The organism is Stenotrophomonas sp. 63632_Sma (genome assembly GCF_056482875.1).
Genome location: NZ_CM151220.1, coordinates 4,522,440 through 4,578,864, shown reverse-complemented (window position 1 = coordinate 4,578,864; position 56,425 = coordinate 4,522,440). Strand labels below are relative to the sequence as shown.

General features: G+C 67.9%; 51 protein-coding genes, 1 tRNA gene and 1 pseudogene (2 of these 53 only partly in view). 37 read left to right on the top strand and 16 right to left on the bottom strand.

Annotation, left to right across the window (positions count from 1 at the left end):
• Positions 1–822 carry the 3' end of a DNA polymerase I gene (gene polA / locus ACZK45_RS21240; RefSeq protein WP_478445226.1) on the top strand. Its footprint begins 1,953 nt before the window's first position, so only the last 822 of its 2,775 coding nucleotides appear in the window; the start codon falls outside the window, past its left edge; it ends in the stop codon at positions 820–822.
• A gap of 330 nt (positions 823–1,152) precedes the next feature.
• Positions 1,153–1,632: a DUF421 domain-containing protein gene (locus ACZK45_RS21235; protein WP_478445225.1), complete on the top strand. Its 480-nt coding sequence runs from the start codon at positions 1,153–1,155 to the stop codon at positions 1,630–1,632.
• A gap of 49 nt (positions 1,633–1,681) precedes the next feature.
• Here the strand turns inward: ACZK45_RS21235 and ACZK45_RS21230 are convergent, their stop codons facing one another.
• The 7 genes from ACZK45_RS21230 to ACZK45_RS21200 form a co-directional block, all read right to left on the bottom strand.
• On the bottom strand, positions 1,682–3,202 hold the full coding sequence (locus ACZK45_RS21230) for a hypothetical protein (RefSeq protein WP_478445224.1): 1,521 nt from the start codon (positions 3,200–3,202) through the stop codon (positions 1,682–1,684).
• 96 nt (positions 3,203–3,298) lie between these two features.
• Complete coding sequence (hemF, locus tag ACZK45_RS21225; RefSeq protein WP_346485801.1) at positions 3,299–4,195, bottom strand: oxygen-dependent coproporphyrinogen oxidase; 897 nt, start codon at positions 4,193–4,195, stop codon at positions 3,299–3,301.
• 54 nt (positions 4,196–4,249) lie between these two features.
• Positions 4,250–5,866 carry a hypothetical protein gene (locus ACZK45_RS21220; RefSeq protein WP_478445223.1) on the bottom strand — a complete coding sequence of 539 codons (1,617 nt, stop codon included), beginning with the start codon at positions 5,864–5,866 and terminating at the stop codon, positions 4,250–4,252.
• 37 nt (positions 5,867–5,903) lie between these two features.
• The gene (locus ACZK45_RS21215) at positions 5,904–7,025 is read right to left on the bottom strand and encodes a hypothetical protein (RefSeq protein ID WP_346485799.1); all 1,122 of its coding nucleotides are present in this window, start codon (positions 7,023–7,025) and stop codon (positions 5,904–5,906) included.
• A gap of 35 nt (positions 7,026–7,060) precedes the next feature.
• On the bottom strand, positions 7,061–7,621 hold the full coding sequence (locus ACZK45_RS21210; RefSeq protein WP_049398641.1) for a hypothetical protein: 561 nt from the start codon (positions 7,619–7,621) through the stop codon (positions 7,061–7,063).
• 30 nt (positions 7,622–7,651) lie between these two features.
• On the bottom strand, positions 7,652–8,071 hold the full coding sequence (locus ACZK45_RS21205; protein ID WP_125893345.1) for an NUDIX hydrolase: 420 nt from the start codon (positions 8,069–8,071) through the stop codon (positions 7,652–7,654).
• Positions 8,068–10,437 (bottom strand): S9 family peptidase, encoded by a 2,370-nt coding sequence (locus ACZK45_RS21200; RefSeq protein ID WP_125893347.1) that lies wholly within the window; start codon positions 10,435–10,437, stop codon positions 8,068–8,070. Before ACZK45_RS21200 ends, ACZK45_RS21205 begins: the two co-directional genes overlap by 4 nt.
• A 167-nt stretch (positions 10,438–10,604) precedes the next feature.
• Between ACZK45_RS21200 and ACZK45_RS21195 the strand changes: the two genes are divergently transcribed.
• From ACZK45_RS21195 to ACZK45_RS21070, 26 genes and pseudogenes are all read left to right on the top strand, one after another.
• The gene (locus ACZK45_RS21195) at positions 10,605–10,934 is read left to right on the top strand and encodes a hypothetical protein (RefSeq protein WP_005414880.1); all 330 of its coding nucleotides are present in this window, start codon (positions 10,605–10,607) and stop codon (positions 10,932–10,934) included.
• Positions 10,935–10,971: 37 nt separating this feature from the next.
• Entirely contained in the window at positions 10,972–11,625 is a 654-nt protein-coding gene (locus ACZK45_RS21190; protein ID WP_180837868.1) for an RNA polymerase sigma factor, read from the top strand.
• Positions 11,622–11,837, top strand: coding sequence for a hypothetical protein (locus ACZK45_RS21185; RefSeq protein ID WP_125893349.1), 216 nt, complete (start codon positions 11,622–11,624; stop codon positions 11,835–11,837). Before ACZK45_RS21190 ends, ACZK45_RS21185 begins: the two co-directional genes overlap by 4 nt.
• 213 nt (positions 11,838–12,050) lie before the next feature.
• Entirely contained in the window at positions 12,051–13,448 is a 1,398-nt protein-coding gene (locus tag ACZK45_RS21180) for a cytochrome ubiquinol oxidase subunit I (protein WP_121504130.1), read from the top strand.
• Position 13,449: 1 nt separating this feature from the next.
• The gene (cydB, locus tag ACZK45_RS21175; protein ID WP_005414876.1) at positions 13,450–14,463 is read left to right on the top strand and encodes a cytochrome d ubiquinol oxidase subunit II; all 1,014 of its coding nucleotides are present in this window, start codon (positions 13,450–13,452) and stop codon (positions 14,461–14,463) included.
• A 217-nt stretch (positions 14,464–14,680) separates the two neighbouring features.
• Complete coding sequence (locus tag ACZK45_RS21170) at positions 14,681–15,424, top strand: beta-ketoacyl synthase chain length factor (RefSeq protein WP_478445222.1); 744 nt, start codon at positions 14,681–14,683, stop codon at positions 15,422–15,424.
• On the top strand, positions 15,417–16,214 hold the full coding sequence (locus tag ACZK45_RS21165) for a lysophospholipid acyltransferase family protein (protein ID WP_006402207.1): 798 nt from the start codon (positions 15,417–15,419) through the stop codon (positions 16,212–16,214). Before ACZK45_RS21170 ends, ACZK45_RS21165 begins: the two co-directional genes overlap by 8 nt.
• On the top strand, positions 16,201–16,458 hold the full coding sequence (locus ACZK45_RS21160) for a phosphopantetheine-binding protein (protein ID WP_005411610.1): 258 nt from the start codon (positions 16,201–16,203) through the stop codon (positions 16,456–16,458). The genes ACZK45_RS21165 and ACZK45_RS21160 overlap by 14 nt, the downstream gene beginning before the upstream one ends.
• Before the next feature lie 17 nt (positions 16,459–16,475).
• Positions 16,476–16,733, top strand: a complete 258-nt coding sequence (locus ACZK45_RS21155; protein ID WP_006402206.1) for an acyl carrier protein — start codon at positions 16,476–16,478, stop codon at positions 16,731–16,733.
• A gap of 22 nt (positions 16,734–16,755) precedes the next feature.
• The gene (locus ACZK45_RS21150) at positions 16,756–17,307 is read left to right on the top strand and encodes a COG4648 family protein (protein ID WP_012512473.1); all 552 of its coding nucleotides are present in this window, start codon (positions 16,756–16,758) and stop codon (positions 17,305–17,307) included.
• Positions 17,300–18,985, top strand: a complete 1,686-nt coding sequence (locus tag ACZK45_RS21145; RefSeq protein WP_125893355.1) for an ApeI family dehydratase — start codon at positions 17,300–17,302, stop codon at positions 18,983–18,985. The genes ACZK45_RS21150 and ACZK45_RS21145 overlap by 8 nt, the downstream gene beginning before the upstream one ends.
• Positions 18,975–19,745, top strand: a complete 771-nt coding sequence (locus ACZK45_RS21140; RefSeq protein WP_478445221.1) for a glycosyltransferase family 2 protein — start codon at positions 18,975–18,977, stop codon at positions 19,743–19,745. The genes ACZK45_RS21145 and ACZK45_RS21140 overlap by 11 nt, the downstream gene beginning before the upstream one ends.
• Position 19,746: 1 nt before the next feature.
• Positions 19,747–20,688 carry an LpxL/LpxP family acyltransferase gene (locus ACZK45_RS21135; protein WP_293793775.1) on the top strand — a complete coding sequence of 314 codons (942 nt, stop codon included), beginning with the start codon at positions 19,747–19,749 and terminating at the stop codon, positions 20,686–20,688.
• A complete protein-coding gene (locus ACZK45_RS21130) occupies positions 20,678–22,228 on the top strand; it encodes an HAL/PAL/TAL family ammonia-lyase (RefSeq protein ID WP_478445220.1) in 1,551 nt (516 codons plus the stop codon). Before ACZK45_RS21135 ends, ACZK45_RS21130 begins: the two co-directional genes overlap by 11 nt.
• The gene (locus tag ACZK45_RS21125) at positions 22,215–22,646 is read left to right on the top strand and encodes an acyl-CoA thioesterase (RefSeq protein ID WP_126929826.1); all 432 of its coding nucleotides are present in this window, start codon (positions 22,215–22,217) and stop codon (positions 22,644–22,646) included. Before ACZK45_RS21130 ends, ACZK45_RS21125 begins: the two co-directional genes overlap by 14 nt.
• Complete coding sequence (locus ACZK45_RS21120; RefSeq protein ID WP_285301500.1) at positions 22,643–23,272, top strand: outer membrane lipoprotein carrier protein LolA; 630 nt, start codon at positions 22,643–22,645, stop codon at positions 23,270–23,272. Before ACZK45_RS21125 ends, ACZK45_RS21120 begins: the two co-directional genes overlap by 4 nt.
• Positions 23,244–25,619 carry an MMPL family transporter gene (locus ACZK45_RS21115; RefSeq protein ID WP_478445219.1) on the top strand — a complete coding sequence of 792 codons (2,376 nt, stop codon included), beginning with the start codon at positions 23,244–23,246 and terminating at the stop codon, positions 25,617–25,619. The genes ACZK45_RS21120 and ACZK45_RS21115 overlap by 29 nt, the downstream gene beginning before the upstream one ends.
• Positions 25,620–25,672: 53 nt before the next feature.
• Positions 25,673–26,922: pseudogene (locus ACZK45_RS21110) on the top strand (NAD(P)/FAD-dependent oxidoreductase).
• The gene (locus tag ACZK45_RS21105; protein WP_478445218.1) at positions 26,910–27,467 is read left to right on the top strand and encodes a DUF3261 domain-containing protein; all 558 of its coding nucleotides are present in this window, start codon (positions 26,910–26,912) and stop codon (positions 27,465–27,467) included. The pseudogene ACZK45_RS21110 and the gene ACZK45_RS21105 overlap by 13 nt, the downstream one beginning before the upstream one ends.
• On the top strand, positions 27,464–28,648 hold the full coding sequence (locus ACZK45_RS21100; RefSeq protein ID WP_049424190.1) for a beta-ketoacyl-[acyl-carrier-protein] synthase family protein: 1,185 nt from the start codon (positions 27,464–27,466) through the stop codon (positions 28,646–28,648). Before ACZK45_RS21105 ends, ACZK45_RS21100 begins: the two co-directional genes overlap by 4 nt.
• Entirely contained in the window at positions 28,645–29,100 is a 456-nt protein-coding gene (locus ACZK45_RS21095; protein WP_032129169.1) for a hotdog family protein, read from the top strand. Before ACZK45_RS21100 ends, ACZK45_RS21095 begins: the two co-directional genes overlap by 4 nt.
• Positions 29,097–29,828, top strand: coding sequence for a 3-ketoacyl-ACP reductase FabG2 (locus ACZK45_RS21090; protein WP_049398676.1), 732 nt, complete (start codon positions 29,097–29,099; stop codon positions 29,826–29,828). Before ACZK45_RS21095 ends, ACZK45_RS21090 begins: the two co-directional genes overlap by 4 nt.
• The gene (locus tag ACZK45_RS21085; protein WP_032129167.1) at positions 29,828–31,066 is read left to right on the top strand and encodes a beta-ketoacyl-ACP synthase; all 1,239 of its coding nucleotides are present in this window, start codon (positions 29,828–29,830) and stop codon (positions 31,064–31,066) included. Before ACZK45_RS21090 ends, ACZK45_RS21085 begins: the two co-directional genes overlap by 1 nt.
• Positions 31,067–31,128: 62 nt before the next feature.
• Positions 31,129–31,569, top strand: a complete 441-nt coding sequence (locus ACZK45_RS21080; RefSeq protein ID WP_010482305.1) for a hypothetical protein — start codon at positions 31,129–31,131, stop codon at positions 31,567–31,569.
• Between the two features lie 160 nt (positions 31,570–31,729).
• Positions 31,730–31,990 carry a YcgL domain-containing protein gene (locus ACZK45_RS21075; protein WP_180837874.1) on the top strand — a complete coding sequence of 87 codons (261 nt, stop codon included), beginning with the start codon at positions 31,730–31,732 and terminating at the stop codon, positions 31,988–31,990.
• The gene (locus ACZK45_RS21070) at positions 31,983–35,321 is read left to right on the top strand and encodes an ankyrin repeat domain-containing protein (protein WP_125893369.1); all 3,339 of its coding nucleotides are present in this window, start codon (positions 31,983–31,985) and stop codon (positions 35,319–35,321) included. Before ACZK45_RS21075 ends, ACZK45_RS21070 begins: the two co-directional genes overlap by 8 nt.
• 209 nt (positions 35,322–35,530) lie before the next feature.
• On the opposite strand, the gene ACZK45_RS21065 is transcribed toward ACZK45_RS21070, so the two are convergent.
• Entirely contained in the window at positions 35,531–37,309 is a 1,779-nt protein-coding gene (locus ACZK45_RS21065) for a monovalent cation:proton antiporter-2 (CPA2) family protein (protein WP_478445217.1), read from the bottom strand.
• A gap of 346 nt (positions 37,310–37,655) precedes the next feature.
• Here ACZK45_RS21065 and mgtE point away from each other — a divergent pair, with 346 nt between their 5' ends.
• Complete coding sequence (mgtE, locus tag ACZK45_RS21060) at positions 37,656–39,026, top strand: magnesium transporter (RefSeq protein WP_125893373.1); 1,371 nt, start codon at positions 37,656–37,658, stop codon at positions 39,024–39,026.
• 143 nt (positions 39,027–39,169) lie between these two features.
• Complete coding sequence (locus ACZK45_RS21055; protein ID WP_478445216.1) at positions 39,170–41,890, top strand: bifunctional acetate--CoA ligase family protein/GNAT family N-acetyltransferase; 2,721 nt, start codon at positions 39,170–39,172, stop codon at positions 41,888–41,890.
• A gap of 63 nt (positions 41,891–41,953) precedes the next feature.
• Here ACZK45_RS21055 and ACZK45_RS21050 read toward each other — a convergent pair whose 3' ends face one another.
• Entirely contained in the window at positions 41,954–42,334 is a 381-nt protein-coding gene (locus tag ACZK45_RS21050) for a YbjQ family protein (protein WP_478445215.1), read from the bottom strand.
• 139 nt (positions 42,335–42,473) lie between these two features.
• On the opposite strand from ACZK45_RS21050, the gene ACZK45_RS21045 reads away from it, so the two are divergent.
• Positions 42,474–43,181 (top strand): alpha/beta fold hydrolase, encoded by a 708-nt coding sequence (locus ACZK45_RS21045; protein WP_478445214.1) that lies wholly within the window; start codon positions 42,474–42,476, stop codon positions 43,179–43,181.
• A 113-nt stretch (positions 43,182–43,294) separates the two neighbouring features.
• Here ACZK45_RS21045 and dkgB read toward each other — a convergent pair whose 3' ends face one another.
• Both dkgB and ACZK45_RS21035 read right to left on the bottom strand, forming a co-directional pair.
• Positions 43,295–44,104 carry a 2,5-didehydrogluconate reductase DkgB gene (dkgB, locus tag ACZK45_RS21040; RefSeq protein WP_125895752.1) on the bottom strand — a complete coding sequence of 270 codons (810 nt, stop codon included), beginning with the start codon at positions 44,102–44,104 and terminating at the stop codon, positions 43,295–43,297.
• 87 nt (positions 44,105–44,191) lie between these two features.
• A complete protein-coding gene (locus ACZK45_RS21035) occupies positions 44,192–45,406 on the bottom strand; it encodes an MFS transporter (RefSeq protein WP_478445213.1) in 1,215 nt (404 codons plus the stop codon).
• A 107-nt stretch (positions 45,407–45,513) separates the two neighbouring features.
• Between ACZK45_RS21035 and ACZK45_RS21030 the strand changes: the two genes are divergently transcribed.
• On the top strand, positions 45,514–46,416 hold the full coding sequence (locus ACZK45_RS21030; protein ID WP_125895750.1) for a LysR family transcriptional regulator: 903 nt from the start codon (positions 45,514–45,516) through the stop codon (positions 46,414–46,416).
• A gap of 72 nt (positions 46,417–46,488) precedes the next feature.
• Here the strand turns inward: ACZK45_RS21030 and ACZK45_RS21025 are convergent, their stop codons facing one another.
• Positions 46,489–48,609: a methyl-accepting chemotaxis protein gene (locus tag ACZK45_RS21025; RefSeq protein ID WP_478445212.1), complete on the bottom strand. Its 2,121-nt coding sequence runs from the start codon at positions 48,607–48,609 to the stop codon at positions 46,489–46,491.
• 183 nt (positions 48,610–48,792) lie between these two features.
• Here ACZK45_RS21025 and ACZK45_RS21020 point away from each other — a divergent pair, with 183 nt between their 5' ends.
• Together ACZK45_RS21020 and ACZK45_RS21015 are read left to right on the top strand one after the other, a co-directional pair.
• Positions 48,793–49,248 carry an Rrf2 family transcriptional regulator gene (locus tag ACZK45_RS21020; RefSeq protein ID WP_121504148.1) on the top strand — a complete coding sequence of 152 codons (456 nt, stop codon included), beginning with the start codon at positions 48,793–48,795 and terminating at the stop codon, positions 49,246–49,248.
• Positions 49,238–50,143 (top strand): NAD(P)/FAD-dependent oxidoreductase, encoded by a 906-nt coding sequence (locus ACZK45_RS21015; protein WP_125895748.1) that lies wholly within the window; start codon positions 49,238–49,240, stop codon positions 50,141–50,143. The genes ACZK45_RS21020 and ACZK45_RS21015 overlap by 11 nt, the downstream gene beginning before the upstream one ends.
• Before the next feature lie 138 nt (positions 50,144–50,281).
• Here ACZK45_RS21015 and ACZK45_RS21010 read toward each other — a convergent pair whose 3' ends face one another.
• The 4 genes from ACZK45_RS21010 to ACZK45_RS20995 form a co-directional block, all read right to left on the bottom strand.
• On the bottom strand, positions 50,282–51,502 hold the full coding sequence (locus tag ACZK45_RS21010; RefSeq protein WP_182266905.1) for an RtcB family protein: 1,221 nt from the start codon (positions 51,500–51,502) through the stop codon (positions 50,282–50,284).
• Positions 51,503–51,558: 56 nt separating this feature from the next.
• Entirely contained in the window at positions 51,559–52,683 is a 1,125-nt protein-coding gene (locus ACZK45_RS21005) for a slipin family protein (RefSeq protein WP_049398660.1), read from the bottom strand.
• Between the two features lie 357 nt (positions 52,684–53,040).
• A tRNA-Thr gene (locus tag ACZK45_RS21000) sits at positions 53,041–53,114 on the bottom strand.
• A gap of 646 nt (positions 53,115–53,760) precedes the next feature.
• The gene (locus tag ACZK45_RS20995; protein ID WP_049424161.1) at positions 53,761–54,717 is read right to left on the bottom strand and encodes an aldo/keto reductase; all 957 of its coding nucleotides are present in this window, start codon (positions 54,715–54,717) and stop codon (positions 53,761–53,763) included.
• Between the two features lie 169 nt (positions 54,718–54,886).
• Here ACZK45_RS20995 and ACZK45_RS20990 point away from each other — a divergent pair, with 169 nt between their 5' ends.
• The 3 genes from ACZK45_RS20990 to ACZK45_RS20980 form a co-directional block, all read left to right on the top strand.
• Complete coding sequence (locus ACZK45_RS20990; RefSeq protein ID WP_423174963.1) at positions 54,887–55,744, top strand: class I SAM-dependent methyltransferase; 858 nt, start codon at positions 54,887–54,889, stop codon at positions 55,742–55,744.
• 147 nt (positions 55,745–55,891) lie between these two features.
• Positions 55,892–56,212, top strand: a complete 321-nt coding sequence (locus ACZK45_RS20985; protein WP_258015832.1) for a hypothetical protein — start codon at positions 55,892–55,894, stop codon at positions 56,210–56,212.
• Between the two features lie 135 nt (positions 56,213–56,347).
• Positions 56,348–56,425, top strand: the beginning of a protein-coding gene (locus tag ACZK45_RS20980) for a hypothetical protein (protein WP_223224685.1). The gene runs 174 nt beyond the window's last position; 78 of the gene's 252 nt are visible here — the first part of the coding sequence; it begins with the start codon at positions 56,348–56,350; its stop codon lies beyond the right edge, outside the window.

The following is a 56,425-nucleotide window of genomic DNA, read 5'->3' as shown; positions in this document are numbered from 1 at the left end:
CATACCAGCTACCACCAGTCCGGCGCCGCCACCGGCCGCCTGTCCTCGTCAGACCCGAACCTGCAGAACATCCCGATCCGCACCGAGGATGGCCGCCGTATCCGCCGCGCGTTCATCGCGCCGGAGGGCTTCCAGCTGCTGGCGGCCGACTATTCGCAGATCGAGCTGCGGATCATGGCCCATCTGTCCGAGGACCCGGGCCTGGTGCGTGCCTTCGAGCAGGGCGCCGACGTGCACCGCGCCACCGCCGCCGAGGTGTTCGGGCGCACGCTGGAGGAAGTGACCCCGAACGAGCGCCGCGCGGCCAAGGCGATCAACTTCGGGCTGATGTACGGCATGAGCGCCTTCGGCCTGGCGCGCAACCTGGGCATCGACCGTGGCCAGGCGCAGGACTACGTGGCGCTGTACTTCAGCCGCTACCCGGGCGTGCGTGATTTCATGGAGCGGATGCGCCAGCAGGCCCGCGACCAGGGCTATGTGGAAACCCTGTTCGGCCGCCGCCTGTACCTGAACGACATTCATGCACGTAACCAGGGCCTGCGCGCCGGTGCCGAGCGCGCCGCGATCAACGCGCCGATGCAGGGCACCGCCGCAGACATCATCAAGCGCGCGATGGTGGACGTGGACCAGTGGCTGCGTGACAGCGGCGCACCGGCACGGATGATCCTGCAGGTGCACGATGAACTGGTGTTCGAAACCGAAAGCAGTTTCGTCGAGGAGTTGCGTTTGCAGGTGGTCGAGCGCATGTCGCAAGCGGCCAAACTGCGGGTGCCGCTGGTGGTCGATATCGGCATCGGCAACAACTGGGACGAAGCACACTGAGGGTGTTTCAGGCCGAAAACGACGTGAATTCGTTCATTCGTCAGAGGTTTCTGACTCGATCATGAATGTTGCCCTGATGGAGGTTCATTAAATTGGGCCCCTTCACGAACCGTTAGTGTTCGGAGTGCTTCTATAACTCTCGACAGGCGCAACGCCTGTTGTGGATCTCTCCCATCCCCTGGAGCAGATCTCGGAACGGGGACTCCTCCCCAAGTGCCCGTTCCCCGGCCCCGTTGACCTCCCCCTGGTCAGCGGGGCTTTTTATTTGTGCCGTTGCCAGATGACGTGGCCTGCGCCACGCTGGGCCACCGCTCCGCAGGGGAACCCGCAATGCCCGATCTGTTCTCACTGGCGATGCCGTGGTGGGAGTTCATCCTGCGCGCGGTGGTGGTCTACGTCGTGGTGCTGGGCATGGTCCGGCTCAGTGGCAAACGTCCGCTGGGGCAGATCACCCCCTTCGACGTGCTGCTGGTGGTGCTGCTGGGCAATGCCGTGCAGAACGCACTGCTCGGCACCGATACCTCGCTGGGCGGTGGCTTGTTGCTGGCCGCGAGCCTGATCCTGCTCAACTACGGGGTGGGCTGGGTGAGCACCCGCAGCCGTCGCATCGAGCGCCTGGTGGAAGGAGAACCGGTAGTGATCGCGCGTGATGGGCGCCTGTTCGACGCCGTTCTGCGCCGTGAGCAGGTCACCCGCGCCGATTTCGAGGCCGCGATGCGCCAGCAGGGCTGCCTGGGCGTGGAGGATGTCGAGCTGGCCCTGCTGGAGATCAACGGGCACATCACCATCATCCCCAGGAAGAGCACCTGACGTGTAGCGTCGAGCAAGCTCGACGCTACGGGTACCCCTTCCCGCGCCCTCAGAGCGCGGCTTCGGCCTTCAGTGCCGGCCAGTTGCGGGTGGCGTCCACATCGCAGGCTACATGCGTGCCCTCGCCATCCTTCGCGCAGATCGCTGCCATGGCCTGCGGGATCTTCGGGTCGGCGGTATGCGAATACACCGCTGCCAATGCCAGGCACCCTTCGCGGACACCGGCGCCGCACAGCGTCTCGAAGTAGGGCAGCGACGCGGCCCATTTCTCGGCCTCGAACAGGGCTTCGCCGGCAACCTTGCAGCCCAGCAGCTTGCCCTCGGTGCAGCAGGCCTTGGCGCCGTCCTTGCGCGCCAGGGTGGGGCAATCCAGTGGCAGCGGGATCTCCACGAACGCCACCGGCGGCGTGCAGCTGGCATTGCCTGCGGCGGGCTTGCGCTCGTAGTAGGCGAAGCAGTTGCCGCCGTCGACGCTGGCGAGGTTTCCGTTCTTCAGCGGTTGCAGCACGAAGTCGCTGCCGACATCGGGACGGATGAGGATGCGGCCGTCCTGCAGGCGCGCGCGCAGGCGCTGGTCGCGGCCCTCGGCCTCAACCAGGCCGCCATCGAGGAAGCGCAGCTGCGAGAGCACACCGTACTCGGCTTCATAGCTCCCACACGGCAGCGCAGTGGCCGGCACCGGAGCCAGTGAAGCGACCGGCGCAGCGGCCAGGCTGGCAAGCGCCTTGGCGCGGCCGCAGGCCACGCCGTCCGCGCGCTGCGCGCACGACAGCTGCAGCGCTTCGTGGGCCTGCAACAGGCGCCCGCCACTCCACAGCACCTCGGCAACGTCGGCGCAGAAGGTCTCGCCGTGCTGCTGCCGGCACAATGTGGCCAGCTCATCGAGCTGCGCGGACGGCAACACGGGATCAACCGAATGCTGCAGCCCGAGCAGGGACTTGCCGATCATCTCCAGCCCGACCACCTCGGCGATCGCCCTGCAACCCTCGGCGTTGAAGGATGCGGAATCCTCCTTGCAGATCTCCGGCTTCGGCGGCTCGGCTCGTGCAGGCGCCGGGGCAGCGTCCTTGGCCTGCTGCTGGTAGGTCTCCAACAGCTGGGAGCAGGCCGCGCCCACGCCCTCGGCACACCAGGCGTGCAGCTTCACCGGTGCGGCCGCGGGCAGCGCCTCCAGGCACTCGGAGGTGTTCATCACGCAACCATCTTCGATGGGCTCTGGCATCGTCTTGCAGGCGGCGGCGTGCTCACGGGTGAACTCGCGATAGGGCGTGTTGATCGTGCGGTCGTTGTCCGAGAAGAACCAGTTTTCCAGGCGTCCCGTGGACAGGTTGCCGGTGCCGAGCACGTCTTCCTGGCGGGCGATGCGCAGTTCCTCGGTGGCCTGGTAGGGACCGGACAGGAAGGCGTGGCCTTCGCTCTCGATGGTCAGCGTGATAGTGCCGTCGCTGTCCTTGTAGTTGCCGCAGGCCATCGATTGCGCGGCAGCCGGCAGGCTGGCCGCGGCCAGTGCGAGCAACAGCAGAGAGCGCCAGCCCGCAGCGCGGGGGCGGAGGGAAACAGCAGCATGCATGGGGTCATCCTTGAAGGAGGCAAAGCAGGACCTGTCCGGTGCAGGGCGCACCACAGGCAGGAGAAGACGCCACGCCTCAGGCGTGGCGCCGGAAGGTCAGAGCCAGTCGCGCGGCACCAGGTAATCGGCCAGGCGTGCCTCGGCGCTACCCGTTTCCGGGGTGAAGCCGTACTCCCAGCGCACCCGCGGCGGCAGGCTCATCAGGATGCTTTCGCTGCGGCCACCACTCTGCAGGCCAAACAGCGTGCCGCGGTCGTAGACCAGGTTGAATTCCACATAGCGGCCGCGTCGGTACAGCTGGAACTCTCGCTCGCGCTCGCCGTAGGCGGTGTCCTTGCGCTGCTGCACGATCGGCAGGTAGGCATCCAGGAAGCCATCGCCGACCGCACGCAGATAGTCGAAATCGCGCTCGAAGTCACCGTGCAGGTCGTCGAAGAACAGGCCGCCGACGCCGCGCGTTTCATTGCGGTGGCGCAGGAAGAAGTACTCGTCGCACCAGCGCTTGTGCGCGGCATAGCGTTCTTCGCCGAACGGGGCGCACAGGTCGCGCGCGACCCGGTGCCAGTGCTGCACGTCCTCGTCGAACGGATAGAACGGGGTCAGGTCGAAGCCACCGCCGAACCAGCTGGCCACCACTTCGCCGTCGCGCTGCGCCTGGAAGAAGCGCACGTTGGCATGGGTGGTCGGCACGTAGGGGTTGAGCGGGTGGAACACCAGCGACACGCCAGTGGCACGCCAGGAGGCGCCAGCCAGTTCCGGACGGTTGGCCGAGGCCGATGGCGGCAGGCGGCTGCCGGCCACGTCGGAGAAGCCGATGCCGGCCTGCTCGAACACCGCACCGTCGCGCAGCACGCGGGTACGCCCGCCACCGCCCTCCGCACGCTGCCACAGGTCTTCCTGGAAGCGGGCCTGGCCATCGACGGCCTCGATCGCCGCACAGATGCGGTCCTGCAGGTCGGTGAGGTAGGCGCGCACGCGCTCGAATTCGTTCATGGCGCGTACTTTACCGCAGGGCCCGCCCGAAGCTGCGGGCAGGCCCTGGCCGGCTCAGCGCTTGCGGTTGGAGTTGCGCGGCGCCGGAGCGTCGTCCACGGCTGCCTCATCAACCGCCTTCTGCAGGGCACCACCCAGCGTGATCAGCTCCCAGTTCTGGGTGCCGAGCACGTCGCAGGCCACGTGCAGGCCGCTGCGGTCGGCCTTGCAGAGCTGCTCCAGGGTTGCCCGTGCGTCCAGTTCTGCGCCGTTGCCCTGCGCGGTCACCAGGTTCTCGCACCCTTCGCGCACGCCGGCGCGGCAGACTGTGGTGTAGTGCTCGGCGGCCTGCAGCCAGTTCCCGGACAGCGCAAGGCGGTTGCCGAGAATGTTGCAGCCTTGCAGCTTGCCCTGCGCGCAGCAGGCTTCGGCACCGCCCTCGTTGGCCAGCGCCAGCGGGCAATCCTGCGGCAGTGGCAGCACCTTGAACTGCTTCGGTGCACTGCACCGGGTCGGGCCCTCGCCGGTGGGGACGAACACCTGGAAGCGGGTCCAGTTATCCAGGCCCAGCAACTGGCCGCCGGGCAGCGGGCGCAGCACGAAGTCGCCGTCCCGGTCGTGGTGGATGCGGATGTCGCCCGCTTCGACGCGTGCGCGAAGATGGCTGCTCCAGCCCACACCGACCAGGCCGGCGTCACCGAAATCCAGCGTGTCCATCAGGCCGCCGTCGGACCGGTAATTGCCGCAGGGCAATGCAGTCGCGGGCTGCGGTCGCAGCGATGCGCCCACTGCCTGCAACGCCGGCAGGCGCTCGCAGGTGGCGGTGTCATTGCCGGGGGTGCAGGCTGCAGTCAGGGCCTGCACCGCCTGCTGGGGATCTCCCGCGTCCCAGGACAGCTCAGCCACGCGGGTGCAGAATCCGCCGTGCGGTACCTCGCGGCACAACCGCAACAACTGTTGCCGCCGCTCAGCTGGAATGATCACCGGCACGGTCGGCGCCGTCATCGTCACCATGGCTTCGGTCATGGCGGCCGTCATCGCGGCCTTGACCAGCTGCTCCTGCACTGCCGGGTTGGCCTCGAGTGCCGCGGCACACGCCGGGGTTCCCTGTTCGAAGCCACCGTTGTCACAGGCAGCGGGGAGTTTGATGCCAGACAAGGCGGCGTCGAGCGCTGCCTTTGCCAGGGCGGGATCGGCCTCGACCGAGGGTTTGGCCTCCTCGTGCCAACGATCAGCCAGTTGCAGGCACATGCCGGGCACGCCTTCCCGACACCCTGCTTCCAGGGCGGCCAGGGTCGCTTCGCGACGGTTGTCCAGGCACGCCGCCGCATCAGCCAGGCAGCTGCCTGCAGCCGGCGTGGCGGCTGCGGCGCACTGTGCGGGCGCCTGCAGGAGGTAGACCGTGCCATCCACCTCGACCGTGCGGCCACGATCGCGCACTTGCAGCGCGCTGGGCAGGCCGTACTCCAGGTTCACCAGTTGCAGCTTTCCGTCGATCTGCTGGAACGCGACCGGAGACGGCGCACTGCCGAAGTGCTTCTGCTCGCCGCGGTTCGGTGAGCTGATGCGCAGCGTGCCGCTGCCTTCGTCGGCCTTGAACAGGCCGCATTGTGGCGACTGTGCGGCGGCCATCGGCGCGGCCAGCAGCAGGGCCCAGGCCAGCCAGCGGCGGCGCGGTGCGGGTGAATGCATGTCGTCTCCTTGACGATCGAACGGGAAGCTCCTGGCGCTACGGCGAACCCTGGCCCTCGCGCGGGGGCGTGCATTGTGCCGTGCCGGGCACGAGCTGGTAACGCTGGTAGGCCGTCTGGTTGTCCATGCCGAGCAGGTCGCCGTTGCCGAGCTGGCGCAGCACAAGAGTTTCGCCGTTCTGCTGCAGCTGGACGGCGCCTTCGTGCAGGCGGGCACGCGCGCCATCACCGAAGTCGAGCATGTCGATCACGCCACCGTCGGCCTGGTAACGGCCGCACGGCACCTGCTGCAGCGGAACCAGGCGCAGGTCGGTGCCGAGGCCACGCAGTGGCGCGATACGCTCACAGGCACTGACGCGGCCTGCATCGCAGACCACCTGCAGGGCCTGCACTGCCAACGCAGGTTCCAGCGCGTTCAATTGCTGCGCGGCCACTTCCACGCAGAAGCGGCCACTGCGGTGCTGCAGGCACCGCTGCTGCAGCTGATCGCGTGCAGCGGCCGGAAGCGGCGAATCCAGTGTGTCTTCGTCTTCCTGCTGCAGGCGTTGATTCACCCGCTGCATGGCGGCAGCCAATGCATCATTCGTCAGCGCCTCGCAGGCCTGCGGGTCATGCCCGGGCGTGTATTCGCGGCAGGCAGGCGGGCGTTCAAAGCCCGTGGCACCAACGTCGTCGGTGGCCTTTGCTGGGCTGCCATCCCGCAGTTGTCGCAGCAGCGCCGAGCAGCCTGCGCCAACGCCTTCGTCGCACGCGCGCTGGGTCTGGCCGGGCGAAGCCGCAGGCAGCTGCGCAATGCAGTGGCTGCCGGCGGCGCGGCAGCTGCCGGCAATCGCGGCGGGTTCGCTGGCGCAGTCCCGGGACTGGCGCAACGTGTAGACCACCAAAACCTCGTCTTCGATGCGCTGCCCATCGGCGCTGATCCGGACCGGCAGTGCCACGCCATCGTCGAGCATGACCAGTCGGGCCTGCGCCGCACTGCGATCGACCCACAGCGGCTCCGGCTCGCTGCCGTCGTCGCGGCGGTAGCCGGTGCTGGGTGATGTGAATATCAGCGCCATGCCACCGTCGGTGCTGCGGTATTCGCCACAGCGCAGCGCATCGGCGGCGGCAGGCAGCGCGGCGAACAGCAGCAGCGCGGGGAGAAGGGTCAGCAAGCGCATGCGACGGTCCTTGTCGTACGGGAAAGGGGTGTGGCTCAGTGGAAGCGCGAGCGGATGTCTGGTCGCAGCAGGCGCCAGGCCAGCCAGCCCTGCAGGCCGAGGAGTACGAACGACATGGCCACCATGGTCAGCGTGATCAACCAGCGTTTCAGATGGAGTTCCTGTTGCAGGACGGCGTCGTCGGAGAGAAACGGGATGACGTCGCGCATGAACACGTCCAGCCACCCGGCGATCGCAAAGTTGGTCAATGCACTCATCAGCAGGATCGCCACAAAGCTCCACAGGCCCCAGCTGCGCTCGCGCAGCAGTCCCCAGCTGGCCAGTGTCGAGGCAAGGCACAGCAGTGCGACGATCATCGACGCGGCCACCGGATGCGCCAGAAGCCAGATCAGGCTGTGCAGGTGCTGGAGTTGTACTTCCCTCTCAACCAGGTGCCAGATCGGAAGGTTGTGCAGCGGCCACAGCAGCAGTCCCTGCATCACGAAGTAGACCGTGAGCAGCAGTGACAGCCAGAACGAGGCGTGTGCGATCGGGCGCACCCAAGCGTGATAGGTCGGTTGGACCAGCGAAGGAATCGGCGGGATCGACATTGACATCCGGTGTCCTTGCAATCGGTGCCCGCGCGCTCAGCGGGCCGTCACCCGGGTGGCGACGGCCGGCAGGATATGGTGTTCGCTCAGCGGTGCCAAGGGCAGGCCGTGCGGTGGCTGCAGCGGCACCCAGGCCAGTTCGGCGATCTCCGCGCGTGCCTGTGGCATGCCGTCCACCTGCACCCACCAGGCCTGGGCCTGCACGCGGTGGCCAGGCTCGTTCACCGCCCAGTCCTGGAACGTGCCCAGCGCGATGGAGGCATCGGTGCACAGCTGCACGCCGAGTTCCTCGTCCAGCTCACGGGCCAGCGCCTGCAGTGGCGCTTCGCCGGGTTCGGGCTTGCCGCCGGGCTGGATGAAGCGGCTGGCGCCGTGTTTGCGCACCACCAGCGCCCGGCCGCGGTCATCCAGGATGACCGCGGCCACGATATGGATCGTGGCCGCGGCGTTGCTCACTTCAGGTTCTGCTCGAACAGCTTGAGGATGCGCTTGTACTGGTCCAGCCAGGAATCGGCGCGGACGTAGCCGTGGCGCTCCAGCGGGTACGGAGCGATCGACCAGTTGTCCTTGTGCAGTTCGATCAGGCGCTGGGTCAGGTTCACCGAGTCCTGGAAGAACACGTTGTCATCCATCATGCCGTGGGCGATCAGCAGGTTGTCCTGCAGGTTCTGCGCGTACTCGATCGGCGAGGACACGCGGTACGCCTCCGGATCGATGTCCGGGGTATTGAGGATGTTGCTGGTGTAGCCATGGTTGTACTGGTGCCAGTCGACCACCGGGCGCAGCGCGGCGCCGGCCTTGAACGTGCCCGGCGAGCGGAACAGCGCCATGAAGGTCATGAAGCCGCCGTAGGAACCGCCGTAGATGCCGGCGTGGTCGCGGTCACCCTGCTGGGTGTCGACCAGCCAGTCCAGGCCGTCCTTGTAGTCTTCCAGTTCCGGGTGGCCCATGTTGCGGTAGATCGCCGTACGCCAGTCGCGGCCGTAGCCCTCGCTGCCGCGGTAATCCATGTCCAGCACGATGTAGCCCTTCTGCACCAGCAGGTTGTGGAACATCTGCTCGCGGAAGTAGGCCGGGTAGCGCTGGTGCACGTTCTGCAGGTAGCCGGCGCCGTGCACGAACATCACGATCGGGTACTTCTTCCCCGGTTCCTTGTTTTCCGGTTCGTAGTACTTGGCCCAGACCACGCCGGCGCCATGCTTGGACGGCACTGCCACCAGCTTCGGCTGGATCCACTGGCGCGCCTTGTAGTCGGCGGTGCGGGTGTCGGTCAGCACGCGGGCCTGGCCACCGGTGCTCGGCAGCACGGCCAACTGCGGCGGCAGGTAGGCACCGGAATAGCGCACCAGCAACTGCTGGCCGTCCGGCGACAACGAGAAGTCTTCCACGCCGTTGAGGCTGGTCAGCTCGCGCACCTGGCGGCTGCCGGTATCGACCGCGCAGACTTCGTAGTCATGCGGTGCCTGCTGGTTGCACAGGAAGTAGAAGCCCTTGCCATCGGCCGACGGCACCGGTGCCGAGGTTTCCCATTTGCCGCTGGTCAGCGCCTGCGGCTTGGCGGTGCCGGCCTGGGTGTACAGGTGCGAGAAGCCCGATTCCTCCGACAGCAGCCACAGCGTGCGGCCATCGGCCATCCAGCCGAAATCGTTGAAGCCCCAGTTGATCCAGCCGTTGTCGGTCAGGCGGTGGCGGTTCTGCACGCGGCCATCGGCAGCGTTGACACTGATGATCCAGCGGTCCTTGTTGTCGTTGGCACGCAGCATCACTGCGGCCTGCTGGCCATCGGGGCTCCAGCGGATGCCACCGCCCATGAAGTCGCTCATCACCTGCAGGCTGCGCTCGCCCTTCAGCGCGTCCTTGCCGGCCTTGCGGCGCAGCTCGGCCAGCGGATCGGTGCTGATGCCAGGCAGGCCGGCCAGCGAGACCTTCTCGGCCTTGCCGGTGCGCACGTCCACGTACCACAGGGTGTGCGGCTCGAAGCCGTTACGGCCGACGCGGGTGCGGGTGTCTTCGGTTTCCTCGTAGCCCGACTCGGTCACGTACAGCGGCATCTTGCCGCCGCGGCCGTCATCGAAGTCCTTCGGCTTGGTCACCACGATCAGGTGGGTCAGGTCCGGCGACAGCACGCTGTCGGCGATCTCCACGTCGGTGCCCAGGTACACCGGGCCCGGCGCGCGGGTCGGGTCGGCCTGGCGCCAACGCTGGTCCTGGTCCTTCAGTGCTTCGCGCTGGTCGCGGTCGCGGCGCAGGGTTTCCAGCGTGCGCAGCTGCTGGTCACGCAGCACGTCGGCCTTCGGCGGCGTGCGCGGATCCTTCTCGGCCTTCAGGCTGGCCACCTGCTGCACGCCGCTGGCGGCGGTCCAGTGGAACCAGTTCTGGCCAACGCGCCAGATCACGCCATTGTCGGCAGCAAAGTTCACGTTGCCCGCGCGCTCGTTGCTGCGGGTCAGCTGGGTCAGCGCGCCGCTGCGCAGGTCGCGCACGAACACGTCGCCATTGCGGACGAAGGCGCTGCGGCTGCGGCTGCGGTCGTAGACCGGCTCGGCCACGTCCAGGGTGCCGCGCTGGTCATCGGCCACCTGTGCGGCCACGCCACCCGCCACCGGCTGGCGGAACGTATCGCGCACCGGGCTGCCGTTGCGCTTGAGCTGGTATTCCACCTGCTGGCTGTTCCACGACCACCAGGCCTTCTCGACCGGCGGACCGATCCAGTCCGGGTCGGCCATGGCCTGTTCGATGGTGATCGGCGTCGGCGCGGCATGCGCAGCCGGTGCGGCCAGCACGGCCGACAGCAGGAGGGACAGGGGCAGCACTCGGGACATGGGCGGACGGCACCAGAAGAGGAAACCGGCCAAGCGTAGCAGCCGCAAGGGCCCGGGGCAGGGGCCACAGGTCATGGCGGCGGGATTGGCAAAGTGGTGCAACCGGTGGCCGGGGTTGCGCATCCATTCTTCTGAACCCGCATCATCCACCGAACAGGAGCCCGACCATGCAGGAACTGATCCCGATCACCCTCTTCATCTGCATCGCCTATGCGATCCACGCCATTGCCGATGCCCGCGCCCGCAGCAAGCTGGTGGCCCCGCACGTGCCGGAGGAAGTGATCCGCTCGCTGGCCGTGCTGGAAGAAGAACGCCGCCGCCAGGGGGCGCTGCGCTGGGGCATCAGCCTGGTCTGCCTGGCGTTGGCCATGGCCCTGCTGGAAGCCATCGGTGCCCGTGACCTGACCTTCGGTGCCGCCGCCGCGCTGGTCGGCAGTGCTGGCCTGGGCCAGCTGCTGGCCTGGCACTTCACCCGCCCCGCCGCACGCAAGGGCTGAGCCGGCCCATGTCACGGGCACAGGGGGCGCCCCGCAGATGAGCCTGCTCGGCGAAGCATTGTCGGCACTGCGGGGCCGTCGCCGCCACGATGCAGCGGCGACGGCGGCACCCGCCGCACCGCTGGATGCGGACCAGGCCCTGGTGCGGGCCATCATCGATGGCTCGCAGGCGGCGTTTTCGCAGCTGGTCGAGACCCACCAGCGCACCTGCGCACATGTGATCGGGCGCATGGTGGGCGACCGCGATCAGGTGGCCGACCTGCTGCAGGAGACCTTCCTGGCCGTGTTCCGCCAGCTGCACCGCTTTCGTTTTGAATCCTCGCTGCGCACCTGGGTTTCCCGGGTGGCCTACACCACCGCGCTGCAGCACCTGCGCCGGCGGCGGCTGGAGGCGCAATGGATGGTGGCGGTGGAGGTGCCGGAGGAACTGGGAATCGGCGATGAAGGACCGGGGCCGGCTGAACTGAGCGAGGCGCTGCAGGCGGGGCGCCATCTGGGCGTGGCGCTGGAGCGGTTGAGTGCACCGCAGCGCCTGATCGTCGGCCTGCACTACCTGGAGGACTTCGACCTGGTCGAGATCGAGCAGGTGACCGGGCTGGCACGCGGTACCATCAAGAGCCACCTGCACCGCGCGCGCCAGGTCCTGAAGCAGGAACTGACGCGGCATGCCGCCGCCGGAGAACTGCTGTGAGCCCATCGACCGACCCTCGCGATGCGGAAGAACGCGCGCTGGCGCAGGCGTTGCGTGAGCAGACACAGCAGGAAGAAACGCCGGATGTGAGCGAGGCGCTGCAGAAGCGCATTGCCGCTGAATCGCGCGATAGTGGCGTGGGCTATGTGGTGGTGCAGGTGGTGTTGTTGGGGGCGTTGGTGGCGGCAGCTGTCTGGTATTTCTGGCACTGAGGCACCCTCCGGGCGGTGGGCCGCTCCAGTCGCTGTTGGTAGATGCCGACCTTGGTCGGCGTCTGGGCGTGTGTGCCAACCAAGGTTGGCAGCTACCAGAACGGTTGACCCCTGCGACAAAGTGAAGCAGCGCGTCACCCGGTCGCATCCCACCTTAACGAAATCCTCCTAAAGTGGTCCGGTATCCCACCGGTCACAGGCAGGAGGCGTCCCTTGGACGCGTTGTTGTTGTCCCGGATCCAGTTCGGATTCGTCATCAGTTTCCACGTGCTGTTCCCCGCCTTCACCATCGGTACGGCCAGCTGGCTGGCCTTCATCGAATGGCGGTGGCTGCGCACGAAGTTGCCCGTGTGGCGCGAGCTGTATTTCTTCTGGCAGAAGATCTTCGCCGTGTCGTTCGGCATGGGCGTGGTCAGCGGCATCGTCATGGCCTTCCAGTTCGGCACCAACTGGCCACGGCTGAGCGAGGTGGCCGGCACGGTCATCGGACCGCTGCTGACCTACGAGGTGCTGACCGCGTTCTTCCTGGAAGCCAGCTTCCTCGGCGTGATGATGTTCGGCTGGGGCCGGGTCTCGCCGCGCCTGCATTTCCTGTCCACCTGCATGGTGGCGCTGGGCACGCTGTTCTCCACGTTCTGGATCCTGTCGTCCAACAGCTGGCTGCATACACCGGCCGGCTACGAGATGGTCAACGGCATCGTGCATCCGGTGGACTGGTGGCAGGTGGTGTTCAACCCCTCGTTCCCCTATCGCCTGGCGCACATGGCGCTGGGCTCGTTCATCACCACCTGTTTCGTGATCGGTGGCGTGGGCGCGTGGTACCTGCGCAAGGGCACACATGTCGAGGCCGGACGGCGCATGCTGATCGCGGCGGTGGCGTTCGCGGCGCTGACGGTGCCGGTACAGATCTTCGTCGGCGACATGCATGGCCTGAACACGCTCAAGCATCAGCCGATGAAGATCGCGGCGATGGAAGCGCACTGGCATGAAACCCAGGAAGGCGAGGGCGTGCCGCTGGTGGTGTTCGCGCTGCCGAACGAAAAGGAAGAGCGCAACGACTTCGAAGTGGCGATTCCGAAGCTGGGCAGCGTGATCCTCACCCACAGCCTGGACGGCACCTTCGATCCGCTCACCTCGGTGCCGGCCAGCGAGCGGCCGCCGGTGACGCCGGTGTTCTTCGCCTTCCGCATCATGGTTGGGCTGGGCACGCTGATGCTGCTGCTGGCCTGGGTGTCGGCTTTCCAGCTGTGGCGCAGGAAGCTGCTGGATTCGCCGTGGCTGCTGCGCGGCTGGAACTGGATGCTGCCCAGCGGTTTCATCGCACTGCTGTCGGGTTGGTTCGTCACCGAGATGGGGCGCCAGCCGTGGGTGGTCTATGGCGTTCTGCGCACCGCTGATGCGGTCGGCCCACAGAGCGCGTGGATGACCGCGCTGTCGCTGGGTGTCTACGTGGTCGGCTACGCATTCGTATTTGGTTGGGGCATCTGGTACCTGGTGAAGATCCTGCGCCATGGGCCGCAGCCGTATGCCGAGGGGCCATCGCTGGACCACGGCAGCCATACCCCGGCACGTCCGTTGTCGGCCGCCGACGAACCGCTGGAGGAGCGCTGACATGGACCTGATGACCTGGCTGCCGGTGGCGTGGTTCGCGGTGATCGGCTTCGGCGTGCTGATGTACGTGGTGCTGGACGGCTTCGTGCTCGGCATCGGCATCCTTGCCCCGTTCGCCGAGGACGAGGAACAACTGGACCTAATGATGAACACTGCCGCGCCGATCTGGGACGGCAACGAGACTTGGCTGGTGCTGGGCGGCGCCGGCCTGCTGGCGGCCTTCCCCAAGGCGTATGCGGTGCTGTTGTCGGCGCTGTACCTGCCGGTGCTGCTGCTGGTGGTGGCGCTGGTGTTCCGCGGCGTGGCCTTCGAATTCCGTTTCAAGGCGCATCGTTCGCGCCGGCTGTGGAGCGTGGCGTTCGGCCTCGGTTCGCTGCTGGCCACGTTTGCCCAGGGCGTGATCCTCGGCACCCTGGTGCAGGGCATCCCGCTGGTGGACGGTGTCTATCAGGGCGGGCCGTTTGCCTGGTTCAGCCCGTTCGCGATGCTGACCGGTGCCGCGCTGGTGGCCGGCTATGCGCTGCTGGGCAGCACCTGGCTGATCCTGAAGACCGAAGGTCGCGTGCAGGCGCTGGCGCGGCAGATGACCCGGCCACTGGTCGTGGCGGTGATCGCGGCGATGGGCCTGGTCAGCAGTTGGCTGCCGTTCCTCGATTCGCGCCTGATGGCGCGCTGGTTCAGCGACGGCAACTTCTGGTGGCTGTCGCCGGTGCCGCTGCTGACCCTGGCGGTAGCCGCCGCGCTGTGGCGCAGTGCCACCCACCCGCGCCGCGACCTGCCGCCATTCCTGCTCAGCCTGGCCCTGTTCGTGCTCGGCTTCCTCGGCCTGGTGCTGGGCATGTGGCCCTATCTGCTGCCACCGTCGATGACCTTGTGGCAGGCCGCCGCGCCGGCGTCGTCACTGGGCTTCACGCTGGTCGGGCTGGTCATATTGCTGCCGGTCATCCTCGGCTATACGGCGTGGTCCTACCGGGTATTCCGCGGCAAGGTGCACGCCGACACCGGTTACCACTGATCGATTGAAGACGGGGCCTGCCGGTGCCGGGCCCCGTGTTGGGGAATGTGAAACCTGCACACCCTGCGCGGGACGTGCTAGCGTGCGCTCCTTTCCGGCGGCCAGGGGGGCAGCCGGCGACGTCCTGGACGGACGCACGGCTGCAGGAACGGGGGGCCGCCGCGCGTCGCCGTAATGGCTCGTGCCTATCGTTCTCCCGTTGAAGCACCATCGCTAAATGATCGAATTCTCCATCGTCGACTGGGCTGCCTGGGCGCCCGGCCTGAGCGAGCGTAGCCAGTGGCTGGGCTGGGCCGATGCGCCGTACCTGCCGCACGGCGCGGACACGCCGGCGCTGGCCGAAGTGCCGGCGATGCAGCGCCGCCGCATCGAGCGGCTTGGCCGGATGGCGATCCAGGCCGCGTGCTGGTGCGAGGACGGGCAGGGCGCCGACAGTGACGTGCCGCTGGTGTTCGCCAGCCGCCACGGCGACGTGGCCCGTTCGATGGACCTGTTGGGTGCGTTGGCCGCCAATGAGCCGTTGTCGCCGACCGGATTCGGCCTGTCCGTGCACAACGCGATTGCCGCGCTGTATTCCATCGCCCGCGGCCACCGCGGCAACTACCTGGCGCTGGCGGCGGGCCAGGCCACGGTGGAGACGGCTTGCCTGGAGGCCGTCGGCCTGCTGGCCGACGGCGCCCGCGAGGTGCGGGTGGTGGTCTATGAGTCGCCACTTCCGGACATTTACGCGACGTTCGCCGACGAACCCGATCCGTTCTTTGCCTGGTGCTGGCGCCTGACCGCCCCGACAGAGGGCCGACCGACGCTGTCGCTGCAGTGGCAGCCGGCCGACGCCCAGGCCAGCACTGCGCCCGGCCTGCTGCCGCATGCGCTGGACCTGCACCGGTTCCTGTTGTCCGGCGCGCCGGCGCTGGAACACGTGGCCCACGGCCAGCGCTGGCGCTGGAGCCGCCGTGGCTGAGCTGCTGCGCCGCCTCGACCATGCCTGGCGGGTGTTTGGCACCGGCCTGAGCTTTGTCGCATTTGGCCTGGGCGGCCTGCTGTTGGGCGTGCTGGTGATGCCGGTGCTGCTGCTGATGCGCGACCCGGTGGTCCGCCGCCGCCGGGCCCGCCGCGTGGTCCAGGCCGCCTTCGCCAGCCATCTGCGGTTGATGCGCGGGCTGGGGGTGATGACCTACGAGATCGAGGGCGGTGAACGCCTGCAGCGCGACGGCCTGCTGGTACTGGCCAATCACCCGACCCTGATCGACGTGGTCTGCCTGATCTCGCTGCTGCCCAACGCCGACTGCGTGGTGAAGCGGGCCGTGGCCTGCAACCCGTTCATGCGTGGCCCGGTACGGGCCGCCGGCTACATCTCCAATGACGATGGCGCCGGCCTGGTCGATGACTGCGTGGCGGCGGTACATGCCGGCGGCACCCTGGTGATCTTCCCGGAGGGCACCCGCAGCGTGCCGGGCCAGCCGCCGCGGCTGCAGCGCGGGGCCGCCAACATCGCCGTACGGGGTCGCCTGGACGTCACCCCGGTGCGGATCACCTGCAGCCCGCCCACGTTGACCAAGGGGCAGAAGTGGTATCGTGTCCCCTCACGTCGCTTTCACGTTCGGCTGCAGATCGGCGAAGATATCCCGATCGCGCCATTTCTGGCCGAAGACGACTCGCCAAGGGGGGATGCCCTGGCAGCCCGTCGCGTCACCGAGCACCTTTCTCGTTATTTCGACCTGTCTGGAGATCCGAACCGTGCAAGCACTTGAGCACGAGATCAAGGAATTGATCATTTCCTCCCTTTCGCTGGAGGACATCACGCCGGAGGACATCGATCCGACCGCCCCACTGTTCGTCGAGGGCCTCGGCCTGGATTCGATCGACGCGCTGGAGCTGGGCCTGGCGCTGCAGAAGAAGTACGGTGTGAGCCTCTCGGCCGATTCGGAAGAAACCCGTCGCCATTTCTCCAGCGTGCGCGCGCTCGGCGAGTTCGTCGCCGCCCGCCAGTCGTAACGGTGCCAGGACCTGCCATGACCAAGAATGAACTGTTCGAACGCATCGTCAGCATCCTGACCGACAGCTTCGAGATCGAAACCGCCCGGATCACCCCCGAGGCCCGCCTGTACGACGACCTGGACATCGACAGCATCGACGCGGTCGACCTGATCGTTCAGCTGAAGCCGTTGCTCGGCCGCAACCTGCAGCCGGAAGCGTTCAAGGCTGTGCGTACCGTGCAGGACATCGTCGATGTGGTGCACAGGCTGCTGCCGGACCAGGCAGCCGCCTGACCGCAGCGTCGGCGGCTCCACCATGGCACGCGCACGCACGGTCGTGGTGGCTGCGATCTCGCTGGCCTACCCGGTGCTGGTGTACCTGGCGATGGGCCGCTTCGAGCCACGCTGGCTGTCGCTGCTGCTGTTCACCCTGGCCCTGCTGCGCGCGCTGAGTACGCGCCAGCCGCTGTGGTGGGCTGCGGCCGCCGGCACCGGCCTGCTGGCGGTGCTGGCCACTGTGCTCAACCAGGCCCTGCCGCTGAAGCTGTACCCGGCGCTGGTCAACGCAGTGATGCTGGCGGTATTCGGCACCAGCCTGCGTTTCGGCCCGCCGCTGGTGGAACGCCTGGCACGGCTGCAGGAACCGGACCTGCCCCCGTTCGCGGTGGCCTATACCCGCCGCGTCACCCAGGTGTGGTGCGGCTTCTTCGTTCTCAACGGCAGCCTGGCCCTGCTGACCGCGCTGTACGCGTCGGACCGGGTCTGGATGCTCTACAACGGATTGTTGGCGTACGTGATGATGGGCGTGTTGTTCGCAGGTGAGTGGCTGGTGCGGCGGCGGGTGAAGGCGGCGCACGCGCATGGCTGAGTGGATTGCCCTGGACCGGTTGCTGCTGGAGGCGCGGCCGCATCGAAGTGTTGGCGTCTGCGATGGCGAGGTGATCGACCACGCCCGCTTCCGCCAGCGCGTACTGGCCTGGCGCGCCGCGTTTGCGGCGGCCGCAGGCCGTGACTGGGCCCTGTATTTCGATGATGCGGTGGCCTTTGCCGCTGCGTTGTTCGGTGCCTGGCATGCCGGCAAGCGGGTGTTCCTGGCTGCCGACAACCTGCCGGCCACGCTGCAGGCGCTGCAGCCGCAGGTGAGTGGTTTCGCAGGCGACGTGTCCGCCGATTATCGTCCGCTGGCGGCGCTGGACGCCGCACCGGACGAGGGTCTTCAGGCGCTGGACGAGCGCGCCTGCGAGCTGTGCGTGTTCACCTCCGGCAGCACCGGACAGCCCAGTGCGATCAACAAGCGCATGGACCAGCTGACGCGCGAGGTGGACGCACTGCAGGCTGCGTTCGGCACGCAGCTGGAAGGCGTGCAGGTGCATGGCACGGTGTCGCACCAGCACATCTATGGCCTGCTGTTCCGCGTGCTGTGGCCGCTGGCTGCCGGCCGCCTGATCCATCCACGCCGGTTCTTCCACGAAGATCTGGTGGGTGCGCTGGCCGGTACCGATACGGTGCTGGTCGCGACCCCGGCCCACCTCAAGCGCCTGCCCGAGCAGCTCGACTGGGCCAGCCTGCATGGCCGCCTGCGCGCGGTATTCTCCTCTGGCGGCCCGCTGCCGGAAGAAGCCGCACGCCAGGTGCGGCAGTGGCTCGGCGTGGCACCGACCGAGGTCTATGGCAGCAGCGAGACCGGCGGCATCGCCTGGCGCCGCTGGGACACCGACCTGCCGCCGTGGCAGCCGCTGCCCGGCGTGCAGTGGCGCATCGAGGAGGGCTGCCTGGCGGTGGCCTCCGCACATCTGGAAACCCCGGATTGGTGGCGTACCCAGGACCGCGTTGAAGCGTTGGCCGATGGCCGCTTCCGCCTGCTGGGCCGCGCCGACCGCATCGTCAAGATTGAAGAGCGCCGCGTTTCGCTGGATGCACTGGAACGTGCGTTGCGCGAAGACGCCGAAGTGGATGACGTGCGCGTGCTGGTGCTGCCCGGGCAGCGCGAGCAGCTGGCCGCGGTGGTGGTACCGGCCGACCCGACGCTGCTGGAGGGCGGTGAGGCCGCGCGCCGCGCGCTGGGCCAGCGCCTTGGCACACGCCTGGCACAGGCTCATGACGCGGTCACCCGGCCGCGCCGCTGGCGGCTGGTGCCGGCGCTGCCGATCAACGCACAGGGCAAAGTCACCCAGGCGGCACTGGCAGCGCTGTTCCAGCCGCTGATGCCGGTGCCGGTCTGGGATCACCGCGATGCGGCCAGCGCCACGTTGCGGATGACCCTGGACCCGGCGCTGCGGCCGTTCCAGGGCCACTTCCCGCAGGCGGCGATCCTGCCCGGCGTGGCGCAGCTGGACTGGGCGGTGCGGTTTGGCCGCCAGGTGTTCGCCATGCCGGCAGTGTTCCTGCGCATGGATGCGGTGAAGTTCCAGCACGTGGCCCGCCCGGGCGATGAGCTGACCCTGCAGCTGGACTGGGATGCCGCACGCAACGTGATGGCCTTCCGTTACACCTCCAGCCACGGTGTGCATGCCAGCGGCAAAGTGGTCTTCGCCGATGCGGACTGATCCGGCCGTTGCCGGTGCCGCGTTCGCGCCACTGGTGGTGATTCCCGTCTACGACCACGAGCACGCCATCGCGGCGGTGGTCGACGGCGTGCAGGCCGCCGGCCTGCCATGCCTGCTGATCGACGATGGCTCGCATGAGGCGTGCGCGGCAGCATTGCGTTCGCTGGCACAGCGCCAGGGCGTCGACCTGCTGCGCCTGGACGTCAACCAGGGCAAGGGCGGGGCGATGCTGGCCGGTTTCGCCGAAGCCGGCGCGCGAGGCTACAGCCACGTGCTGCAGATCGATGCCGACGGCCAGCACGATGCCCGCGATCTGCCACGCTTCATCGAAGCGGCGCGCGCCCATCCCGAGGCGGTGATCTGTGGCATTCCGGCCTACGACGCCAGCGTTCCCAAGGCGCGCCTGTATGGCCGCTACGCGACCCACATCTGGGTCTGGATCAACACGCTGTCGCTGCATCTGCGCGACACCATGTGCGGCTTCCGCGTGTATCCGCTGCCGCCGGTGCTGCGCCTGATCGGTGAAGAAACCATCGGCCGGCGCATGGATTTCGATACCGAAGTGATGGTGCGCCTGTACTGGCGGCACCTGCCGGTCGAGCACCTGGCCACGCGCGTGACCTATCCATCCGATGGCGTCTCGCACTTCGATGTGTGGCGCGACAACGTGCGCATCAGCCGCATGCACACCCGCTTGTTCTTCGGCATGCTCTGGCGCGCACCGCGCCTGCTGTGGCGCCGCCTGCGGGGGCAGCGCTGAGATGGCGGCCGCGCAGGGGGCCCCGCACTGGGCCGACATCGGCGAATCCACCTCGGTGGCCGGCGTGCTGTTCCTGTGCTGGGTGCACCGCTGGTTCGGGCGCTGGCCGTTCCGCCTGTGCGTGTGGCCGGTGGTGGCCTGCCACTGGCTGGGCAACCGCGTTGGCCGCCAGGCCTCGATGCAGTACCTGCAGCGCCTGCAGGCGCACAGCGGTGCGCTGGGTCGCGCGCCGACCCGGCGTGACAGCCTGCGCCACTTCTTCGCGTTTGCCGACACGATGCTGGACAAGATCCTCGGCCTGGGCGGACGCTATCCGGCCGAACGCATCCACCTGCATCGCGACCTGGTGCTGGAAAAGATCGCGCGCCGCGAGGGCGGGCTGATCCTGACCGCGCACATCGGCTGCCTGGAGCTGTGCCAGGTACTGGCCGAACAGGTGCCGGGGTTCCGCATCACCGTGCTGGTGCACACCGCGCATGCGCAGCGCTTCAACCGCCTGCTGCAGCGGCTGGACCCGCTGGCGGCGGTGGAGCTGGTGCAGGTAACCGAAATGGGCCCGGCCACGGCGGTGATGCTGGCAGAGCGCGTGGCGGCCGGTGGCTTCGTCGCCATCGTCGGCGACCGCACGCCGGTGCAGGGCGGCCGCAGCGTCACTGCCGATTTCCTTGGCCACCGCGCCCCGTTCCCGATCGGTGCCTACGTGCTCGCCGCCGCGCTGGGCTGCCCGGTCTACACCATGGCCTGCCTGCACCAGGGCGAGGGCTATCGCGTGGCGTTTGAACAGTTCGTCGAACGCATCGTGCTGCCGCGTGGCTCGCGCGATGCCGCGCTGGCCGAACAGGCACAGCGCTTCGCGCGCTGGCTGGAACTCCAGGTCATCCAGTCCCCGTTGGACTGGTTCAACTTCTTCCCCTTCTGGGATCAGGCTCCGCATGATGACTGACGCCGTACCCGTGTGCCGCTTTGGCGATGCACCGTTGACCATTGAAGACGTGGTTGCTCTGGCCCAGCGCCAGTGCGAGGCCGCACTGAGCGAGGCGCCGGCGTTCCGCGCGCACATCCAGCGCGGTGCCGACTTCCTCGACCGCCTGCTGCGCGAGGACGGCGTGATCTATGGCGTGACCACCGGCTACGGTGACTCGTGCACGGTGAACATCCCGCCGGCGCTGGTGGCTGAGCTGCCGCACCACCTGTACACCTACCACGGCTGTGGCCTGGGCCGTTACCTGGACCCGGTCGAGACCCGTGCGGTACTGGCCGCGCGCCTGGCGTCGCTGGTGCGCGGCATGTCCGGTGTCAGTGTGCCGCTGCTGGAAGGCCTGGCCACGCTGCTGCAGCACGATGTACTGCCGATGATTCCGGCCGAAGGCTCGGTCGGTGCCAGTGGCGACCTGACCCCGCTGTCGTACGTGGCCGCTGTGCTGTGCGGCGAGCGCGAGGTGCTGCACGACGGCCGCGTGCAGCCGGCGGCGGATGTGCTGGCGAAGATCGGCATGACCCCGCTGAAGCTGCGACCGAAGGAAGGCCTGGCGATCATGAACGGCACCGCGGTGATGACCGGCCTGGCATGCCTGGCCTGGCAGCGCGCCGATTACCTTGCGCGCATGGCCACGCGGCTGACTGCGTTCAACGTGCTGGCCAGCGACGGCAACGCGCATCACTTCGACGAAACCCTGTTCGCCGCCAAGCCGCACCCGGGCCAGGGCCGCATCGCCGCGCGCCTGCGCAGCGACCTGCACAGCGAGCGTCCGCCGCGCAATGAACAGCGCCTGCAGGACCGCTACTCGCTGCGCTGCGCGCCGCATGTGATCGGCGTGCTGGAAGACAGCCTGCCGTTCCTGCGCCAGCTGATCGAAACCGAGCTGAACAGCGCCAACGACAACCCGCTGATCGACGCCGATGGCGAGCGCATCCTGCACGGCGGCCACTTCTACGGCGGCCACATCGCGCTGGCGATGGACACCCTGAAGAACACCGTGGCCAACGTCGCCGATCTGCTCGACCGGCAGCTGGCGCTGGTGGTCGACGCCCGCTACAACCATGGCCTGCCGGCCAACCTGTCGGCGGCCACCGGCCCGCGCGCAGCCATCAACCATGGCCTGAAGGCGCTGCAGATCAGCGTTTCGGCCTGGACCGCCGAAGCGCTGAAGCAGACCATGCCGGCCAGCGTGTTCTCGCGTTCCACCGAATGCCACAACCAGGACAAGGTCAGCATGGGCACCATTGCCGCGCGCGATTGCCTGCGCGTGATCGAGCTGACTGAACAGGTGGTGGCCGCGATGCTGGTCGCTGCCCGCCAGGGCCTGGCGCTGCGCGAACGGGTTGGCCTGAACGCGCAGCTGCATGGCAGTCTGGCCGACATGTACGCCGACCTGGGGCAGCGCATCGCCCTGGTTGAAGAAGACCGCGCGCTGGATCGCGAACTGCGGGAACTGCTGGTGGAGATCCGCGCGCAACGTTGGGAGCTGTATGCCGGTGAATGAGGCCATTGAACGGGTTGGCGAGATTGCGTTGACCCCCGCCTTCCATGACTGCGATCCGATGAACGTGGTCTGGCATGGCAACTACTTCAAGTACTTCGAGATCGCGCGCTGCGCGCTGCTCGGCCGCTACGACTACGACTACCCGCAGATGCTTGAATCGGGCTACCTGTGGCCGGTGGTCGATGCGCGGGTGAAGTACGTGCGTCCGTTGCTGTTCAACCAGGCCCTGCGCGTGATCGCGCGCATCGTGGAATGGGAGAACCGGCTGAAGATCGAGTACGAGATTCTCGATGCGCAGAGCGGCCAGGTGCTGACCCGCGCGATGACCATCCAGGTTGCGGTGGACGCTGCCAGCAAGGAAATGCTGTACCAGTGCCCGCCGGTGCTGTGGGAACGCCTGGGAGTGCCTGCGCCATGAACCGAGCGAACCGTTTCGCCCGTGCGCTGCTGTGCGCGCTGCTGCTGGTGGCCGCACCGCTGGTGCAGGCGGCCGACCCCGCCATCGATGCGATCACCCAGGCGGTGGCGCGGCCGGATGTGCTGCGTGGCCAGTTCAGCCAGGAAAAGCAGGTCAGCGGCTTCAAGAACCCGCTGCGTTCTCAGGGCCGGTTCGTGGTCGCGCGCCAGCACGGCGTGATCTGGTCCACGCTCAAGCCGTTCCCCTCCGAGGTGGTGGTCACCGCCGACCGCATCCTCAGCCGCCAGCGCGATGGCAGCACCCGCGTCGAACTCGATGCACGGCAGCAACCGGCGATGCGTTCGGTGAACGCGATCATGTTCGCGCTGATGAGTGGCGACGTGCAGGCGCTGTCCAGCCAGTTCAACGTGGCGGCCAGCCGTGAAGGACAAGGCTGGCGGCTGCGCCTGACGCCGAAGTCGGCGATGCTGGCCAAGGCTTTCGAATCGCTGACCCTGCAGGGCGACCGCTACGTGCGCCAGGTCGAGATCGTGGAGGCCAACAAGGACCGCACGCAGATCCAGTTCAGCGCGTTGAGCGAGACGCCGGCCACGCTCAATGCCGACGAGGCCCGCCGCTTTGAGTGAGGCCGCGGCATCGAACACACCGGACCGGTTGCGGCGCTGGTGGCACTGGCTGGGCATCGCCTGGCTGCTGGTGCTGGTGGTACTGGGCGCGCAGCAGTGGCACCTGTGGAGCCAGCAATCGAGGATCGACACCGACATCCTCGCCCTGCTGCCGCAGGATGCACACGACCGTCTGTTGAGCGATGTCACCCGGCGCATCGCCGATGGCAGTTCGCGGCAGGTGGTGGTGCTGCTGGGCAGCAAGGACGGCGCCGCCGCCAAGCGTGCGCAGGCCGCGTTTGCTGCAGCCATGGCCAAGGACGCCGATCACGCCCTGCTGGTACCCAGCGGCTCGATCGAAGGCTGGTTCGATGAGGCGCGCGCGTTCTACGCGCCGTACCGTGACCGCCTGCTGACCCCGGCCCAGCGCGAGCAGCTGCAGGGCAGCGAGCCGGGCGCGCTGGCCGAACAGGCGTTGGCCGCGCTGTACGGCCCGATGGGCGCGCCGCGCCTGACCGACTGGCGGCAGGACCCGTTGTCGCTGTGGCCGCAATGGTGGCAGCAGCAGGCGCAGGGGTCGGGACTGCGGCTGGGCGATGACGGCCTGCTCGAAGCCGAGGACAAGCATTGGGCCGCGCTGCAGTTCGACACGCCGGGTTCGGCGTTCCAGCTCGACGGCGAACGCCATCTCGATGGCCTGCTGGAACGTGCCGGGCAGGCAGCAAAAGCGGCCGCTCCGGATCTGGAGATCCTGCATGCCGGCGTGCCACTGCACGCCGAAGCGGCCGCGGTGCAGGCCAACCAGGAGATCAACACCATCGGTTGGGGGTCGCTGGCGGCGGTGCTGCTGCTGGTGTGGCTGGCATTCCGCTCGCTGCGGCCGATCCTGCTGGTCGCCGCCTCACTGCTGATCGGCTGTGGCGTGGCGCTGGCAGTGACCGTGCTGGTGTTTGGCAAGGTGCACGTGCTGACTCTGGTGTTTGGTGCGTCGCTGGTGGGCGTGGCCGAGGATTACGGCATTCACTGGTTCGCCTCGCGCCAGGCCGAGCCGGCCGATCGTCGCTGGAAACTGCTGCGGCATCTGCTGCCTGGCCTGTGGCTGGCCCTGCTGACCAGTGCGCTGGCCTATCTGGCATTGGGCCTGGCCCCGTTCCCGGGCCTGCGCCAGATGGCGCTGTTCTCGGTGGTCGGCCTGGCTGCCGCCTTCCTCACGGTGATCTTCTGGTTCCCGTGGCTGGATGGTGGCGAGATCCGCCAGACCCGCTTCTCGCAGTGGCTGGGCAACACGCTGGAGCGTTTCCCGCGCCTGCATGGCCGCCGCGCGGTGACGATGTTCGTGGTGATCACGCTGGCACTGTCTGCCATCGGCATCGCGCGCCTGCAGAGCAACGACGACCTGCGCAGCCTGCAGTCGTCGCCGCCGGCATTGATGGCGCAGCAGATCCGCCTGAGCCAGTTGCTGGGCATGCCCAGCCCGGCGCAGTTCTACCTGGTGCAGGGTGCCGATGCCGCGCAGCTGCTGCAGCGCGAAGAAGCGCTGACCGAACGCCTGCGTGTATTGGCCAACGACAAGCGCATTGGTGGCTATCGCGCGATCAGCGATTGGCTGCCGTCGCCGTCGCGGCAGCAGGCCGATGCCGCGCTGACCGCGAAGGTGGAACCCGGCGTGCTGTCAGCCGTGTCCGAGGCCGTGGGCGAGCCGCTGCAGCGACCGCAGTTCGCGGCAGCGCCGCTCAGCGCCGAAGCCTTCCTGGCCTCGCCGGCCTCGCAGCCGTTCCGTCATCTGTGGGTGGGCGAGGTCGGTGGGCAGATGATCAGCGTGGTGATGGTCGATGACCTGTCGCGCGCCGATGCGCTGGCCACCCTGCAGGGTGCGGCCGAAGGCCTGCCGGGTGTGCGCTGGGTGGACCGCACCGCCGACTTCTCCACGCTGCTGGGTCACTACCGCAAGCTGATGGGTGGGCTGCTGCTGGTCGGCATCGCGCTGGTGTTCGGCGCGCTGTGGCTGCGCTACCGCCGCCAGGCCTGGCGCGTGTTCGCGCCGACCCTGATTGCCGGTGCCTTGACCCTGGGCCTGCTGGGCCTGTTCGGCCAGCCGCTGCAGCTGTTCAACGTGCTGGCACTGATGCTGCTGCTGGGCATGGGCATCGACTACGGCATCTTCCTGATCGAGCACCGTGGCGATGCCAGCGCCTGGCTGGCAGTGTGCGTGGGCGCGGCCAGCACCTGGCTGTCGTTCGGCCTGCTGGGCCTGTCGCAGACCCCGGCGCTGCGCGCGTTCGGCCTGACCCTGCTGTTCGGCATCGGCCTGGTCTGGTTGATCTCGCCGCTGTTCCGGCCGCCGCCACATGACCTGCCGCCAGCTTGAACCTGTCTTCCGACTTCCTTCTTTCCACCTGATCGAGCAACAAGGACGCACCGATGAATACTGCTGTGGATGCTGTCGAACGTACTGAAATCCTGATCATCGGCGCGGGCCCGGCCGGCTCGGTGGCCGCGGCGATGCTGCGCCAGCAGGGCCGCCAGGTGCTGATGCTGGAGCGCCAGCAGTTCCCGCGCTTCTCGATCGGTGAAAGCCTGCTGCCGCAGAGCATGGAGTACATCGAAGCGGCAGGCCTGCTGCAGGACGTGGTCGAAGCGGGCTTCCAGCACAAGAACGGTGCCGCGTTCGTGCATGGCGAGGCGCGCACCGCGTTCGACTTCAGGAAGAAGTTCTCGCCAGGTTGGGGCACCACCTACCAGGTGCAGCGCGCCGACTTCGACAACGTGCTGGCGCGCGGCGCCGAACGCATGGGCACCACGCTGCGCTTCGGCGATGAAGTGCTTGCGGTCGAGCCGGGCGAGCAGCCGGCGGTGACCGTGCGCCGTCCGGACGGCAGCGAGTACCGCATCGAAGCCGATTTCATCCTCGATGCATCCGGTTTCGCACGCCTGCTGCCGCGCCTGCTGCAGCTGGAATCGCCGTCCAACTTCCCGGTGCGCGGCGCGATCTTCTGCCACGTGCGCGACAACATTCCGGCTGAAGCGGACTTCGATCGCAACAAGATCCTGATCACCACCCATCCCGAGCACATCGACGTCTGGTACTGGACCATCCCGTTCTCCAACGGCTGCTGCTCGCTGGGCGTGGTCGCCGAGCCGTCGTTCTTCGAACGCTACGAAGGCGACGACCTGCAGAAGCTGCAGGCCATCGTTGGCGAGGACCCCACCTGACCCGGCTGCTGGCCAACGCCGAATGGGCGGTGCTGCCGGTGCGTCGCATCACCGGTTACTCGGCCAATGTCAGCTCGTTGTGGGGCCCGGGCTACGCCCTGCTGGGCAATGCCGGCGAGTTCCTTGACCCGGTGTTCTCCTCCGGCGTCACCATCGCCTTCAAGTCCGCGCAGCTGGCCAGCGAATGCCTGGCGCGCCGCTATGCCGGCGAAACCGTCGACTGGGAAGCTGAATTCTCGATCCCGCTGCGTGCCGGCGTGAAGACCTTCCGCCGCTTCGTTGAAAGCTGGTACGAGGGCGGCTTCCAGAAGATCATCTACCACCCGCAGCAGCAGCCCGAAGTACGCGACATGATCAGTTCCATCCTGGCCGGCTACGCCTGGGACACCAACAACCCGTATGTGGCCGACGAAAGCGGCCGCCGCATGCGCGTGCTGGAGCAGCTGTGCAGCGCCTGATCGCCCGTACCGCGGCCGTGCTGCTGTGCCTGCTGCTGGCCGCCTGTGCCGGCCGCATGCCCAAGCCATTGGTGGAACTGCCGCCGCTGCGCCTGTCGCCGGCCAGCCTGCCGGCGCCGCTGGCATTGCAGCAGCAGCTGCATTTCCGTTTCGGTACGCATGAGCGCGACCTGGATGCTCTGCTGGAAGCCGATGCGCAGCAGGTGCAGCTGGCGGTGCAGGCGATGGGCCAGACCGGCGTGCGCCTGCAGTGGGACGGCCAGCAGCTGACCCAGCAGCGCGCACCGTGGCTGCCGCCGCAGGTACGTGCCGAGCGTGTGCTGGATGACCTGCAGTTCGCGCTGTGGCCGACCGCGGCCATTGCCGCCGCGTTGCCGGCAGGTTGGCAGGTCAGCGATGACGGCCGGCAGCGCAGCCTGTCGCGCAACGGCACGGTGTGGCTGCAGCTGCAGCGCCTGGACGATGGCAGCGTGCAGCTGGACAACCGCGCCGAAGGCTATGCGCTGCGCATCGAATCGATCGACATGGCCGGGCAGGACCGATGAGTGCACCGATCTACCTGAACGACCTGGGCGTAGTCTGCGCGCTCGGCGATGGCCGCGCCGCGGTCGCGTCGGCGATGTTCGCGGATGTGCCGGGCGGGCTCAGCGACAACGACAGCCTGCTGCCGGGGCGCACCCTGGCGCTGGGAGAGGTGCGCACGCCGCTGCCGGCGCTGGAGGACCTGCCGGTGGCCCTGCGCGGGCGCAACAACGCCCTGCTGGACGTGGCACTGGCGCAGATCGCACCAGCGGTGGCCGCCGCGATCGCCCGCCATGGTGCCGAGCGTGTGGCGGTGGTGCTGGGCACCAGCACCTCGGGCATTGGTGAATCCGAGCAGGCCCTGCGCACCCACGCCGAACAGGGCCAGTGGCCGCAGGGCTTCGATTACGCCCAGCAGGAAATGGGCACCGCCGCGCAGTTCGTGCGCCAGCGCAGTGGTGCACAGGGGCCGGCATGGACCCTGTCCACCGCCTGCTCGTCCAGCGCCAAGGCGCTGATGTCGGCCGCCCGGATGCTGCGCGCCGGCATCGTCGATGCGGTGATTGCCGGCGGTGCCGATTCGCTGTGCCGCTTCACCGTGGCCGGCTTCAGCGCGTTGGAATCGGTGTCGGCACTGCGCTGCAATCCGTTCTCGCAGCACCGCTCCGGCATCAACATCGGCGAGGGCGCCGCGCTGTTCCTGCTTACCCGCGAGCCGGGTCCGGTGTGCCTGGCCGGGTGGGGCGAATCGGCCGATGCCCATCACATGTCCGCCCCCGATCCGCAGGGGATGGGGGCCATCGACGCCCTGCAGCAGGCGCTGCTGCGCGCCGGCTGGGGCGCCGACGAAGTGGATTACGTGAACCTGCATGGCACCGCCACCGGGCACAACGATGCGATGGAAAGCCTGGCGGTCTCGCAGGTGCTGGGCAATGGCGTGCCGGCCAGTTCGACCAAGCCGCTGACCGGCCATACGCTGGGTGCCTCGGGCGCGATCGAGGCGGCGCTGTGCTGGATCCTGCTGGCCGAGAACCCACAGCAGCAGCTGCCGCCGCACTGGTGGGACGGCGTGCCCGACCCCGCACTGCCGGTGCTGCCGCTGGTCGCGCCGGGCTCCTGCCTGGCGCAGGCGCCGCGGCGGGTGCTGAGCAATTCGTTCGCCTTCGGCGGCAGCAATGCCGTGCTGGCACTGGAGCGTCGATGAACACGCTGTACGCGATCGAGGACGTGGTGCCGCACCGCCAGGACATGTGCCTGCTGGAGCGCATCACGCAGTGGGACCAGGACACCCTCGAGGCTGAACTGGTGGTGCCCGAATCCGGCCTGTTCGTGGAGAACGGCGAAGTGCCGGCGTGGGTCGGCATCGAATACATGGCGCAGGCCATCGCGGCCTGGGCCGGCTGCCGCGCGCGTGCGGCCGGCAAGCCGCCGCAGCTGGGCTTCCTGCTCGGCAGCCGCCGCTACAGCAGCGCGCGCAGCAGCTTCCCCAGCGGTTCGCGGCTGCGCGTACAGGCGCGCTGCGAGCTGTTGGGTGACAATGGATTGGGGATGTTCGCCTGCCGCATCCTGGCGGGCGAGGACGAATGGGCGACAGCCAACGTGTCGGTGTTCGAACCGGCCGACGCGATGGCCTATCTGGAGAGTGGACAGGCATGACAGGGAATCGAAGCGTGCTGGTGACCGGCGCCAGCCGGGGCATCGGCCGGGCCATCGCGCTGCGCATCGCGCGCGATGGCTTCGACGTGGTGGTGCATTGCCGCAGCCGCCTGGAAGAGGCACAGGCAGTGATGGCCGAGATCCAGGCCTTGGGCCAGCAGGCCCGCGTGCTGGCGTTCGACGTAGCCGACCGCGAGGCCGCACGCGCCGCGCTGGAGGCTGATGTCGAAGCGCACGGCGCGTACTACGGCGTGGTCTGCAATGCCGGCATCGCCCGTGATGGCGCCTTCCCGGCGCTGTCGGCGGAGGATTGGGACCAGGTCATCCACACCAACCTGGATGGCTTCTACAACGTGCTGCATCCGCTGATCATGCCGATGGTGCGGCGGCGCAAGCCGGGCCGCATCGTCACCCTGTCGTCGGTGTCCGGGCTGGCCGGCAACCGCGGCCAGGTCAACTACAGTGCCGCCAAGGCCGGCATCATCGGTGCCACCAAGGCGCTGGCACTGGAACTGGCCAGCCGCCAGATCACCGTCAACTGCGTGGCCCCGGGCCTGATCGAGACCGAAATGCTCAATGATGAAGTGATCGAACACGCGCTCAAGCTGATTCCCGCCGGCCGCGTCGGTCGTCCCGACGAAGTGGCGGCCACGGTGGCGTTCCTGCTGTCCGAGCCGGCCGGCTACATCACCCGCCAGGTGATCTCGGTGAACGGAGGCATGCTCTGATGGCCGCCGATCGTCGCGTGGTGGTCACCGGTGCGGCCGCCATCAGTCCGCTCGGCCACGACTGGCCGACCATCGAAGCGCACCTGCGCAGCTGCCGCAATGCCGTGCGCACGATGCCCGAATGGGATGTCTATGCCGGCCTGAACACCAAGCTGGCCGCGCCGGCGCAGGACTTCGAGCTGCCGCCGAACTACAACCGCAAGACCACCCGCTCGATGGGCAAGGTCGCGATCATGTCGGTGCGCGCCACCGAGGTGGCACTGCGCGAGGCTGGCCTGCACGAGCACCCGGTGCTGCGCAGTGGCCGTACCGGCGTGGCCTACGGTTCGTCCTCGGGCAGCCACGAGGCCACCGGTGAATTCGGCCGCATGCTCAACGAGTTCACCACCGACGGCATCAGTGCCACCACCTACCTGAAGATGATGAGCCACACCGCGCCGGTCAACATCGGTGTGTTCTTTGGTTTGTCCGGGCGCGTCTACACCACCTCCAGTGCCTGCACCTCGGGCAGCCAGGGCGTGGGCGCGGCCTACGAAGCGATCCGCAGCGGCAAGCAGACGGTGATGGTGGCTGGCGGTGCCGAGCAGCTCGATGCCACTGCCGCGGCAGTGTTCGACACCCTGTTCGCCACCAGCGTGCGCAATGATGCGCCGCAGACCACGCCGCGCCCGTTCGATGCCGGCCGCGATGGCCTGGTGCTGGGCGAGGGTGCTTGTACGCTGATCCTGGAAGACCTGGAGCACGCGCAGGCACGTGGCGCCACCATCCTTGCCGAGGTGGTCGGCTACGGCACCAACAGCGATGGCCAGCACGTCACCCAGCCCAGTGCCGACACCATGGCCCAGGCCATGCGCCTGGCGCTGGAGGATGCCGGGCTGGACGCGGCGCAGATCGACTACGTCAACGCCCACGGCACCGCCACCGACCACGGTGACATCGCCGAGACCCAGGCCACCGCGCAGGTGTTCGGCAGCCGCATGCCGATCAGCTCGCTGAAGAGCTACGTCGGCCACATGCTGGGCGCCTGTGGTGCGTTCGAGGCCTGGATGAGCATCGAGATGATGCGCGCCGGCTGGTTCGCGCCCACCCTGAACCTGGCCGAGGTCGATCCACGCTGCGGCCAGCTCGACTTCATCACCGGCCAAGGTCGCGAATTGCAGGCTGAGTACGTGATGAGCAACAACTTCGCCTTCGGTGGCATCAACACCTCGCTGGTGTTCCGCCGCTGGCGCGAGTGATCCACCGCCCCACCGCCGCTGTTCCCGCAACCTACCCGCACCCTCGACAAGGAGATGTTCCGATGCGCCGCACCCTGATGATCGCCACGGCCACCGCACTGCTGGCCCTGGCCTCCACCGCTTCTGCCCGCGATACCCGCGTGGAGCAGTCCCTGCAGGAACTGGTCAGTTCGCAGGCTGCCAAGGACGCCGGCATCGACGGCAGCGTCCGCTTCTACCTGGCCGGCCAGCCGGTCAGCGTGCAGCAGCGCCTGGGCGAAGACGTGACCAACAAGAAGACCAACGCCGCCAACAAGAGCGACGCCGAGGCTTGCCGCTGGGTTGCGCTGTCGGCGCTGCGCGCGCTGCAGGACGGTGCCAAGTCGCGCGGCGCCAACGCCGTGGTCGACATCGTCAGCTACTACAAGAAGAACGAGTTCAAGAGCAGCACCAACTACGAATGCTATGCCGGTGCGATCCTCGCCGGTGTCGCGCTGAAGGGCACCTACGCCAAGGTCAAGTAAGCGCCCGTGTGGCGGCGGCGTTGGCTGAACGCCGTCGCCACATTGCTGAATCCCGCCGGGGAAACGCCGCCGATCACGCCGCCATCGTCGGCTGACGGCTTTCCCCGGTGTCGGCTTTCCGACACAATCATGGCTCTTCCCGGGTTATCGTCCCGCGGACATGCACGCCTACGTCTATAAAAGCCAACTCAAGCCGGACACCTACGTCTACGTTCCCCGTCGCGATGATTTCAGCGCGCTGCCTGCGCCGCTGCTCACCTCGCTGGGTGCGCTCACCTTCGTCCTGGACGTGGCCCTGGATGCCCAGCGCCGCCTGGCCCAGGCCGATCCGGAAAAGGTCCGCAGCGAAATGAGCGAGCGCGGGTTCTACCTGCAGGTGCCGCCATCGGTGGCCAGCCTGATGCCGCGCCACTATGACTGACACGTCCCGTCCGCGCGCCCTGTCGATCGCCTTCGCCGTCGGTGCCGTGCTGGCGCTGGGCGCCGCTGTGGGCGGCGTTCCAGGCGCCATCCTTGCGGCACTGGCGCAGCCGGCGTTCGCGCTGGGTGTGTCGTGGTGGCGTCGCAGCCGAGCGCTGCTGCCGCTGAAGATCGTCGCGCGCCAGGACCTGCCGGCGCTGCTGGCGTTGTGGACGGCGGCGCCGCTGTTGCTGGCGCTGCTGCTGGCCTGGCCGCTGGCGGCGCTGCGTGACAGCGGCAGCCTGGCCGCGGTGCTGGGCCTGAGCGTGCTGGTCAGTGCCGGCCTGCTGGCGGCCTGGCGCACCTGGCCGCTGTGGAACGATGTCGAACGCCTGGACGGCAATCTCGCCCAGCATTGGCAGGCGCTGGCCGGACGCGACCTGACCGCCTGGCGCGGTCTCGGTGTCGCCGCGCTGGTGATCGCGCTGGCCGCGCTGGTGGTGCTGCCGGCCTGGCCGGGCCTGTTGCCGGAAGGCGCGCGCTGGCCCGCCGCGCTGGCGGTGGTGCTGCTGTCTCCCGTGCTGCACCTGCTGCTGCAGCGGGTGGCGCCGGCACCCTTGGTGTCGCTGCGCGCGAGCCCGTTGGCCAGCGCCGGCAACGAGCACGAACCGATGTTCGCCGCTGCGGCCGAAACCGCGCCGCTGGAGGCGATGGCGCCGCAGGAGCTGACCCCGGCCCTGTATGAAGCCGCCCGCCATGGCCGCATCGACCGGGGCCTGCAGCTGCTGCAGGCCGGTGCCGATCCGTATGCGCTGCCGGACCCGAACTGGCGCGACCAGCGCAGCCTGGCGGTGCTGGCGGCGGTGCTGCCGGACCTGCGCCTGCTGCGCGAACTGATCGCCCGCGGCGTCGATGTGAATGCCCCGCACCGGGGCATGACCCCGCTGCTGGCCGCCACCCGCGACAGCTGGCACGGCCGTCCCGAAGCGGTGATGACCCTGCTCGCCAACGGTGCCGATTCGCGTGCCATCGACAGCGATGGCAACACCCCGCTGCACCATGCGGCGCGCAGTTCCGACCCGGGCGTGGCCGCGCTGCTGCGCGATGCCGCCGCCGAAGTCGACGCGCTGAACAACGAGGGCTGGTCGCCGCTGGCCGTGGCCTGCCAGGTCGGCAACTGGCGCCTGGCCCGCTTCCTGCTCGAACGCGGTGCGCGCAGCGAACCGGCCGAAGGCACCCCGGTGTTGCTGGCCGCGGCCGCCACCGAAGACGACGATCCGGCCGGCGTGCAGCTGCTGCTCAAGCACAAGGCGCGGGCTGACGCGCGTGATCGCCAGCGCCGCAGCGCGCTGCATGAGGCCGCACTGGCTGGCCACGTCGAGATCATCGGCGTGCTGCTGGGTGCCGGTGCCAATCTGGAAGCGCGCGATGCGCTGGGCCGTACGCCGTGGCTGGAAGCGGCCCGTGCCGGCCGCGCTGCCGTGGTCGAGCATCTGCTGCCGCACAAGCCGGATCTGGTTGCGGTGGACGGCGAAGGCCGCAATGCGGTGCAGCTGGCGGCGATGGCCGAGGATGTCTCGCCATTGCTGATCAAGCGCCTGGTCGAGCTGGGCATCGCCGCCGATGCCACCGATCCGGTTGGCCGCCGTGCGGTGGACTACGCCGCCGAAGCCGGTCGCTGGGCGATTGTGGCCCTGCTGGACCCGTCCTATCCGTTGCCGGCCGCCGTCAGTGATGGCCTGGCCGAGCGCGGCGAAGCCGCCAGCGCCAGTGGCCTGCTGCCGGACCGTCCGCCGCTGACCCTGCTGCGCGAAGCGCTGGGCTTCGGCAACACCGATGGCATGGCCGCGCTGGCCAAGCTGTGCCAGCCGGAAGAACTGGGTGGCCTGCTGCTCGATCCGGAACTGGCACTGGAGCCGCGTGCGGTCGATTGGCTGCTGGGCCACGGCGCCGATCCCTACGTGCGTGACGCCTGCTCCGACACGCCGATGTTCGCGCTGCTGTCGCGCGGCATCGATGCGGTGCCGGCGCTGCAGGTCATGCTGCAGCGCGGCCTGTCGCCGGCCGGACGCGGTGGCCTGGCGCGCTTCCTTGCCGCCTGCGCACAGCACGATCAGGCGGCCCGTGGCCTGGAGCAGCTGGCGCTGGAACTGCTGGAACGTGGTGCCGATCCGTTCGCGGCCTCGCCGGCGGGTGACCCGCCGTTGTCGCTGGCAGTGCGCCTGGGCTGGCTGCGCCTGCAGCAGGCCCTGCTCAAGGCCGGTGTCGATCGTGAAGCGCGTGACAGCCATGGCATGACCGCATTGCATCTGGCCACCGCATTGGCCCGCGAAGGCGCGCTGAAGCTGCTGGTGCAGCACGGTGCCTCGCCGGAAGCACGTGCCGCCGATGGGCAGACGCCGCTGGGCGTGGCGCTGTCGATCGGTCGCCGTGACCTGGCCGACTGGCTCGACTGGCGGGTGTGGCCGTTGCCGCGCCGCACCCTGCGCGAGGCCGATCTGCCGGCCGCTGCGATGGCCGGTGACGTCGATGCGGTGCGCCGCCTGATCGATCTGGGATTTGCCGTCGACGCAGTCGACGCACAGGGCTGCACCGCGCTGCTGCGTGCGGCCGGTGGTGGCCATCTGGCAGTAACCGACCTGCTGCTGGCACGCGGCGCCGATCCGCAGCACGCCGCTGCCAGTGGCGCGACGCCGCTGTCGGCGGCGGTCAGCATGCGCCAGGTGGACATCGTTTCGGCCCTGCTCGACGCCGGTGCCAAGCTGGAACACCGCCTGCCGGGCGGCGTGACCGTGCTGATGCTGGCCTCGGCGCTGGGCCTGCCGGACATCGTCGCGCGCCTGCTCACCGCCGGTGCCGACGTGCATGCCGGTGACGCGCAGCAGCTGGGCCCGCTGCACTGTGCCGCGCTGTACGGTTTCAGTGCCCGCGACCGCTCGCGCCTGCTGGCCCTGCTCGACACCCTGCTGCTGGCCGGTGCCGAACCGGACCAGGCCGCTGCCGGTTCGGTCACGCCGCTGCTGCTGCTGCTGGGTGCGCGTGCCGAGCCGGGTACCGCCTGCGACGAGCAGGTGGTGATGGCGGCGGTGGAACGCCTGCTGGATGAGGACGTGAGCCTGGACGTGCGTGATCCGCGCGGTTTCGGCCCGCTGCACCTGGCCGCGCTGCATGGTCTGCCGCTGCTGGTGCAGCGCCTGCTGCGCGCCGGTGCCGATCCGGAAGTGCGCGACAGCCTCAACCGCAGCCCGCGCGAGATCGCGGTGATGCGGGGCTTCATCGACGTGGCCGGCGAGTTCGAGCCGCGCGTGCCTGGCGTCTCGTCGATGGCGCGGTTCCTGCGCGACAACGGCTGATCGGGACCCAGTAGATCCACGCCATGCGTGGATGATCGTGTCCGGAATCCAAAGCATCCACGCATGGCGTGGATCTACTGCCGGAATCCGCAGTGGGTAGTGTCGGCCGCTGGCCGGCAACCTCATGAAACCACCGGAATTTCGAGGCTGCCGGCCAGCGGCCGGCACTACCGCAATCTGTGGTGGGTGCCGACCGTTGGTCGGCACGCCTACTTGCCGTCGCTTTCCGCGTCGGCCTCGAACAGGTGCATCAGGTCGTTGCGTGCATCGCGCGAGGTCTGGATCACCGCAGCCTCGTCGTCGTACACCAGGTACTGGTCGCGCAGCAGCTGCTCGTCGTGCTCACGGAAGCGCTGCACGTGGCGTTCAGCCACTTCAGGTGCAACACCCAATGCAGTCAGCACGCGCCCGCTCATTTCCAGGCTGGTGCCGAACACTTCGCGGAACGGCTCAGCCGACATGTCCATCAGGCGCCACGCATGCTGGCGGTTGCGTGCGCGCGCCAGCACCTTCGCGTCCGGGTACAACCGGCGCACCATGCGCACCGCGCGCAGGTTGGTCTCCGGGTCGTCCACGGTGATCACGAACACATCGATGTGCTCGCCGCCGGCCGCGCGCAGCATCTCCGGCCGGGTCGGGTCGCCGTAGTACAGCTGGTTGCCGAAGCGGCGCAGGTCGGCCACGGTATCGGGGTTCGCTTCCAGTGCCACGAACGGCACCTTCTGCGCGGTCAGCAGGCGCGCGATGACCTGGCCGAAGCGGCCCATGCCGGCAATCAGCACCTTCGGCCGGTTGTCCGGCGCCACCTTGTCGGCCTCGGCTGCCTCGCGCGGCGTTGCCTTCTCCTGGCCGAGCAGCTTGAGCAGCGCGATCATCAGCAGTGGCGTGATCGCCATCGACAGGCCGACGATCGCCACCAGGCGGTCATGGTTGGCGTTGCCCAGCAGGTGCGCGCGCTGCGCTTCGTTGAACACCACGAAGGCGAACTCGCCGCCCAGCCACAGCACGCTGCCCAGTAGCAGCGAGTGCCGTGAACTGAGCTTTGCGATGCGCCCGATCACGTACAGCAGGCTGAATTTGACCACCAGCAGGATCGCCACGCCGGCGGCGATCAGCCACGGCTCGGCAACGATGCGGTCGAGGTCGATGCCCATGCCCACCGCAATGAAGAACAGGCCCAGCAGCAGCCCCTTGAACGGCTCGATCTGCGCTTCCAGTTCGTGCCGGAACTCCGAATCGGACAGCAGCACGCCGGCCAGGAACGCGCCCAGGCTGGGGCTGAGGCCGGCCTCCTGCATGAACCAGGCGGTGCCCAGCACCACCAGCAGTGCGGTCGCGGTGAATACTTCCGGGCTGCGGGTACGCGCGATGATGCCGAACACCTTGCGCAGCACCGGTCGCCCGCACAGGATCACCACCGCCAGCGCGCCGAGGGCCACGGCGGCGTCTTCCCAGCGCAGGGTCTCGTTCTTTACCCCGCCCAGCAGCGGGATGGCCGCCAGCAGCGGAATCGCGATCAGGTCCTGGAACAGCAGGATGGCGAACCCGAGCCGGCCATGGTCGCTGTTGATCGCCTTGTGTTCTGACAGCAGCTGCAGGCCGACCGCGGTGGACGACAGCGCCAGTGCCACGCCCACCACCAGTGCGCTCTTCCATTGGAAATGGTCGAGCAGCAGCAGGCCGCCCAGCACCAGCCCGGACAGCGCCACCTGTGCCGCACCGGCACCAAACACCGAGCGCCGCATCACCTTCAGGCGGGCCGGCGACAGTTCCAGACCGATCACGAACAGCAGCATCACCACGCCGATCTCGGCGGCGCCGAGGATGCGGTCGGCGTCCTGCACAAAGCCCAGCCAGTCCGGGCCCAGCACCACACCGGCCGCCAGATAGCCCAGCACCGCGCCGAAGCCGAACTTCTTGAACACCGGCACGGCGATGACCGCCGCCAGCAGCAGCACCAGGGCCAGTTCCAGACCACCGCTATGCATGGGAATACCTGGTCATCGGAGAAGCCCGCGGTGCGTCCGTTCGGGTGGGGGAAGGGGAGGCGAGTGCCACCGCGTCATTATGCGCGCCGGCCTGTGTATGCACGAGAACAACCTGCCGGGCAGGCGCCCTGCGCAAGGCTGCCGGGTTGACCTGCATGGCCCACGGGTCCAGACTGCCCGCCGCTGGCGGCGCGTCCGTCGGCATACGCATCCCGGAGTCCCCAACCCATGTCCAGCGACAGTAGAAGTCGACCTTGTTCGACGCCAGCGATGGCCACCGCCTGACATCGGGACGGTTTGCCTGCGTTGGCGTTGCGCGAGGTCGCACCCCCACAAGGCAAAACCGATGAACCAGAAGCAATTGCTGCGCCCGGTGGCCGATGCCGCCGCACTGGCCGCACCGCTGGCGAACTACAACACCGCCGACGCGGTGGAATTCCTCAATACGCTGGAACTGACCCGCGCCGCGGAAACGCTGGCGGCGCTGCCGTTGCCGCGTGCAGTGAAGATGCTCGAAGCGCCGGAGCTGCACCGCAGTGGCGAACTGGTCGCCGCGCTGCCGCCGGCGCGGGCTGCGGCGCTGCTGGGCCTGATGGCCGATGACCGCGCCACCGACATCGTCCACGAGCTGGATGAGGAAGAACGCGCGCGGCTGATCCCGCTGCTGGGCACCGACGCCCGCCAGGCCATCCAGAAGCTGCTCAGCTACCCACCGAACACTGCCGGTGCGCTGATGACCACCGAGTATGTGGCGGTGCCTGCCAGCTGGACGGTGGCGCAGACCCTGCAGCACATCCGCCAGGTCGAGCGCACCCGCGAGACGGTGTACGCGATCTACGTGCTGGACCCAGCCAGCCAGCAGCTGCAGCAGGTAGTGACCATGCGCCGGCTGATCACCGGCCTGCCCGAGGAATCGATCCTGGACGTGGCCCAGGTCAATCCGCCGGTGACGGTGGATGCGCTGATGGACCAGGAGGAAGTGGCGCGGCTGATCCGCCGCCACGATCTGCTGGCGATTCCGGTGGTCGACGCGCAGCAGCAGATGCTTGGCATCGTCACCGTCGACGACGTGCTCGATGCGCTGATCGAAGAGTCCACCGAAGATGCGCACAAGTTCGGCGGCATGGAGGCACTGGACAAGCCGTACATGCAGATCGGCTTCTTCGAGATGCTGCGCAAGCGCGCCGGCTGGCTGAGCGTGCTGTTCCTGGGTGAGATGCTGACCGCCAGCGCGATGCAGCACTACGAGGACGAACTGGCACGCGCGGTGGTACTGACCCTGTTCATCCCGCTGATCATGAGCTCGGGCGGCAACTCCGGCTCGCAGGCTACCTCGCTGCTGATCCGCAGCCTGGCACTGCGCGAACTGCGCCTGCGTGACTGGTGGAAGGTGGCCCTGCGCGAAGTGCCCACCGGCATGGTGCTGGGCGCGATTCTCGGCTGCCTGGCCATCGTGCGCATCGTGATCTGGCAGCTGGGCGGCCTGCACGACTACGGCGAGCACTGGATCCTGCTGGCGATCACCATCGGCGCCGCGCTGGTCGGCATCGTCACCTTCGGCTCGCTGTCCGGCTCGATGCTGCCCTTCATCCTGAAACGGCTCGGCTTCGACCCGGCCAGCGCTTCGGCGCCGTTCGTGGCCACCCTGGTGGACGTGACCGGCCTGGTGATCTACTTCAGCATCGCCGCGATGATCCTGCACGGCACGCTGCTGTAAGCCGGAACCATCGTGCTCCGGTAGGTGCCGACCTTGGTCGGCATGCAGAACAAAAAGGGGACGGAGGGGATTAAGTCGTTTAAGGCACATGAGGCACAAACGACTTAATCCCCTCCGTCCCCTTTTTTGGGTACCGTAGGCGCATGAGTACCTACCACCTGCAGTCTGTGTTCCGTCCGCAGTCGGTCGCGGTGATCGGCGGCAGCCCGCGCGAGCGCTCGGCCGGGCGCGCGGTGATGCGCAACCTGCGCGGCACCGGCTTCCCCGGCAAGGTGGCCTGGATCAACCCGCGACACGCCGAGATCGATGGCATCCGCACGATCAAGCGGTTGAAGGATCTGGACTGGGTACCGGACCTGGTGGTGATCACCGCGCCGGCGTCGATCGTGCCGCAGGTGGTGCGCACCGCTGCCGAACGCGGCGTGCAGGCCGCAATCATCCTCACCGCCCACCTGGGTGAAGGCCCGGGCTCGCTGTCGGCGCAGGTGGAGGCGGTGGCGCGCAAGCATGGCCTGCGCATCCTCGGCCCACACTGCCTGGGTGTGATTGCACCGCACGCGCGGCTCAATGCCAGCATCGCCGCGCACTTCCCGCAGGCCGGCGACCTCGCGCTGATCTCCGAATCCTCGGCGATTGCGGCGGCGCTGGTGGAATGGGGTGTGGCGCGCTCGGTCGGCTTCTCCGCCGTGGTCTCGCTGGGCGACACGATGGACGTCGACTTCGGCGACCTGCTCGACTACTTCGCCACCGACTACCGTACCCGCGCCATCCTGCTCTATGTCGAGCAGATCAAGGATGCGCGCAAGTTCATGTCGGCCGCGCGTGCCGCCGCGCGTGCCAAGCCGGTGGTGGTGGTGAAGTCCGGCCGTGCCGAGCGCGTGCAGCCGGGCAGCCGCGATACCCATGTGCAGGCCCTGGCCCGCGCCGATGATGTGTACGGTGCTGCCTTCAACCGCGCCGGCCTGCTGCGCGTGGGGGCGCTGGACGAGCTGTTCACCGCCGCCGAGTCGCTGGGTCGGTTGGGGACGTTCCCCGGTCGCCGCCTGGCCATCCTCAGCAACGGTGGTGGCGTGGGTCGCCTTGCGGTGGACCAGTTGATCGCGCTGCGCGGCACGCTGGCCAACCTGTCCGACAGCACCGTCGAGAAGCTCGACGCGGTGCTGCCGCAGGGCTGGTCCCGCAGTAATCCGGTCGACATCGTGGTCGACGCCGATGGTGACCGCTATGCCGCGGCCATCGAAGCGCTGCTGGCCGACAACGAGAATGACGCGGTGATGGTGGTGAACGTGCCGACCGCGTTCACCTCATCGGCGGACGCCGCGCAGGCGCTCACCCGCACGCTCGGCCTGCGGCCGCGCCATCACCGCGACAAGCCGGTCTTCGCGGTGTGGCTGGGCAACGACGATCAGGCCACCGCCACGCTCAACGCGGCACGCGTGCCGACCTATCCGACCGAAGCCGAGGCGGTACGCGGCTTCCAGCATCTGGTGCGCTACCGCGAAGCGCAGAACGCGTTGATGGAAACGCCGCCCAGCCTGCCGCAGGATTTCAGTGTCGACACGGCCGCCGCGCGCGCACTGGTCGATGCCGCGCTGGCCAACGGCCAGCAGTGGCTGGACCCGCTGGCCACGCATGAACTGCTGAAGGCCTATGGCATTCCCTCCGCGCCGGTGATGCATGCGCGCGATGCGCACGAGGCGATGGACCTGGCGCAGCCGCTGCTGGAGCGCGGTGCCACGGTCGCACTGAAGGTTCTCTCGCCGGATATTCCGCACAAGTCGGAAGTGGATGGCGTGCGCCTCAACCTGTCCACGCTGCCGGCGGTGCAGAGCGCGGCCAACGCGATCCTGTCGCGCGCACGCCAGCTGCGGCCGGATGCACGCATCGATGGCCTGCTGGTACAGCCCACCATCGTCCGCCCGAAGGCGCGCGAACTGATCGTCGGCATCGCCGATGACGCGACGTTCGGTCCGGTGATCGTGGTCGGTCGCGGCGGCACTGCCGTCGAAGTGATCAACGACAAGGCACTGGCGCTGCCGCCGCTGGACCTGCGCCTGGCCCATGAGCTGATCGGCCAGACCCGCGCCTCGCGCATCCTCAAGGCTTACGGTGACGTGCCGGCGGCTGACGAGCGCGCACTGGCGCTGGCGCTGGTGAAGCTGGCACAACTGGCTGCCGATATCCCCGAAGTGCGCACGCTGGACATCAACCCGCTGCTGGTCGACGGCAAGGGCATCCTCGCCCTCGATGCCCGCGTAGCGGTGGCACCGTCGCGCATTCTGCACAAGGGCCGCGGCCATCCGCGTTTCTCTGTGTTCCCGTACCCGAAGGAGTGGGAGCGCACCATCGAGCTGTCCGATGGCGGCCGTGCCTTCGTGCGCCCGGTGCGGCCGGAGGACGACGCACTGTTCCGTGCGTTTTTCGCCCGCGTCAGTGACGAGGATCTGCGCCTGCGTTTCTTCCAGTCGGTGAAGCACTTCAGCCACGAGTTCATCGCGCGCCTGACCCAGCTCGATTACGCACGCTCGATCGCGCTGGTGGCGATCGAACCGCGCAGCGGCGAAATGCTGGGCGCGGTACGCCTGCACGCCGATGCCGATTACCACCGTGGCGAGTACGGCATCCTGATCCGTTCGGACCTGAAGGGCCACGGCATCGGCTGGCGGTTGATGGCGATCATGATCGAGTACGCCAAGTGGCTGGGCCTGGACGTGGTCGAAGGCCAGGTGCTGCGCGAGAACAGCACCATGCTGGCGATGTGCCAGAGCCTGGGCTTCAAGACCAGGCTGGATCCAGACGATCCGACGGTGATGATGGTGACCCTGCCGGTGCAGCAGGTCGAGGTGCCGGCACCGGACTTGTAGAGTCGAGCTTGCTCGACTGTCGCCATCGGGAAGCAGTCGAGCAAGCTCGACTCTACGGCCAGGTTAGCGGAGGGGCTCCACCACCACCGCCGTGCCATAGCACAGCACCTCGGTCAGCCCGGTCATCACATCGGTGGCGTCGTAGCGCATGCCGATGATGGCGTTGGCGCCCAGCTGCCGCGCGTGCTTGACCATGTCGCGGTAGGTTTCCTCGCAAGCCTGTTCGCACAGTTCGGTGTAGATGGTGATGTTGCCGCCGAAGATCGTCTGTATACCGCCGAGGAAATTGCCGACGATCGAGCGCGAGCGCACGGTGATGCCGCGGACCACACCCAGATTGCGCACGACGCGATGGCCGGGCAGCTCGAAGGCGGTGGTGACCAGCGCATCGTCGAAGCGCAGCGCGGGCGGGGAAGGGGAGCCGCTGTTGTAGGGGTCTGCCATGGTCGCGTCCGTGTCGTTGCTTTCTGTAGAGTCGAGCCATGCTCGACTGGCTGTGGCGCAGTCGAGCATGGCTCGACTCTACAACGCAGCCGCCCGTTGCGGCATGGCTCCGTCACCGTGATGGCGCGACAATACCCCCATGACCAACCGTATCCCCCTGTTGCTACTGCCCGGCCTGCTCAACGATGCCGAGCTGTGGCGCTCACAGCTGGCTGACCTGGCCGACATCGCCGATTGCACGGTGGGCGACCAGACCCGCGGCGAAACCCTGCAGGGCGTAACCGAGGACGTGCTGGCGCAGGCGCCGGAGCGCTTTGCGCTGGCCGGTTTCTCGCTGGGCGGTTTCGTCGCCCAGCAGATCCTGCGCATCGCGCCGGAACGTGTGCTGCAGCTGGCGCTGATCGATACCTCGATCCATGCCGATTCGCCGGAACGTGCCGAGCAGCGCCGCAGCCAACGTGCCAGCGTGCGCTTGCCGGGAAAATTCCACGGCTTCGGTGACGTGCTGATGCGCAGCTACATCGATGCTTCTCGGCTGGATGACTACGTGCTGGTGCAGCGTGTGCGCGACATGACCGGGCGGTTGGGCGCCGAAGTGTTCCTGCGCCAGAGCGCGCTGGAGCGCCGCGACGGCCATGACGTGCTGGCCGGCTACCGCGATCCGCTGCTGATCGTCTGCGGTGCGAACGACCGCATCACGCCGCTGGCGGTGAGCGAGGAGATGCACGCCCTGGTGCCGCACTCGCAGCTGGTGGTGGTGCCCGATTGCGGGCACCTGGCACCGATGGAAAAGCCGGACGAGGTCAGTGCGGCCATGCGTGGGTGGTTGCTGCAAGGCGAGGGATAGCGCTGCCTTGGGTAGGTGCCGACCCTGGTCGGCACGATGTGTCATCGACTGACCAGAGGCCAGTGCCGACCATGGTCGGCACCTACGATTCCGATACGTAACCCCAGTTGGGATCAATCCCAGGCCGGGGCAATCCCTTCCGGATTCGCGAGGCGATGGCCGCGATCCAGCTTGGCGATCTGCGCCATGTCTTCGTCGGTCAGGCGTACGGCCGCTGCTTCCAGGTTGGCTGCCAGGTTTTCGCGCTTGGTCGACGACGGAATGACCGAGAAGCCCTGCTGCAGCGCCCACGCCAGCGCAACCTGCGCCGGCGTAGCCTGGTGACGGCCGGCAATGGCCTGGATCACCGGGTCCTTCAGCACTTCGCCATAAGCCAGACTCATGTAGGCGGTGATGTGGATGCCGTTGTCCTGCAGGAACTTCACCAGCAGGCGGTTCTGCAGGTACGGGTGGATCTCGATCTGGTTGGTGGCGATGGCTTCGGCGCCGAGGATCTCGATCGCCTTGCGGGTCTGCGCGATGGTGAAGTTGGAGATGCCGATCTCGCGGGTCAGCCCCTGCGCCTTGGCCTCGGCCAGTGCCGGCAGGTATTCCTCCATCGGCACGTCGACCTTGTCATTCGGTGACGGCCAGTGGATCAGCGCCAGGTCGACGCGGTCGGTGCGCATCTTCTCGAGGCTGGTACGCAGGCTGGCCAGCAGCGCATCGCGCTTGAACTCGGTGATCCACACCTTGGTGGTCAGGTACAGATCATCACGCGGCACGCCCGACTCGGCGATGGCCTGGCCGACTTCGGCTTCATTGCCGTAGATCTGCGCGGTATCGATGGCGCGGTAGCCGACCTCCAGCGCATTGCGCACCGAGTCGATCACGGTCTGGTCTTTGAGGCGGAAGGTGCCGAGACCGAAAGCGGGGACAGTCATGGGAAGCTCCAACGGGGGAAGGGAGTAGCAGAGGGAAGAGGGTAGGACAGGCACCGTATGCATGCCGGCAACGGTGCATTGCATGGATCAATGCGCGGTGGCGGCAATGCCGTCGGCGCGGTGGTCGACGCCATCGCGGCGGTCGAGGCAGCCACTGAGCACGGTCAGCGCGTAGGCCAGTACGACCACCAGCGCGCCCAGCCAGGGCGTATGCATCAGGCCGATGTGCTCCACCACCAGGCCACCCAGCGAGGCGCCCATGGCGATGCCGACGTTGAACGCGGCGATGTTCAGGCCCGAGGCCACGTCGGTGGCCTGCGGCGCGTAGCGCTGCGCCTGCTTGACCACATACACCTGCAGCGCCGGCACGTTGCCGAATGCCACCGCACCCAGCGCCAGCACCGTCAGCAGCATCAACCAGGTGTTGTAGGCCGTGAACGTGAGGACGAACAGCACCAATGCCAGAAGTCCGAAGATGCGCTTCAGCGCGGGCACCGGGCCCATGCGGTCGGCCATGCGCCCGCCCCACAGGTTGCCGATCGCCACCGATACGCCGTACACCAGCAGCACCAGGCTCACGGCGTTGGCCGGAAGGCCGGTGACGTCCTGCAGGATCGGCGCCAGGTAGGTGAAGGCCAGGAAGGTGCCACCGTAGCCCAGCGCGGTCATCGCATAGACCAGCAGCAGGCGTGGCTGGCCGAGCACGGCAAGCTGCTGGCGGAGGCTCGCCGGCGCACTCTGCGGCAGGTTGCGCGGTACGAACAGCAGCGCGCCGATCAGGGCGACCACGCCGAGGCCGGCCACCGCCAGGAAGGTCGCGCGCCAGCCCAGATGCTGGCCGATGAAGGTGCCCAGCGGCACGCCGGTCACCAGCGCCACGGTCAGGCCGGTGAACATGATGGCGATCGCGCTGGCCGCCTTCTCCTTCGGCACCACGGCGGTGGCGATGATCGCGCCGATCGAGAAGAACACGCCGTGCGCCAGGCCGGTGAGGATGCGGGCGATGATCAGCGAGGTATACCCGGGTGCCATCCAGGCGACGACATTGCCGAGCGTGAACAACACCATCAGCGCCACCAGCAGTTGCTTGCGCGGTACGCGTCCGGTCAGCGCAGTCAGCACCGGCGCACCGATGGCCACGCCCAGCGCGTACAGCGAGACCAGCAGGCCGGCCGAGGGCAGGCTGACCTGCAGGTCGCCGGCGATGGTCGGGATCAGGCCGACGATGACGAATTCGGTGGTGCCGATGGCGAAGGCACCGAGGGTCAACGCCAGCAGGGCGAGGGGAATGCCACGGGTCATGACAGGGTCCAGCAGGAGGAAGAGGCTGCGCAGTCTGCGCCGCCGACCTTTGCCGAAAAACTGGTCTTCACGCCAATCACTATTGCTGTGCAGTCAATAATAGGGGCATGAAGACCACTCTCGATGAAATGCAGGCGTTCCTTTCGGTGATCGACAGCGGCTCGATCAGTGCCGCCGCCGAGCAGCTGGGGCAGACGCCCTCGGGCGTGAGCCGCGCCCTGGGGCGGCTGGAGGACAAGCTGGGGATCACCCTGCTGACCCGTACCACCCGCCGCCTGCACCTGACCGCCGAGGGCGAGGCGTTCCTGCGCCATGCGCGCGCGATCATCGATGCGGTGGAATCGGCCGAGGAACAGATGGCGGCGCGCCGCGAACGCCCGGCGGGGCGCCTGCGCGTGGATGCGGCGATGCCGTTCGTGCTGCACGTGATCGCGCCGCTGGTGGCAGGCTATCGCGCGCGTTACCCGGAAGTGCAGCTGGAGTTGAACAGTTCCGACCGCTACATCGACCTGCTCGAACGGCGCACCGATCTGGCGATCCGGATCGGCCCGCTGGCCGACTCCACCCTGCATGCGCGGCTGCTGGGCCGCTGCCAGCTGCGGCTGGTGGCCAGCCCGGACTACCTGGCCAGGCACGGCGAACCGGCCAGCGTCGCCGCACTGGGCCAGCACACGCTGCTCAGCTTCAACGAGCCGGAATCACTCAACCGTTGGCCGCTGCCCGGAGAGTCGGATGGGCTGCTGCTGGTGCGGCCGGATATCGCCGTGTCCAGTGGCGAGACGTTGCGCCGGCTGGCGGTGGAAGGTGTGGGCATCACCTGCCTGTCCGACTTCGTCACCGATCGCGACCGCAGCGCCGGCACCCTGGTGCAGGTGCTGGCGGGGCAGACGCTGGATGTGTACCAGCCGATCCATGCAGTGTACTACCGCAACACCGCCGTATCGTCGCGGATCAGCTCGTTCGTGGATTACCTGGCCGACGCGATGGCGCAGAGCGATTACGTGCGCTGAGGTTGCTTAAGCCGGCGGTACGCTACCGCTCATCGCATGGGTAGTGTAGGCCGCTGGTAGCAACCGGATCAATCAGGCCGCGCGCGCCAACGCGTCCTTCGCCGCTGTTGTGGTCGACAGATCGAACACATCCACCGCGTCGATCAAGCGGTTCGCCTGTTGTTCCAGGCTGCGTGCGGCGGCACTGGCTTCCTCCACCAGCGCGGCGTTCTGCTGGGTGGTGCCATCCATCTGGATCACGGTCTGGCTGACCTGCTCGATACCCGCGCTCTGCTCCTGCGAGGCCGCGGAAATCTCGGCCATGATGTCGGTCACGCGCTGCACCGATGCCACGATCTCGGCCATGGTGTCACCGGCCTCGCGCACGCGCTGTGCACCGTGCCCGACCTGTTCCACCGACGCTTCGATCAACGCCTTGATCTCTTTCGCGGCCGCCGCCGAGCGCTGCGCCAGCGTGCGTACTTCACTGGCGACCACCGCGAAGCCGCGGCCCTGCTCGCCGGCACGCGCGGCTTCCACTGCCGCGTTCAGCGCCAGGATGTTGGTCTGGAACGCGATGCCATCGATCACGCTGATGATCTCGGCGATCTGCCGCGACGAGGTTTCGATCGCGCTCATCGTCGTCACCACCTGGCCGACCACGTTGCCGCCCTGCGAGGCGACCGTGTGCGCGCCGATCGCCAGCTGGTTGGCCTGGCGTGCGTGCTCGGCGTTCTGGCGCACGGTGGAGGTCAGTTCTTCCATCGACGCGGCGGTTTCTTCCAGATTGGCCGCCTGCTGCTCGGTACGGCGCGACAGATCATTGTTGCCGGCGGCGATCTCTGCAGCCGCAGTGTGGATGTTGCCGGAGGCGTGCTTGATGTCGGTGACGATGGTCGCCAGCTGCGCGGCGGTGGTGTTGGCATCGCCGGCGATGCGCGCGAACACGCCCTGGAAATCGCCATGCATGCGCGCGCCGAGGCGGCCATCGGCAATCGCGCGCAGCATGCTGGAGACCTCGCCGAGGTTCAGTTCGGTCGTCTGCATCAATCGGTTCAAGCCGTCGACCATCGCGCGGAAGTCATGCTCGAAGCGCGCGCTGTCGCCACGCTGGCTGAAGTCACCCCTGGCAGCGGCTTCGGCCAGGCGGCGGATCTCGCCATTGATCGTGCCCAGATTGGCCTTGGCGGTATCCAGTGCGTCGGTGATCACCGCCTTCTCGCCGGGCAGGCGTTCCATGTCCTGGCTGAGGTCACCGATGGCGTAACGGCCCATGATCGCAATCGCGCGCAGCTTCACCTGGATGTGCGCATCGACCAGCGCGTTGCTGTCGGCCACCATCGTGCCGAATGCGCCGGGGAAGGCACTGGCATCCATGCGGTGGCTGATGGTGCCGGCTTCATGCGCCTGTGCCATCGTGGCCTGCGCATCGAGCACGCCGCGCAGTGTGGACTGCACCGCCTGCATGGCCTGCGCGAGCCGACCGATCTCATCGCGGCTGCGCACCTGCACAACATGCTGCAGATCACCGGCGGCCACTGCACGCGCAGCGGCTTCCACCGCCAGCACCGGCTGCACCACCGCACGCCGCAGCCACCAGCCCAGGCCCATCAGCAGCAGCACGGCGGCCAGCACGGTCAGCGCCGCGCACAGCAGCAGCGTCTGCCGCGCCTGCTGCGAACGGGCCGCTACCGCCGCTTCGGCCACCTGCGTGGCGTGCGTACTCAACGCATCCAGCGCGGTTGCCACCGGGCGGTCCTTGCCGCGCACGAGGTTGTCGCCGGCGGCGGGATCGTAGCTGGCCTCGGCGAACGCCTGCAGCGCCGCGTGATAGTCCTGCTGCAGCTGCGCATGCAGGCCGATGAAGGCCTGCGCCAGTTCGCGCGTGCGTGCATCCGGGCTGCTGACCAGGCCCTTGGCCAGCTGCTCGACCAGACGACCCTCGCTGTCGAAGGCGTCCAGGTGGCGTTGGCGCAACGCGTCGTCGTGGCCGCGCAGCAGCACGTTCTTCCATTCCTGCACCTGGCCGCGGAACTCGCGCTGCAGGCGTTCGGCATCGCGGCTGTGCGCGACTTCGGGTGGAATCTCGGTGGACAACTTCAACCAGGCGGAGGCCAGGCCGGCCAGAGCGCACAGCAGGACCACAGCCAGACCAACAGAAACCGCGCCGAGCAGCTTGGACTGCAGGCGCGGAGCACGGACAGACGCATTCATGGGGAAGAACTCTCGGGAAGGGGCACTGCGGTATCGACCCGCTGCGCACGCCCTGAAGTGGGATGTTGATCACATTCGCGTTTCGTTTAGTGATGTGAAGGAGATGTTTCATAGGACAGATGTGTCCATATGGAACGAAAGCAGACCCTCGACAGAGGAATTAAATGTAACTAATGTTGTTACATGAAATCCGCGAACCCCCTCTCCGACGCCCTGCACGTGATGGCGCATCTGGTCGGCCATGCCGCCCCGCGCACGTCCGAACAGCTGGCGTCGTGCCTGCCGACCCATCCGGTGGTGATCCGTCGTCTGCTGGCACAGCTGCACAAGGCCGGCCTGGTGCGCAGCACCCGTGGTCACGGCGGCGGCAGCGTGCTGGCACGCGATGCCGCGGCGATCACCCTGCATGACATCTACCTGGCGGTGGGCGCACCGCCGCTGGTCCAGGTCGGCGCTCGCGATTCCGGCGGTGGCTGCCCGATCCAGCAGCTGGTCAACAGCGCCCTGCTCGAAGGCGCGCGCGAGGCGCAGCGGCTGCTTGAGCAGCGCCTGCAGGCGACCACGCTGGACCAGCTCGGCGCCGACTTCGCCCGCCATCTTGCCCATCACCGTTCCCTGGAAGGTCACCATGAATCCTGATGTGCTCATCGTCGGCGGCAGCTACGCCGGCATTGCCGCCGGCCTGATCCTGGCCCGTGCCCGTCGCCCGGTCACCGTCATCGATGCCGGTTCACCGCGCAATCGCTTCGCCAGTCATTCGCACGGGGTGCTGGGGCTGGATGGCATCAGTGGCGCCGAGCTGCTGAAGACCGCGCGTCAGCAGCTGTTGGACTACCCCACGGTGCGTTGGGTGCATGCCGAAGTGGAGCACGCCCGCACCACCGCCGAAGGCGTGGAAGTGCGTACCGCCGATGGCCAGGTGCTGGCCGCGCGCAAGCTGCTGCTGGCCAGCGGCATCGCCGACCAGCTGCCGGAACTGCCCGGACTGGCCGAGCGCTGGGGCAGCACCGTGCTGCACTGCCCCTACTGCCACGGCTATGAAGTCGGTGGTGGTGCCATCGGCCTGCTCGGCGGCCATCCGATGTCCGCCAGCAAGGCGCCGCTGTTCGCCGACTGGGGCAATGTCACGTTCTTCAGCTTGGGTCTGGAGATCACCGATGAGGAACGCGCCGCCATGCAGCAGCGTGGCGTGCACATCGAGACGTCACCCGTGCTGGGTGTGCAGGGCGACCAGCCGACCTGGCTGGAAGTGGAGCTGGCCGATGGCCGCCGCATCGCACAGCGTGCGCTGTTCGTGCCGGCTACCCAGGCGATGGCCACGCCGCTGGTGCAGCAGCTGGGGTGCACCTTGGTCGAGAGCCCGCTGGGGGTGCTGATCGAGGTCGACATGATGAAGCAGACCTCGGTGCGGAACGTGTACGCCGCAGGCGATGCGACCACGGTTGGCAACATCACCCTGGCCACCGCCGAGGGCGTGCGTGCGGGGATCGGCGTGCATCATGCGCTGGTGGCCGAGGACAGCGTGCCGCGCTGACCCCCGACGCGACGTGCTGCTCTGGTAGATGCCGACCTTGGTCGGCGCCGTTTCATCCACGCATGGCGTGGATCTACTGCAGGGTGGTCGGGCACCATTGAGGCACGGTGGGTGCCGGCCGAGGCCGGCACCGTTCCATCATCCCTTCACGCACAGCACCTGGCGCAGCGTGTGCACCACGTCGACCAGGTCCAGCTGTGCGGCCATTACATCGTCGATCGACTTGTACGCGGCCGGCGACTCATCCAGCACGCCGCTGTCCTTGCGGCATTCCACATGCGCGGTGGCCTCGCGGTGCTGGGCCAGCGTGATCTGCTGGCGCGCAGCGCCACGGCTCATCACCCGGCCGGCACCATGGCTGCAGCTGTGGAAGCTGTCCGCGTTGCCCTTGCCACGCACGATGTAGCTGCGCGTGCCCATGCTGCCGGGAATGATGCCCAGCTCGCCCTCGCGGGCACTCACTGCACCCTTGCGCGTAACGAGCAGCTCCTGGCCGTGGTGCGTCTCCTTCTGCACGTAGTTGTGGTGGCAGTTCACCGCCATCGCCGCCAGCTGGAACTTCGGCAGCCGGTGGCGCATCTCGGCCAGCACCCGCGACATCATTGCCTCGCGGTTGTGCCGGGCGTAGTCCTGCGCCCACGACACTGCTTCGACGTAGTCATCGAACAGCGGCTCGCCTTCCATGAAGAACGCCAGGTCCTTGTCCGGCAGGTGGAAGCCGAGCACACGGCGCGCAAGCTCTTCGCGCGCCTTCTCGATGAAGTAGGTGCCGATCAGGTTGCCGGTGCCGCGAGAACCGCTGTGCAGCATCACCCACACCGTGTCCGTCTCGTCCAGGCACAGTTCGATGAAGTGGTTGCCGCCGCCCAGCGTACCCAGCTGGCGATCCAGCTTGTCGGTGCGGATCCTGCGGTGCTTGTCCTTGATGTTCTCCAGGCCGGCGGCCAGCCCGGATTGCACCAGCCGGGTGTGGATGCTGTCGGGCATGCGGTGATGCTCGCCGCCGCGTCCGTTGCCGACCGGGATGCTGCGCTCGATGCTGTTGCGCAGCTGCCGCAGGTCATCGGGCAGGTCGTTGGCACGCAGCGTGGTACGCACCGCCGCCATGCCGCAGCCGATGTCGACGCCGACCGCGGCCGGGATGATCGCACCGCGGGTCGGGATCACCGAGCCCACGGTCGCGCCCTTGCCCAGGTGCACGTCCGGCATCACGGCCACCCACGGCCCAACGAATGGGATCGCGGCGATGTTGCGCAGCTGCTCATGCGCCTGCGCTTCCAGCGGCACACCGTTGACCCAGCCCTTGATCGGCGTGGTGCCCTCGGCGTGCAGCCATTGATAGTTGTGTTGAGTGTCCATGTCTTCGTGTATGTCCTTGATGGGCCGGCGGCGCGTCCCTGCGCCGCCGCGACCCCCTACCTGATCGTCACCAGCTGCTTCAGCACGCCATCCAGGCCGCCGAACACGGTGAGCTTGTCGATCTTCTCGGTGACCTTCTCCAGTGCCTCCAGCTCCTTCAAGCGCATCAGCACCGGGTTGTCCTCGATCAGCTTTGCGGTGTTGAGCTGCGAACGCGTGGCGTTGGCCTCTTCGCGACGGCGGATCACGCTGGCCTGGGCCTGCTTCTCGGCCAGCACCACACCGTTGAGGATCTCCTTCATCTCACCCGGCAGGATCACGTCCTTGATGCCCACGCCGAGCAGCCGCACGCCGTGGCCCTCGATCGCTGCCTGCACATGGGCGGCGATCTCGCCGTCCAGTGCCGCCTTGTCACCCAGCAGCTCGTCCAGGCTGCGCGCGGCAATCGCCTGGCGCAGGCCGAACTGCAGCTGCCGGTAGACGAACTCATCGGCATTGCTGAGCGTGCGGTGTGCACGCACCGGGTCGACCACCTGCACGGTCGCGGCCAGGTTCACCCGCAGGGTCACCTTGTCGCGGCTGAGCAGTTCCTGGCCGGACACGTCCAGCGAACGCGCACGCAGCTCCACACGCTCCACCGACACGTTGCCGTTGAAGTTCCAGAACGCGTGCAGGCCGGCGTCCAGCGTCTGTCGCAGCGTGCCATCGATGAACAGCAGGCCGACCGACTCGCTCGGCACGGTGCTGATCACTGCCACACGCGGCAGCACGCCCAACTGGCCCAGGCGCTGCTGCACGTCCGCCGGAATGCGCGGCTCGTCACCCAGCGCCATCACGCGCACCTGGGTGTCGACCGAACCCCGCCAGTACAGACGGCGGCTGCCCGGCGGCAGCACTTCATCGATGCGGCCGTTGCGCAGCAACAGGCCGACCTCGCTGGCGCCGACGTTGGCCAGCACGAAGTGCGTGTCCAGCTCGGTGCCCAGCGCTTCGATCAGGCTGTCCTGGTCGCTGCCGGTATAGGCCGCGCCCTTCGATGCGGTGTGGATGTCCACGTGCGGGCGGCCGCCGAACGGCGACAGGCGGTGCACGCCCGGCAGCAGGATCTGCTGGAAACGACGGTTGCGATACACCAGGCCGCGCTCGCCGTCGCCGATCACGACCTTGATGGTCCAGAACATGGGAGTCTCTCCTTGTATGGCTCTGGTGGTTCGACCCGATGGGAATGAATCGCCATGACCCGGGTCGATCAGGTCGTGGCGAGTCCGCCTGCACACCACGTGCAGGCAGCGGAAGAGGGCGGCCATCGGCGGACGGTCCGCGCGCGGAGCCTTCGGTGCACCGGCACGGCTGCCATCGTCGTTCCCGGCAGGCAGCACCGGTGCGGAACGTGGCTGGCAGTGGCGGCGGGCCGGGGCCCGGCGTGCGGTCCGTTGCCTTCCACGTTCCTGCCCGAAGGCGTTGTCCGTGGACGGCGACGATGGCCGCTGGGGCTTGCGCCCCGGGTGTTGCTTCAAGTCATGACGTGACAGGTCATGTGGTTTGGAGTGGGAATCGAACCCACGACAGACGGATTACGGATCCGTTGCTCTGACCAAGCTGAGCTATCCAGTTGGGGACCGCGCGGAATCGAACCGCGTACCGGCGAACCGATGCCTGCTTCCAGCAGGCGATCCAGGCGATGGCATGTCCGCGACCTCCGGCATACGCCACGGCAACGCCGCGCGCACCAGCCCGTGGTGGAAACGGGCCCTTTGAGAATCGAGGGTGCAGGCCATCGACATTATCGCGAGCGATAATGTTTTGATGCGATGCAGATAATGTCCAGGCGTCGCCACTCGCGCGAAGTAAATCCTTCGGCGGAGCGGAAAAAACCTGTGTCAGTGAGCGGCGGGTTGCCGCGCGGGGTGCAGTTCTGGCATCGCGGGTCCTTGTGCCGACGCAAACGAAAACGCCCCCGGGACTTGCGTTCCGAGGGCGTCGTCAGGCCTCGGAGATCGGGGTGGCCGATCTCCGCAGGGCGGGTATCAGGCCGTTGTCAGCTGGTCTTCCTTGCCGAACGCGCGCGCCAGCACGTCCATGCGCAGGCATGGCAGCAGTTTGGCGATGGCGACGGAATGCGCGTTCAAGGGAAGTTTCCAGTGGTTGTTGAAACGAGGTGCGCACGATAAACCACGATTTACTCGCGCGCAACCATTTTGTTCAATTATTTTCTTCTTTACCGCGCAATGCCGGCCAGCGGCCGGCACTACCGGGTCTCAAGCTTCCGTGCTGGCGGCATCCAGCTGCGCGACATCCTGCACGCTCAGCGACACGTTGGCTGCGGCCAGCAGATCGTGCAGCTGCTCGACGCTGGTGGCGCTGACGATCGGCGCGGTGATTGACGGCCGTGCGATCTGCCATGCCAGTGCGATCTGCGCGGCACTGGCGTTGTGCTTGCTGGCCACGTCATCCAGTGCCTGCAGGATGCGCAGGCCACGCGGATTCAGATAGCGCTTCACCACGTTCTCGCCACGCGCCGGGCTCTTGGCCGCATCGGCCGGCGTGCGGTATTTGCCGCTGAGGAAGCCACTGGCCAGCGCGTAGTAGCCGATCACCCCGATCTGTTCGCGCTGCACCAGCGGTTCCAGTTCCTTTTCGTAGCCGGCGCGGTCATACAAGTTGTACTCCGGCTGCAGGGTTTCGTAGCGTGGCAGTTTGTAGTCGGTGGATACCTTCAGCGCATCGGCCAGGCGCGTGGCGCTGTAGTTGGAGGCACCGATCGCACGCACCTTGCCGGCTTCGATCAGCCGGCCGAATGCGGCCAGGGTCGCTTCCAGCGGCGTTGACTCGTCATCCTCGTGGGCCTGGTACAGATCGATCACGTCGGTCTGCAGGCGGCGCAGCGAATCTTCCACCGCGGCGTTGATGTTGTCCGGGGTCAGGCCGGGGCGCTCGGCCCACTTGGCCACCTTGGTCGCCAGCACCACCTTGTCGCGCTTGCCGCTGCGGGCAAACCACTTGCCGATCAGCGTTTCCGATTCGCCGCCGGCATTGCCCGGCACCCAGGCCGAATACACATCGGCGGTGTCGACCAGGTTGAAGCCGGCATCGACGAAGGCATCGAGCAGGGCGAAGCTGGCCTTCTCATCGGCGCTCCAGCCGAACACGTTGCCACCGAAGGCGAGCGGACGTACATGCAGGCCGGAACGGCCCAGTTCGCGGGTTGCCGTCATGGGCACGGACTCCTTGGGGGAAGTGTTCCAGAATAGAACGCGTTGTGTGACCGTGCTGCGGCGGTGACCACAAAACAGTGTTCCGCGATACGCACGCAGCTAACGTTTTGTGAACACCTGGGACGCCGCGGCTGCTAGTCTCGCCGCATCTTCCGCTGGAGTCGCTCCGATGATGCCTGCTTCGTCCCTGCGTGGTTGCCGCCTGCTGCTTGCTTCGGCCCTGCTTGCCGCTGTTCCCGCGTTCGCCGCACCGGCCACGGTGGCACCGGCGAAGATCCAGGTGTCACCGGCCATCGATGCGGCGGTGAAGGCGTCGACCCGTGATGCCAACAACGTCAAGCGCGATGGCTTCCGTCATCCGGCGCAGACGCTGTCGTTCTTCAAGGTGACGCCGGAAAAGACCGTCATCGAGATCACCCCCGGCAACGGCTGGTACTCGGAAATCCTGGCGCCGCTGCTGCAGGACAAGGGCCACTATGTTGCCGCCGTGGTCGACCCGATGGCGGTGCCCGAGGGCCGCGGCCGTGACTACCAGCAGCGCAGCCGCGACAGCCTGGAAAAGAAGTACGCCGGTGCGCCGGCACAGTTCGGCAAGACCGCCGTGGTCGCCTACGATCCGGCCAAGCCGGTGTTCGGCCCGGCCAGTTCAGCCGACGTGGTGCTGACCTTCCGCAACGTGCACAACTGGCGCAAGGCCGGCCAGGCGCAGGGCATGTTCCAGGGCTTCTTCAACGTGCTCAAGCCGGGCGGCGTGCTCGGCGTGGTCGAGCATCGCGCCAAGGCCGATGTGGTCGACGACGATGACACCGGCTATGTCGGCCAGCAGCAGGTGATCGCGATGGCCGAGGCCGCCGGCTTCAAGCTGGACGCGCGCAGCGAGGTCAATGCCAACCCGCGGGACACCAAGGACCACCCGAACGGCGTGTGGACGCTGCCGCCGACCAACCAGCACGACAAGGCAGATGATGCGAAGTACCAGGCCATTGGCGAAAGCGACCGCATGACCCTGCGCTTCATCAAGCCGTAAGAGGGGTGCCGGGCTGGCGCATGTTGACTCTGTAGAGCCGAAGGCAGCGGCAGGAGCCGCTGCCAACGTCGCGGGCGACGGCCCGAAGGGTGCCGGTCAGGACGGCCGGCATCGTCCCTGCTCGGCTCATCGCGCGTAGCGCGGCGCATGGCTGGTCCCAAGACCGGCCATGCGCCGGAATTCGATCGTATGCAAGGACATGAATTGTTAAAGAAGGTCTTTTACATCGCTGTCGCGGTGCTGGTGCTGGGGCGGTTGATCGATTTTGTGTTCTACGGTGGTCATGCCCACGATCTGATGGCGACGGTAGGGTTTGCCGTGCTGTTCGCGGGTGCCATTCTGGAGGAACGTTCGCGCAAGGCCGACCCGCCGGCCGCAGGCCTGCGGCGCCGGGCCAATGTCATCGCCGCGTGCGGCATCGCACTGGTGCTGGGCTCGTTCCTGCTGGAATGGAAGGTTTTCGGCTGAGCCGGCCGAGATTGGGGCGGCAGGAAAGCGCAGCCGCAACCACGCTCACCGCGCGCAGCGCAACGTATGGCTGGCCCCAGGTCCGGCCATGCGCCGGAGTCCAATCGAATTCAAGGACATGGACCGTTGAAGAAGGTGCTGTATATCGTCATCGCGGTGCTGGTGCTGCCGAGGCTGTATGACTTTGTGTACCACGGTGGGCATGCTTACGAC

Excerpts from the sequence above, each read along its gene's own strand:
- ACZK45_RS20990 (WP_423174963.1), top strand. The coding sequence starts at position 54,887 with ATGATGCCTGCTTCGTCCCTGCGTGGTTGCCGCCTGCTGCTTGCTTCG.
- ACZK45_RS21235 (WP_478445225.1), top strand. The coding sequence starts at position 1,153 with ATGCCCGATCTGTTCTCACTGGCGATGCCGTGGTGGGAGTTCATCCTG.
- ACZK45_RS21140 (WP_478445221.1), top strand. The coding sequence starts at position 18,975 with ATGCGGACTGATCCGGCCGTTGCCGGTGCCGCGTTCGCGCCACTGGTG.
- ACZK45_RS21025 (WP_478445212.1), bottom strand. The coding sequence starts at position 48,609 with ATGAATGCGTCTGTCCGTGCTCCGCGCCTGCAGTCCAAGCTGCTCGGC.
- ACZK45_RS21195 (WP_005414880.1), top strand. The coding sequence starts at position 10,605 with ATGCAGGAACTGATCCCGATCACCCTCTTCATCTGCATCGCCTATGCG.
- ACZK45_RS21095 (WP_032129169.1), top strand. The coding sequence starts at position 28,645 with ATGAACACGCTGTACGCGATCGAGGACGTGGTGCCGCACCGCCAGGAC.
- ACZK45_RS21115 (WP_478445219.1), top strand. The coding sequence starts at position 23,244 with ATGCCGACGAGGCCCGCCGCTTTGAGTGAGGCCGCGGCATCGAACACA.
- ACZK45_RS21145 (WP_125893355.1), top strand. The coding sequence starts at position 17,300 with ATGGCTGAGTGGATTGCCCTGGACCGGTTGCTGCTGGAGGCGCGGCCG.
- hemF (WP_346485801.1), bottom strand. The coding sequence starts at position 4,195 with ATGAACGAATTCGAGCGCGTGCGCGCCTACCTCACCGACCTGCAGGAC.
- ACZK45_RS21215 (WP_346485799.1), bottom strand. The coding sequence starts at position 7,025 with ATGCGCTTGCTGACCCTTCTCCCCGCGCTGCTGCTGTTCGCCGCGCTG.
- mgtE (WP_125893373.1), top strand. The coding sequence starts at position 37,656 with ATGAACCAGAAGCAATTGCTGCGCCCGGTGGCCGATGCCGCCGCACTG.
- ACZK45_RS21085 (WP_032129167.1), top strand. The coding sequence starts at position 29,828 with ATGGCCGCCGATCGTCGCGTGGTGGTCACCGGTGCGGCCGCCATCAGT.
- ACZK45_RS21065 (WP_478445217.1), bottom strand. The coding sequence starts at position 37,309 with ATGCATAGCGGTGGTCTGGAACTGGCCCTGGTGCTGCTGCTGGCGGCG.
- ACZK45_RS21100 (WP_049424190.1), top strand. The coding sequence starts at position 27,464 with ATGAGTGCACCGATCTACCTGAACGACCTGGGCGTAGTCTGCGCGCTC.
- ACZK45_RS21125 (WP_126929826.1), top strand. The coding sequence starts at position 22,215 with ATGCCGGTGAATGAGGCCATTGAACGGGTTGGCGAGATTGCGTTGACC.
- ACZK45_RS21010 (WP_182266905.1), bottom strand. The coding sequence starts at position 51,502 with ATGGACACTCAACACAACTATCAATGGCTGCACGCCGAGGGCACCACG.
- ACZK45_RS21090 (WP_049398676.1), top strand. The coding sequence starts at position 29,097 with ATGACAGGGAATCGAAGCGTGCTGGTGACCGGCGCCAGCCGGGGCATC.
- ACZK45_RS21030 (WP_125895750.1), top strand. The coding sequence starts at position 45,514 with ATGAAGACCACTCTCGATGAAATGCAGGCGTTCCTTTCGGTGATCGAC.
- ACZK45_RS21120 (WP_285301500.1), top strand. The coding sequence starts at position 22,643 with ATGAACCGAGCGAACCGTTTCGCCCGTGCGCTGCTGTGCGCGCTGCTG.
- ACZK45_RS21130 (WP_478445220.1), top strand. The coding sequence starts at position 20,678 with ATGATGACTGACGCCGTACCCGTGTGCCGCTTTGGCGATGCACCGTTG.
- ACZK45_RS21155 (WP_006402206.1), top strand. The coding sequence starts at position 16,476 with ATGACCAAGAATGAACTGTTCGAACGCATCGTCAGCATCCTGACCGAC.
- ACZK45_RS21200 (WP_125893347.1), bottom strand. The coding sequence starts at position 10,437 with ATGTCCCGAGTGCTGCCCCTGTCCCTCCTGCTGTCGGCCGTGCTGGCC.
- ACZK45_RS21210 (WP_049398641.1), bottom strand. The coding sequence starts at position 7,621 with ATGTCAATGTCGATCCCGCCGATTCCTTCGCTGGTCCAACCGACCTAT.
- ACZK45_RS20985 (WP_258015832.1), top strand. The coding sequence starts at position 55,892 with ATGGCTGGTCCCAAGACCGGCCATGCGCCGGAATTCGATCGTATGCAA.
- ACZK45_RS21075 (WP_180837874.1), top strand. The coding sequence starts at position 31,730 with ATGCACGCCTACGTCTATAAAAGCCAACTCAAGCCGGACACCTACGTC.
- ACZK45_RS21150 (WP_012512473.1), top strand. The coding sequence starts at position 16,756 with ATGGCACGCGCACGCACGGTCGTGGTGGCTGCGATCTCGCTGGCCTAC.
- ACZK45_RS21050 (WP_478445215.1), bottom strand. The coding sequence starts at position 42,334 with ATGGCAGACCCCTACAACAGCGGCTCCCCTTCCCCGCCCGCGCTGCGC.
- ACZK45_RS21055 (WP_478445216.1), top strand. The coding sequence starts at position 39,170 with ATGAGTACCTACCACCTGCAGTCTGTGTTCCGTCCGCAGTCGGTCGCG.
- ACZK45_RS21005 (WP_049398660.1), bottom strand. The coding sequence starts at position 52,683 with ATGTTCTGGACCATCAAGGTCGTGATCGGCGACGGCGAGCGCGGCCTG.
- ACZK45_RS21035 (WP_478445213.1), bottom strand. The coding sequence starts at position 45,406 with ATGACCCGTGGCATTCCCCTCGCCCTGCTGGCGTTGACCCTCGGTGCC.
- ACZK45_RS21020 (WP_121504148.1), top strand. The coding sequence starts at position 48,793 with ATGAAATCCGCGAACCCCCTCTCCGACGCCCTGCACGTGATGGCGCAT.
- ACZK45_RS21045 (WP_478445214.1), top strand. The coding sequence starts at position 42,474 with ATGACCAACCGTATCCCCCTGTTGCTACTGCCCGGCCTGCTCAACGAT.
- ACZK45_RS21015 (WP_125895748.1), top strand. The coding sequence starts at position 49,238 with ATGAATCCTGATGTGCTCATCGTCGGCGGCAGCTACGCCGGCATTGCC.
- ACZK45_RS20995 (WP_049424161.1), bottom strand. The coding sequence starts at position 54,717 with ATGACGGCAACCCGCGAACTGGGCCGTTCCGGCCTGCATGTACGTCCG.
- ACZK45_RS21230 (WP_478445224.1), bottom strand. The coding sequence starts at position 3,202 with ATGCATGCTGCTGTTTCCCTCCGCCCCCGCGCTGCGGGCTGGCGCTCT.
- ACZK45_RS21190 (WP_180837868.1), top strand. The coding sequence starts at position 10,972 with ATGAGCCTGCTCGGCGAAGCATTGTCGGCACTGCGGGGCCGTCGCCGC.
- ACZK45_RS21220 (WP_478445223.1), bottom strand. The coding sequence starts at position 5,866 with ATGCATTCACCCGCACCGCGCCGCCGCTGGCTGGCCTGGGCCCTGCTG.
- cydB (WP_005414876.1), top strand. The coding sequence starts at position 13,450 with ATGGACCTGATGACCTGGCTGCCGGTGGCGTGGTTCGCGGTGATCGGC.
- ACZK45_RS21170 (WP_478445222.1), top strand. The coding sequence starts at position 14,681 with ATGATCGAATTCTCCATCGTCGACTGGGCTGCCTGGGCGCCCGGCCTG.
- ACZK45_RS21080 (WP_010482305.1), top strand. The coding sequence starts at position 31,129 with ATGCGCCGCACCCTGATGATCGCCACGGCCACCGCACTGCTGGCCCTG.
- ACZK45_RS21135 (WP_293793775.1), top strand. The coding sequence starts at position 19,747 with ATGGCGGCCGCGCAGGGGGCCCCGCACTGGGCCGACATCGGCGAATCC.
- ACZK45_RS21070 (WP_125893369.1), top strand. The coding sequence starts at position 31,983 with ATGACTGACACGTCCCGTCCGCGCGCCCTGTCGATCGCCTTCGCCGTC.
- dkgB (WP_125895752.1), bottom strand. The coding sequence starts at position 44,104 with ATGACTGTCCCCGCTTTCGGTCTCGGCACCTTCCGCCTCAAAGACCAG.